Below are 54,614 nucleotides of genomic sequence, written 5' to 3' on the forward strand. Positions count from 1 at the left end.
CCCGCCTCGGCCAGCGCGTGCCGCAGCGCCGAGACGACGAGGCCCCGCGCCACCCCCGGCTCGCGGAACCGCACCTCGGCCTTGGCGGGGTGGACGTTCACGTCGACCAGCCTTGGCTCGCAGTCGATGAACAGCGCCGCCGCCGGGTGCCGGTCGCGTGCCAGCACATCCTGGTAGCCCGCCCGCAGCGCGCCGATGAGCATCCGGTCGCGCACGGGCCGTCCGTTGACAAAGAGGTACTGCGCCACCGCCGCGCCGCGCGAATAGGTGGGCAGCGCCGCGAATCCCGACAGCCGCAACCCCTCGCGCGTGGCGTCGATGCGGATGGCGTTATCGGCGAACTCGGCCCCGAGGATACGCCGCAGCCGCCCCTCCAGCGCGTCGAAGAGGTCGCCCGGCTCAGCGTCGGCGCGAAAGGTCACGCGCCCCTCGCCGCCGCCGGACACGTCGCGCAGCACAAATCCCACCTGCGGTGCGGACATGGCGAGCCGCTTGACGGTGTCGGAAATGGCCTGCGCCTCGGCGCGTTCGGAGCGCAGGAACTTGAGCCGCGCGGGCGTGGCATAGAACAGATCACGCAGCGTGACCGTGGTGCCGCGCCCGCGCGCCGCCGGTTTTACCGCACCCATCCGCCCGCCCGCCACGGCGATCTCGGCCGCATCAAACCCCTCGGCCCGCGCGGCGACACTCAGCCGTCCGACCGCGCCCAGCGAGGGCAGCGCCTCGCCGCGAAAGCCGAAGGAATGGATGTCGAGCAGGTCAGAGCCGTCGATCTTGGACGTGGCGTGGCGTGCCAGCGCGAGGGCCAGGTCATCGGGTGCGATGCCGCAGCCATCGTCGCTCACGCGGATCAGCGTCTTGCCGCCATCGGCCTGCGCGATCTCGATCCGGCGCGCGCCCGCGTCGAGCGCGTTCTCCACCAGTTCCTTGACCGCCGAGGCGGGCCGCTCGATCACTTCGCCCGCGGCGATGCGATTGATCGCGGCCTCGTCGAGCTGGCGAATCGTGGGACGTTGGGCGCTTATATTGGGGTTCGGCCTGTTCATGCCGCAATACTTAGCATGACATCGGGCGATTCTGCCAGCCTGCCGGACACGGAAGAAGGCCCCGGGCGCGAACGCCCGGGGCCGGCTTCTCTCAGGGCTGACAGGGAAGAGGAGGTCTCAGCCCCTGGAGAACTCGGGGTAGGCCTCCATGCCCAGCTCGGCCATGTCGAGACCGTTGATCTCTTCCTCTTCGCCGACACGGATACCGACGGCAGCCTTCAGGATGAACCACAGGATCAAGCTGGCCACGAAGGTAAACACACCGTAGGCGGCGATGCCCAGAAGCTGCGTGCCGAGGCTGGCATCACCGTTGTAAAAGACCACGGCGATGGTGCCCCAGATGCCCGCGAACAGGTGCACCGGAATGGCCCCGACCACGTCGTCGATCTTGAGCTTGTCGAGCATCGGCACGGCAAAGACCACGATCACGCCACCCACGGCCCCGATCCACAGTGCGCCAAACAGCGTCGGTGCCAGCGGCTCGGCGGTGATCGACACGAGGCCCGCCAGCGCACCGTTGAGCACCATTGTCAGGTCGGGCTTCTTATACATCACCTGCGTCAGGATCAGCGCGGTCACGGCACCGGCCGCGGCGGCCATGTTGGTGTTGGCAAAGATGCGGCTCACGTCCGAGACGTCACCCACGGTGCCCATCGCCAGCTGCGAGCCGCCGTTGAAGCCGAACCAGCCCAGCCACAGGATGAACGTGCCCAGCGTCGCCAGTGCCAGGTTCGAGCCCGGGATCGGGATGACCTTGCCATCCTTGCCGTATTTGCCGATGCGCGGTCCCAGAACGATGGCACCGGCCAGCGCGGCCCAGCCACCCACCGAGTGCACGATGGTCGAGCCGGCGAAGTCCGAGAAGCCCGCTTCGGACAGCCAGCCCCCGCCCCACTGCCACGAGCCCGAGATCGGGTAGAACACGCCGGTCAGCACGACCACGAAGGCCAGGAACGGCCACAACTTGATCCGCTCGGCCAGCGTACCGGACACGATCGAGGCGGTCGCGGCCACGAACACCAGTTGGAAAAAGAAGTCCGAGCCGATCGACGCATAATCAAGTGCGGCATCGGCGGCGGCCACCCCCACCGGGTCCAATACTGTCGGCACGAAGAAGCTGCCGACGTAGCCGTTGAAGTCACCCGGATACATCAGGTTGAAGCCCATGAACCAGTACATGATCGCAGCAACCGAATAGAGCGCGATGTTCTTGGTCATCTGCATGGTGACGTTCTTCGAGCGCACCAGTCCGCCCTCGAGCATGGCAAAGCCGCAGGCCATGAAGAACACGAGGAAACCCGCCATGCAGAACAGCAGGGTGGTCATGATATAGGGGCCGATCTCGTCAAACCCCGGTGCGGCCGCCTCTGCCGCCTCCTGTGCGAGCCCCATCGAGGGCAGCGCCAACAGCGTCGCGGCAAGGCCGAATTTCAGTGTCGGTTTCATGTTTATTGTCCTTTCCCTCGCGCGCTCTTAAAGCGCGTCCTCGTTGGTCTCGCCCGTGCGCACGCGCAGGGCCTGCTGAATGTCGAGCACGAAGATCTTGCCGTCGCCGATCTTGCCGGTGCGCGCGGCCTTGGTGATGGTCTCCACGACCTGGTCGGCCATCCCGGCCGACACGGCGACCTCGAGCTTGATCTTGGGCACGAAATTCACGGCATACTCGGCCCCGCGATAGATCTCGGTGTGGCCCGATTGTGCGCCGAAGCCCTTGATCTCGGTGACCATCATGCCGCGGACACCGATGCCGGTGAGCGCCTCGCGGACCTCCTCGAGCTTGAATGGTTTGATCGTTGCGATGATGAGTTTCACGTCTTCCCCTTTCGGTTGGCGCGCGTGATCCGTGCGCTTTGCAGGTGCAGAAAAATCGTTCTGCCCCTGTTTGGGAAAGGGAAATGAGGGATTTCCGGCGCGGGGATGCGCTTGAATTGTTCAAAATTTGGGCGTAATGAATGATATGCTTAATTTTTATGCATAATGAGAACGCACGCAACGCGGGCCGGGGTCTCTACATTCCCGTGCGCCCGCGCTAGAGTGCGTGCAGAGAAACGCGGCCGGGCAGGGCAGGCATGGGTAATTCAGGACGACGAAAACCGCCGCTCGCGGCCCCCAAACGCTCACGCGCAGGCGGGGGGCGTGCGCGCAAAAGCACGCGCCGCGCGCCGCGCAGGCGGTCGCGCAACCCGCTGGTGCGGCTGATGCGGACGGTGCTGCGGCTCTTGTGGCGGCTGGTTTGGGGCATCGGCTGGCGCGTGGGCGTGGTCGTGCTGCTCGTTACCGGGCTCGCGGTAGCCTATACCTACACCACGCTGCCCGCCTACCAGACCCTGATGGACGGGCGTGCGCGCGGCTCGGTGACGCTTCTCGATCGCGATGGCGAGGTGTTCGCATGGCGCGGGGACCAGTTCGGCGGCGTTGTCACCGTCGACACGGTCAGCCCGCATTTGCGCGATGCCGTCATCGCGACCGAGGACCGCCGCTTTCACTACCACCCCGGCGTCGATCCCATCGGCATCGCCAGCGCCATCCGCATCAACCTGAGCGAGGGGCGGGGGCCGCTCTCCGGCAACGGTGGCTCGACCATCACGCAGCAGACCGCCAAGCTGCTGTGCTTCGGCGAGACCTATGACGAGACCCGCTGGAAGAGCGAGGCCGAGTATGTCTCCTACTGCCGGCGCACCTCGATCTGGCGCAAGGTGCGCGAAGCCGTCTACGCGCTGGCGATGGAGGCGAAATACACCAAGGATCAGATCCTCACGATCTATCTCAACCGCGCATATCTGGGGGCAGGGGCCTACGGTGCCGAGGCCGCGGCGCAGCGCTATTTCGGCAAGTCCGCGGCCGAGCTGAACCCGTCGGAGGCAGCGATGATCGCGGGGCTTCTGACGGCGCCGTCGGCGCTGGCCCCTACCGCCAATCTGGAACGCTCGCAGGACCGCGCCTCGGTGGTCATCGGGCTGATGCGGGAGCAGGGCTATCTGAGCGCGGACCAGGCCGAGGCGGCGCTGGCCCGCCCCGCGCAACTCTCGGAGGCGGCAGAGCAGCAGGCCGGCGGCTATTTCGCGGACTGGGTGATGGGCTCCGGGCCCGAGTTCCTGACCCGCGACACCACCGAGGATGTCATCATCCGCACCACGCTCGACCAGCGCATACAGCGCGCCGCCGAAACGGCGATGAAGAGTACCTTCACCGACAAGGTGCGCGAGGAATCAAAGGCGCAGGCGGCCATCGTGGTGATGTCGGCGGACGGCGCGGTGCGCGCGATGGTCGGTGGGCGCGACACGACCGTGATCGGCGCGTTCAACCGTGCCACCATGGCGAAACGCCAGACCGGCTCCGCCTTCAAGCCCTTCGTCTATGCCACCGCGCTCGAGCTGGGGTTCGACCCCAACACCGTGGTGATGGACGAGCCCTACTGCCTCGATATCCCCGGCTCGGGCCGTTGGTGCCCGGAAAACTACAGCCGCGACTACAAGGGCCGGGTGACGCTCACGCAGGCGCTGGCCCAGTCGATCAACGTACCCGCGGTCAAGATCGCCAGGCGCGCGGGCCTCGACAAGGTGCGCCGCGTGGCGGGCGACTTCGGCATCGAAAGCGATCTCGCGGACGGCCCGGCGCTGGCGCTCGGTGTCTCCGAGAGCACGCTGCTTGAGATGACCGGCGCCTATGCGGGCATCCTCAACGGCGGCTCTTCGGTCACGCCCTATGGCCTGACCGAGCTGCGGCTCATGGGCGAGCAGACACCGCTGATGTCGCGCGAGACCGGGATCGGCGAACGGGTAATCCGCGAGAGCGCGGCGCGCGAACTCGTTTACATGATGAGCCGCGTGGTCGAGGCGGGCACCGGCCAGCGCGCGCGCCTTCCGCGCCGCGAGGTGGCGGGCAAGACCGGCACCACGCAGGCCGCCCGCGATGCGTGGTTCCTGGGCTTCACCGCCGATTACGTGGCGGGCGTATGGATGGGCTATGACGACAATACCCCGCTCACCGGGGTGACGGGTGGCGGACTGCCTGCCGAGATCTGGCGCGAGACGATGACGCGCGTCCACGAGGGCCTGCCGCCCAAGCCCCTGCCGATGCAGCGCCCGGCGCCCCGTTCCAGTTCGTCAGAGCCGCTTCCGCAACAGCGCGCGCCGGTGGACCGTCGCAACCCGATCGAGACCATCCTGCGCAGCCTGTTCGGGAATTAGCGGTCGGGGGGCAGCGAAGGCCGTGTCTGGGCCTGAAGCGGAGGGCCGCAGCCTGGTGCCAATGCGCGGCTCATTGCTGTGCCCCGCCAGTCCGCTCAAAGCCCCCGTGTCCACGCCACCTTGTTCAGCCCCGCGTGCTGGGCTATCACCGCCACCCGAGCCGACAGGATGGATGCGATGCGCGCCGAGACCCAGACCCTTGTGACCGAGATCGAGAAGTCGCTGGAGCTTTTGCGCCAGCGGCTGGGGTGGGAGACCGCGCGCCACCGGCTAGAGGAATTCAACGCCCGGGTCGAGGATCCCACGCTCTGGGACGATCCCGCGCAGGCGCAAAAGCTCATGCGCGACCGGCAGGCGCTGGTGGATGCGCTCACCACCCACGATTCCATCAAGCAGGAGCTCGAGGATCAGCTTGGCATGATCGAGCTGGGCGAGGCCGAGGGCGACGAGGAGGTGGTGGCCGAGGCCGAGGAGGCACTGCGCGCGCTCGCGAAAACCGCCGCCGCCAAGGAGCTCGAAGCGCTGCTCGACGGCGAGGCGGATGCCAACGACACGTTCCTGGAGATCAACGCCGGGGCCGGCGGCACCGAGAGTTGCGACTGGGCGGCGATGCTGGCGCGGATGTATGTGCGCTGGGCGGAAAAGCGCGGCTATACCGTCGAATTGCAGTCGGAATCGCCCGGCGAAGAGGCCGGGATCAAGTCCGCCGCCTACAAGATATCGGGGCACAATGCCTATGGCTGGCTGAAATCCGAATCGGGCGTGCACCGGCTGGTGCGCATTTCGCCCTTCGATTCGGCGGCCAAGCGGCACACCTCGTTCTGCTCCGTCTGGGTCTACCCGGTGGTGGACGACAATATCGAGATCGAGGTGAACCCCGCCGACATCCGCATCGACACCTACCGCTCTTCGGGCGCGGGCGGGCAGCACGTCAACACCACCGATTCGGCGGTGCGGATCACCCATATCCCCACCGGCATCGTGGTAACGTCCTCGCAGAAATCCCAGCACCAGAACCGCGACATCGCTATGAAGGCGCTGAAATCGCGGCTCTACCAGCAGGAACTCGATCGCCGCAACGCCGCCATCAACGAGGCCCATGACAGCAAGGGCGACGCGGGCTGGGGCAACCAGATCCGGTCCTACGTGTTGCAGCCCTACCAGATGGTCAAGGATCTGCGCACCGGGCACGAGACCTCGGATACCAAGGGCGTGCTCGACGGCGATCTCGACCCGTTCATGGCCGCGACCCTCGCGCTCAACGTTTCGGGCAAGAGCCGCGCCGAGGCACAGGGAGAGGACTGAGCGCCGCGGATTCGTGGAGGCGGACGCCGATTGGTGCTTTCATCCGCCGCAGTGAATGTCTAGATAAGGCCAATGATGTTGCCGGGGGTGCGTCCCCCGTGACTAGGGAGAAGAGAGATGCTCAACAATATCGGCCTTCCTGGCCTTCTGCTCATCGCTGTGGTGGTGCTTGTGCTCTTCGGGCGCGGCAAGATCTCGTCGCTGATGGGCGAGGTCGGCAAGGGGATCACCTCGTTCAAGAAAGGCGTGTCCGAGGGCACCAAGGAGCTCGAGGACGAGACCGAATCCACCGAGACCGCGCGCGACGTGACGCCTGCGGACAAGGGCAAAGAAAAAGACAAGGTCTGATACCCCCATGTTCGACCTGGGCTGGACCGAGCTTTTGCTCATCGGCATTGTCGCGCTGATCGTCGTCGGCCCCAAGGATTTGCCCGGCATGTTCCAGGCCTTGGGCAAGTTCGTGGGCAAGGCCAAGGGCATGGCGCGCGATTTCAGCCGTGCGATGAACGATGCCGCGGATCAATCTGGCGTGGGCGACATCCAGAAATCGTTCAGGGCCGCCTCGAACCCGATGAAGACGGCGATGAACGAGGTCAAGAAGACCACCGACGGCGTGGCCAGCGACATCGACAAGGCCGCCCGCCCGCCGCTCGATCCCGAGCGTCAGGCCGCCGCTGACAAGATTCGCGAGAAATCCACCGAAATGGCCAACGCCCGTCGCGCCGCCGAGGCCGAGGAAAAGGCAAAGGCAGAGGCGCAGGCTGCGCCTTCGGACACTGCGACGGAAACCGCCACCGCCGCGCCCGCTGATGACAGCGCCGGGGACAAGGCCGGGAACAAGGCCAAGAACAAGGCCAAGAACAAGGCATGAGCATGCGCGACGACGAGCTCGAGGACAGCAGCGCCCCGCTGATCGAACACCTGGCCGAGCTGCGCACGCGCCTCATCCACTCGGTGCTGGCCTTCATCGTCGGCATGGTGATCTGTTTCACCATCGCCACCCCGATCTTCAATTTCCTCACCGCCCCGCTGTGCCAGGTGCTGGCCGATCGGGGGCAGGATTGCGACCTGATCTTCATCTCGCCGCAAGAGGGCTTCTTCGTCGCGATCAAGGTCTCGCTTCTGGGCGGGTTCATCCTCGCCTTTCCCTATATCGCCAACCAGATGTGGCGCTTTGTGGCGCCGGGGCTCTACCGCTCGGAAAAGGGCGCGTTCCTGCCGTTCCTCATCGCGTCCCCGTTCATGTTCTTTCTTGGCGCGGCGTTCGCCTTCTACGTCGTGACGCCGCTGGCCTATGACTTCTTCCTCGGCTTCCAGCAATTCGGCGGCGAGGGCGAGGCCGTGGAGGGCGGGCAGAATGCCGCGCCGCTCTCGGTGGTGTTCCAGGGCTCGGCGCAGGAATATCTCAACCTCACGATCAAGTTCATCGTCGCCTTCGGCCTGTGCTTTCAGCTTCCGGTGCTGCTCACGTTGATGGGCAAGGCGGGGCTGGTGAGCGCGCCGGGCCTGCGCTCGGTGCGCAAATACGCGGTTGTGGGCATCCTGCTCCTCGCCGCGCTGGTGACGCCGCCGGATGTCATCACCCAGATCATCCTCTTCGTCGTGGTATACGGCCTTTACGAGGTGTCGATCCAGCTTGTCGCCCGCGTCGAGAAGAAGCGCGAGGCGGAATTGCGCGAACAGGGCCTTTGGTTCGACGATGACGACGACGAAGATGTCACCGACGATGAGGATGTCGACGACGATCCGCTCGCCGGGACCGACGAGGACAAGGACAAGACCTGAATGACGACCGACCCGCTCGACCGGATCGCTGCGGCGCTGGAACGGATGGCCCCCGCGCCGCTCACCGCACCGGATTTCGACGCGGCCGACGCCTTCGTCTGGCACGTCTCGCCCGACCGGCTGGAGCCCGTCGCGACGGTCAACCGGGTGGACATGTCGCTCCTCGTGGGGATCGACCGGGCGCGCGACACTTTGTTGGAGAACACACGCCAGTTCGCCCGCGGCCTGCCCGCCAACAACGCGCTTCTCTGGGGCGCGCGCGGCATGGGGAAATCGAGCCTCGTCAAGGCCGTGCACGCCGCCGTGCAGGCCGGGGGGCTGCCGCTCAAGATCGTGGAATTGCAGCGCGAGGACTTGCCCTCTGTGGGCCGGTTGCTCAATCTTCTGCGCGGCTCGGATGCACGCTTCCTGCTGTTTTGCGACGATCTCAGCTTCGGTCATGACGACGAGCATTACAAATCATTGAAGGCCGTGCTCGACGGCGGGATCGAGGGACGGCCCGAGAACGTGCTGTTCTACGCCACCTCCAACCGTCGCCACCTGATGCCCCGCGACATGATCGAGAACGAACGCTCCACCGCGATCAACCCCTCCGAGGCGGTCGAGGAAAAGGTATCGCTGTCGGACCGGTTCGGCCTATGGCTCGGCTTCCACCCCTGCGATCAGGATGCCTACCTGTCGATGATCCGGGGCTATTGCGATGCCTACGGGGTCGAGATCGACGACGACACCCTGCGCGCCGAGGCGATCGAATGGCAGGCCACCCGCGGCGCGCGCTCGGGCCGCGTGGCGTGGCAGTTCTTCACCGATCTCGCGGGGCGTCGCGGCGTCCGGGTGTGAACCGCGCCAGCACCCCGATCACCAGCACGGTCAGCACGATCCGGTAGATATGGTGCAGCGTGACAAATGCCGGATTGGCGTTGAGGCTCAGCGCCACCAGCGCCATTTCCGTCACGCCCCCGGGCGCGAGGCTGATGACCAGCACGTCCACCGCCTCGCCGGTAAGCGCGTGCAGCCCCGCCGCCAGCGCGCCCCCGATGGCCAGCATCGCCCCCACGGCCATGAGCGCAAGCCCCGTCCCGCGCGCCAGCAGCGCCCGGCTCATCCCCGTGAACCGCATTCCCAGCGCCGTGCCCAACACCATCTGTGCCACGTTCACCAGCCATTGCGGCACTTCGAGGCTCAGCCACCCGGTGAGCGACAGCACCGCCGCCAGCGCCATCGGCCCGGTCATCTGCCCGGCGGGCAGGCGCAGCACGCGGCCCAGCACCACGCCGCCGAGGACCGCCAGCGCGATCACCGGCAGGTCGGACCAAGGCACATCGCCGCGCGCCAGCGTCACGCCCCCAGCCGAGCCCACGGGCCCGCCCAGCCACAGCGACAGGCCCAGCGGCAGCACCGTCACCACCACGATGATGCGCAGGAATTGCTGCATCATCAGCCGCGTCACGTCCGCCCCCGCCGCCGCGCCCATCTCGATACTCTCGTAGAGCCCGCCGGGCGCACTCGCGTAAAACGCGGTGACGGCGTCATATCCGCCGAGGCGGCGGTAGATCGCATAGCCCGACCCGTGCGCCAGCCCCACGAACAGCGTCACAGCCCCGAAGCTCAGCGCATAGTTCCGCGCCTCGGCAAAGAGGGCAGGCGTCACTTGCGCCCCGATCATCAACCCGATGATCGCGATGAAGCCGATCCGCAGCGCTGTCGGGAACCGGTAACCCTCGGGCAGCCTGTGCGGCAGCACTGTGGCAATGAACGCCGCACCCACGAGCGGCCCCAGCATGAAAGGCAGCGGCGTGCCCACCGCCCGCGCCGCCAGCCCCCAGAGGACAGCAAGCGCCAGCAGAGCGAGGGTGGTCAGAATCTGTGGCATGATCCTTTGAACCACCGGCGCGGGGCAGGGGCAAGGGGGCGACGGCGGGCGCGGTGGTTCTGGCCTGGAGGGGACATTCGAGTTAGCCGTGCATTGACGGGCCGCGGCGCGGCGATCCAACGCTCTTGCTGCCGCGCTTAATGGCGGCCAAATCCGAAAAAGAGTCGAGCGGCGCGCAGGTTACAGCCACATCGCCGTGCCGTGGGTGCGGCCCGGCGATGCGCGGCGGCGTGCAAGCACGCCTCGATTCCGCGCATTGGCACCTAGCCCCGGTCGGTCCGCTCCAGCCCAAAACAACCCGCGCCCGCCGGCCTGCCCCCCGTCTCAGCCGACAAACGCCACCTCCCAGTCAAACGGCATCTCGCGCAGCCTCTGCCCCGTGGCGGCAAAGATCGCGTTCGCAAGCGCCGGCGCCGCGGGTGGCACCGGCGGCTCGCCGATCCCGCGGATCTTCCCGGCGGTCTCCAGCCCCCGCACCGCGATCTCCGGGCACTCACGGAGCCTCATGGACCGGAACGTGTCGAAATTCTGCTGCTCCACCGCACCATCCGCATAGGTGAGCGCCCCGTGCATCGCGTGGCCGAGGCCCCAGGCCACGCCCCCCTGCATCTGCGCCTCGAAATTCACCGGATCGACGATCCGTCCCACGTCGGCGGCCACCCAGACGCGGGCAATCCGCAGCCCGTCGCCGGTCTCGCGTACCTCCACCACCTGCGCGCAGGGCACCCCGAACGACAGGCAGAACCCGATGCCGCGCCCCTGACCGGCGTTCAGCGCGCCGCCCCAGCCCGACATCTCGCCCACCGCCTCCAGCACCGCGCGCGAGGGCGCGTGGCTGCACAGCCGCAGCCGCTCTTCCAGCGGGTCGGCCCCGGCGGCGTGGATCAACTCGTCGAGCAGGCAGTCGTGAAAGAACCCGTTGGTGGATGCCCCGACCGACCGCCAGCTTGAGACCGGCGCAAGCGCCGGCGCGCGGTATCCCGTCACCCGGTAATCGGGGATAGCGAAAGGCTGATCCCACGCCCCTGCGACGATCTGCAGATCGGGCCCCGGCGTGGGGATCGCCTGCCGTCCCATCTGCGAGGCGATGATCGAGGGCATGGCGATCCCCAGATCATAGGCCATGACGCGGCCCCCCAACACGCGCCCGCGCCCCCGCGCCATCGCGATCTGACGGGGAAACTCGTGGCCCATATCCTCCTCGCGCGAATAGGTGAGCTTCACCGGCCGCCCCGGCACCGCCATGGCCAGGTGCGTGGCGTGACGCACCACCGCGTCCTCCAGCCGGTGGCCGAAGCTGCCCCCGGCGACGCGCACATGCACATGCACGTCGTCCGCATCCTGTCCGGTGATCGCGGCGGCATTGCCCTGCACGAAGCGGGGCACCTGCGTGCCCGTCCAGATATCCGTGCGCTCCGGGGTATAGCGGACGGTGGCATTGAGCGGCTCCAGCGGCGCGTGGGCGAGGTAGGGCGCGCGATATTCCACGTCGATATCCGCAGCCCCGTCCAGCGCCGCCTCCACATCGCCGTCGTCGCGCAACCGGCTGTCCTGCCGCTCGGGGGTGAAACCCTCCGCGAGCGCCTGCCAATGGCCCTCCATCCCGGTGGGGTAGGGGGCCGGGGCCCAGTCGCATTTGATCGCCTGCGCTGCCTGCATCGCGCGCCAGGTGTTGTCGGCGATCACGCCGACGCCGCCAGGCACCTCGACGATCTTTTCCACGCCGCGCATCGCCTCGGCCTCACGCGCGTCAAGGCCACGCAAACCTGCCCCCTGCGCCGGGTTCAGCCGGATCGCGGCATGCAGCATCCCGGGCTGTTCCTCGTCGATGCCATAGGCTTGGCGGCCGGTGGATTTCGCCACGATATCAATGCGCTGCACGGGCCGTCCCACCAGTCGCCACGTCGACGGGTCGCGCAGCACCACATCCGTCACCGGCTCGGTTCGCGCGGCCTCGGCGGCCAGGCTTTCGTAGCGCAACCGCGTGCCATCGGGCAGGATCACCGCGCCGCCTTCTGTGCCGAGCCGGTCCACGGGTTGGTCATGCAGACGCGCCGCCGCCGCCTTCAGCGTTTCGCGCGCCACCGCCCCCGCGCGGCGCAGCTTTTCATACCCGTCGGGCACGGTGGTCGAGCCGCCGGTGATCTGCATGCCCAATAGCTTCATCGGCGCGTCCATCACGTCGCGCGCGCTCTCGGCCAGCCAGCCCTGGTCGGTGGACCGGAACGGCACCGCCTCGTCCGACAGCGCGGTGTTCCAGTAGGCGCGGTCGGGCGGTCCGAACTCCGTCGCCACCTGCGCCGGGTCAACGTCCAGCTCCTCGGCGATGAGCATCGCCTGCACCGACACCGCGCCCTGGCCCACATCGGCGCGCGGGGTGATGAGGGTGATCGCATCCCCGGTGATCCGCACATAGGGCGTCAGCGCCGCCGCCCCCTCGGGCAGATCGGCCATGAGCGGGTTGTCATAGGGCGTCCGCATGCGCCAGACGCCAAAGGCCACGCCGCCCGCGACGGCCACCGACCCGACCAGGAATGTCCGCCGCGCGATGGTCTTTGCCCGCCCCATCTCAGGTGCCCTCGCGCATGGTGCGGGCCGCCGCCTTAACCGCCGCGCGGATGCGCGGATAGGTGCCGCAACGGCACAGGTTGCCCGACATCGCGTCGTCGATCTCGGCATCACTCGGCTCCGGCACCTCGGCCAGCAGGCTTGCCGCCTGCATGATCTGTCCCGACTGGCAATATCCGCATTGCGCCACCTGTGCCTCGATCCACGCCGCCTGCACCGGGTGCGGCGCCCCGGGCGTGCCCAGCCCCTCGATGGTGGTCACATCGCCCCAGACATCGCCCACCGGCACCTGGCAGGAGCGCACGGCTTGCCCGTCGATATGTACCGTGCAGGCCCCGCATTGCGCGATCCCGCAGCCGTATTTCGGCCCGTGGACGCCCAGCACGTCGCGCAGCGCCCACAGAAGCGGCATCTCCGGCTCCAGCTCGTCGAGTGTGTGCTCGGTGCCGTTCACGGTCAGGCGCATGATGCAGGGGTCCTTTCCGGTGCTCTCACGCGAAAGGATAAACCGTTCGGTTCAGGTGTAAAGCGAGACGTGGCGACAGGCGCCCGCCCGCCGTCAGGTTCCCGCGAGGCCCCTCAACCAGTGCGGCGCATGACACACCCTTCCACTCCCGGCCGCACGGTGCGGCGCGTCGGGGTCGGGATTATGCAATGCCGGGTTTGCAGGCAGGACAGCGCGCGCGCAAGCGAGGTTTGGCCTTGGCCGGATGATCGGCGAGTTGCCCCGCGCCGAAGCATGGTCCTCGCGCGGCTTTTGGCTACCCCGCCTTCTTAAGGTCGGTGATCAGCGCACCGATATCGCCATTTCGGCGGTCGAGCATCGCCCCGATCTCGGTGCGCTCGCTCAGCCGCAGGCTGATGCCCTCGATTACCATGTCGAAGAACAAATCCTGCCCCGAGCGGTCCGACACCAGAAAGCTCACCTCGAAGGGCGATTCCCCGCGCAGGTAGACCATCGAGCGCACCTCGTGCCACGATTTCACCTCGCGCACGTCCTTGACCTCGATCCGCCCGCCCACGAACTCGTTGAAACGCTTGCCGTATTTGCGGGAGATGTAGCCGCGGAACGCATCGGTATAGGCGCGCATCTGTGCCCCGGAGAGGCGGTTGGCATCCGCCCCCAGCGTCGAGCGCGCGATGATTGACACATCTGCATAGCGCGCGAAGATGCGCTCGAAATCCACGATCATCCGCGACAGCGACTGCCCCGAGGCGATCACCCGGTTGATGTCACTCACAACCTGGTCGATGAGCGTGCGGGCGCGCGCTTTGGTCAGGGCGCGGGCGGTGTCGGGCAGCGCGACCAGCCCCATCGCGGCCAGCCCGGCGGACATAAAGAAACGTCGTGTCGGCTTACTCGTCATAAGGATCCTCCAACGGGGTCGAAGCGGCGGCACCGCCACCGGCCGTGCCGTCATAGGGATCGGTATAGGCCGCACCCGTGGTGCCGCCAACCTTGAACCGTCGATTCTGCAGGTAGATCGAGCGCGACAGCGCGTAGCTGTCCTCGCTCTCGTAGAGAATCTGGTCGATCGTTTCCGTGAACCGCTCGCGCCGCGACAGGCCCGAGGCCACGCCCGCCGCGGTGCCGGCGAGGTTCTCGGGGCTGTCCAGCACATAGGTGAGCGGGTTGGTGAACAGGTCCGCGAAAATGCCAAAGGTGTGCCGCGTCGTCGACGGTCCGAGGAACGGCAGCTCGATATAGGCGCCCTCGCGCACGCCCCAGACATGCAGTGTCTCGCCGAAATCGGTGTTGGTGGGCGCGGCCATGCCCATCTCGCTGGCCGGATCGAACACGCCGCCGAGGCCGACGGTGGTGTTGACCACCAGCCGCGCGGTGTCCTGCAACGCGCCGCGCATGTTCAACTGCAGGATGTTGTTCACGATGTCGGCGGGCAGCGACAGGTTCTCGGCGAGCCGGATCACGCCGGTCTCGATATCGTCGGGCACCACGCTGGTATAGCCCTTGGACACGGGCCGCACCAACACCCGGTCAACCCCGCGGTTGAACTCGTGCATGCGCCGGTTCTCGGTCTCGTAGGGGTCGAACACGTCCCGCGTGGCGGCCGGGTCCTGCGCGGCGCAGCCCGCGACGAGCGTCGCGGCCGCCAGGATCAGGGCGGGGATGGCACGGCGGAAGGTGCAAGAAATCGGCGGGGTCACGGCAAAAATCCACGTCCTGAGTCGAATGCTTTGTTACATAACCGATCGCCCGCGCAAACCCACCCCTGACCGACGATCGGTCACATTCCTGTGGCAGAATGGCGACATGCGCCCTGACGTCACGCTAATGCGCCGGTCCGGGCAGGCACGCCTTTCCCATTGAGACCCGCGCCACGCAGCAGACGTCCCGAGGGGGCTTTTCATTACCCCGTGCCGCCGCTAGCGTCAGGGCAAATCGCGCCACAGGAGAAAGCGACATGAGCCAGTTCGAAACCAGACTTGCCGAGATGGGCGTGACCCTGCCCGAGGCGCCGATGCCCGCCGCCAATTACGTGCCTTACGTGCAGGTGGGCGAGATGCTCTACGTCTCTGGCCAGATCGCCAAGGACGGTGACCGCCTGCTCACCGGCAAGCTCGGGGCCGACATGGACGTGGCGGCGGGCGCCGAGGCGGCGCGCGTCTGTGCCATCGCCCTCCTGGCACAGGTCAAGGCCGCCTGCGGCGGCGACCTCGACCGGCTGGTGCAGGTGGTGCGGCTCACCGGCTTCGTCAATTCCACCCCGGATTTCACCCAGCAGCCGCAGGTCATCAACGGTGCGTCCGATTTCCTCGGCGAGGCGCTCGGCGAGGCGGGCAAGCACGCCCGCGCCGCCGTCTCTGCCGCGGCACTGCCCTTCGGCGTCGCGGTCGAGATCGACGGGATATTCCGCGTCCGATGACCCCGCTGCCCGAGGCGTTCCTGGCGGTGCCGCTGGCGCATCGCGGCCTTCATGACCGCGATGCTGGCCGCCCCGAGAACTCGCGCGCCGCGGTCCGTGCGGCGATCGCGGCAGGCTATGGAATCGAGATCGACCTGCAAGCCAGCCGGGACGGCCACGCGATGGTGTTCCACGATTACGACCTCGGGCGTCTCACGTCCGAGACCGGCCCTGTGCGCCGGCGCGACGCCGCCCAACTTGCGCAAATCCGCCTCAAGGGTGGCGACGAGGGCATCCCTGACCTGCCCGAGATCCTCGCCCTCGTCGCCGGCCAGGTGCCGCTCCTCGTCGAGCTCAAGGACCAGCATGGCCAGATGGGCGAGACGGACGGTGCGCTCGAGTCCGCCACCGTGGCGGCGCTTACGGATTATGCGGGGCCGGTGGCGGTGATGTCCTTCAACCCGCACATGATGATCGCGATGGCCGCGCGCGCGCCGCAGGTCCCCCGCGGTCTCGTCACCGGCGCCTTCTCTGCCGAAAACTGGCCGCTCCTGCCCGAGGAAACCCGCGCGCGGCTCCGCGCCATCCGCGATTACGACGCGGCGGGCGCGGGTTTCGTCAGTCACGAGGCGAGCGATCTCGACAGCCCGCATCTCGCCCGCCTGCGCGCGCGCGGCGCGCCGATCCTGTGCTGGACCGTGCGCAGCGCCGAGGCCGAGGCGCGCGCGCGCCGCGTGGCCGATACCGTCACCTTCGAGGGATACCTCCCCGATCTGCCCGCTTGATGCGCGCGCCCGATGCGCCAGATACACATGCGTCCGCACGCAACCGGGGACTTGCGAGGATGAGCGAGACCGAGCTGACCGTCACCGCCCATGACAGCATCCACGCCATCGGCGCCGAGGCGTGGGATGCCTGCGCCTGCCCCGAGGCCGAGGGTGGCGGCCGCCCCGAGGATCCGTTCACCACCTACCGCTTCCTCGCAGCGCTCGAGGACAGCGGCTCGGTCGGTCCCGGCAGCGGCTGGCATCCGCATCACCTGACGGTGACGCGGGCGGACGAGGTGATCGCCTGTGCGCCGCTCTACCTCAAGGGCCACAGCCAGGGCGAATACATCTTCGACCACGCCTGGGCCCATGCCTACGAGCGCGCGGGCGGGCGCTACTACCCCAAGGCGCAGATCGCCGTGCCCTTCACCCCGGTGACCGGACGGCGGCTGCTGACCCGCCCGGGAAACGAGGACGACGGGCGCGCAGCACTCCTGCAAGGTGCCACGGCGCTGGCGGCGCAGAACCGGCTTTCGTCGCTGCACGTCACCTTCTGCACCGATGACGAGGAAGCGGCGGGCGAACGGGCAGGGCTCCTGGCCCGGCAGACACAGCAATACCACTGGCACAACCGTGGCTATCGCGATTTCGGCGATTTCCTCGGGCATCTCTCGTCGCGCAAGCGCAAGGCCATCCGCAAGGAACGCGCCCGCGCGCAAGCCTTCGGCGGCGAGATCGTCTCGCTCACCGGCGACGACATCCGCCCCGCGCACTGGCAGGCGATGTGGGAGTTCTACCAGGACACCGGCGCGCGCAAATGGGGCACGCCCTACCTCACCCGGGCCTTCTTCGATCTCGCACAGGACCGCCTGCGCGACGACGTGCTGTTGGTGCTCGCCCTGCGCGGCGGCCGCCCGGTGGCGGGGGCGATGAACCTGATCGGGCGCTCGGCACTCTTTGGCCGATACTGGGGCTGCGCCGAGGACCACCCCTGCCTTCATTTCGAACTGTGCTATTACCGGGCCATGGATTTCGCCATTGAACACGGGCTGCAAAGGGTAGAGGCTGGCGCGCAGGGCGAGCACAAGCTCGCCCGCGGCTACCTGCCCCGGGCCACTCATTCGCTGCACTGGCTGCGCGACCCGGGCTTCGCCGAGGCGGTGGCACAGTATCTCGATGCCGAGCGCGCCGCCGTCGAGGAAGAGATCGAGATCCTCACCGGCTTCGGCCCCTTCCGCAAGACCTCGATGGAGGACCACGAATGACCGAGAAACTCAGCAACACCGCCCGCAAGACCACCCTCGATCCGCTCCTGGAAAACGGCTGGTCGATGGTCGAGGGGCGCGACGCTATCGCCAAGACCTACAAGTTCGGCGATTTCGTCGAGGCGATGGGCTTCATGACCCGCGCCGCGCTCTGGGCCGAGAAATGGAATCACCACCCGGAATGGTTCAACGTCTACAACCGCGTCGAGGTCACATTATCGACCCACGATGTGGGCGGCCTGAGCGCGCTCGACGTCAAGCTCGCGCGCAAGTTCGACGGCCTTGTGGACTGAGACCGGGGGGGTCGAGTATCTGGGCCAGGAAGAAACCCGGCGCGGCTTCATCTTGCTGAAAATATCCCCGGCCTGACGGCACGAGAAGGGGGCGCGGTGCGAGGATCAGCGCCCCCGCACCAGCGCCGGCAGTCACATTGCCGCGAGCAGCGATTCGCCCGCGGTGGCCTCGCAGGTGCCGGGGCTTTCCTCGACATGCAGCACCGTCACGCGGCCGTCCTCGACCGCCATCGCATAGCGCTTCGAGCGCCCGATGAGCCCGGCGGGGGGCGCGTCGAAATCCATGCCGATCGCCTTGGTGAATGCGCCCTGCGGGTCGCCCAGCATGGTGATCCCGGCCTCCGCCGCGCCGGTGGTGTCGCCCCAGGCCTTGACCACGAACGGGTCGTTGACGCTCACGCAGATGATCTCGTCCACGCCCTTGGCGTCGAAACCGTCCTTGGTGCGCATGAAGCTCGGGACATGGGCCGAGGAACAGGTGGGGGTGTAGGCACCCGGTACGGCAAAGATCACCACCTTGCGCCCCTTCGTCAGGGCCGACAGGCTCACCGTTTCGGGGCCGCCCTCGCCCAGTTTCAGCAGGTCCGCGTCGGGCAGCTTGTCGCCGGTGGATATGGTCATGGTCGCTTCCTTTCTCCTGTCGCGTTGCCGTTTGATGTAACCATAGGCCGGTGCTAGGCAAGAGGCCACGGCAAAGATAGGCGGGAGACGGGGATGACGCACGTGGTGGTGATCGGGGCCGGGCAGGCCGGGGCGTCGCTGGTGACGCGGCTGCGGACCCAGGGCTTCGACGGCGCGATCACGCTCATCGGGGACGAGCCCGTGCCGCCCTACCAGCGGCCGCCGCTGTCCAAGAAATACCTGCTGGGCGAGATGGCGCTCGAACGCCTCTTCCTGCGCCCCGAGAGCGCCTATGCCGAGGCCGGGATCGACCTGCGCACCGGCACCCGCGTCACCGCCATCGACCGCGCCGCGCAAGAGGTGGTGATGGACGCGGGGCGGCTCGGCTATGACACGCTGGTGCTCGCCACCGGCTCGCGCCCGCGCCGCCTGCCCGCGGCCATTGGCGGCGATCTGGGCGGCGTGCACGTCGTGCGCACGCTGGCGGATGTCGATGCGATGGCGCCGGGGGTGGTGCCGGGGGCGCGGGTGCTGATCGTCGGCGGCGGCTATATCGGGCTCGAGGCGGCGGCGGTGGCGGCAAGCCGCGGCATGTCCGTCACCCTCGTCGAGATGGCCCCGCGCATCCTGCAACGGGTGGCCGCGCCCGAAACCTCGGACTATTTCCGTGCGCTGCACACCCGCCACGGCGTCGATATCCGCGAGGGCGTCGGGTTAGAGCGGCTCGTGGGCGAGGGGCAGGTGACGGGAGCCCGGCTCACCGACGGCAGTGCGCTGGAGGTGGACATGGTGATCGTCGGCGTCGGCATCGTGCCCGACACCGCGCTGGCCGAGGACGCGGGGCTCGCCATCGACAATGGCATCGCCGTGGACGCGCAGGGCCGCACCGACGACCCGGCGATCTGGGCCGCGGGCGATTGCGCCTCGTTTCCATACGGTGACGGACGGCTGCGGCTGGAAAGCGTGCCCAACGCCATCGACATGGCCGAATGCGTGGCCGACAACATCACCGGCGCGGGCCAGGACTACGTGCCCAAACCGTGGTTCTGGTCGGATCAATACGACGTGAAGCTCCAGATCGCCGGGCTTGGCACCGGCTATGACAGGATCGTGACGCGGGCGGTCGGTGACGCGGTGTCCTTCTGGTACTACGCGGGCGACCGGCTGCTCGCGGTGGACGCCATGAACGATCCGCGCGCCTACATGGTGGGCAAGCGGCTGATCGAGGCAGGGCGCAGCGCCGATCCGGACCGCGTCGCCGATCCCACCACCGATCTCAAGGCGCTTCTGAAGTGAGGATCATCGGCGGCGCGCATCGCGGCCGGGCGCTGGCCAGCGTCGGCAAGGGCGATGCGGCGGCGCATCTGCGCCCCACCTCCGACCGGGTGCGCGAGGCGCTCTTCAACGTGCTGGCGGGCGGCTATGGCGATCCCGTCACCGGCGCGCGCGTGCTCGATCTTTTCGCCGGCACCGGCGCGCTCGGGCTCGAGGCGCTGTCGCGCGGCGCGGCACAAGCCAGCTTCGTCGAGAGCGGGCGCAAGGCGCTGTCGCTCCTGCGCGACAATATCGGGCGCTGCGGGGCAGGGGAGGCCGCGCGGGTGTTCCCTCTCGATGCGCGAAGGCCCGGCCCCAACCCGGACGCCCCCCATGACCTCGTCTTCCTCGACCCCCCCTATGGCAAGGGTCTGGGCGAGGCGGCGCTCGCGGCGGCACTGGCGGGCGGCTGGATCGCCGCCGACGCGCTGATCGTGTGGGAAGAAAGCGCCCCCATCATCCCCCCCGAGGGCCTGCGCCTGATCGAAGAGCGGCGCTACGGCGACACGGTGATCCGGTTTCTTGGTCGGGACTGACGGTCAGCAAGGCGGGACTGTGTTGCCGGTGGCAGATTGCGTCGTGAGGCGGGTGATTGGCCTTGAGCGGTCGTTGCAGTGAGCCGTGTCATCGTATGTCCGCGGGCAGGCGATCCAACGGTTTTTCAGGGCACTTTATTTCTGCGTTCCCGAAAAACATGCAATCGGCGCATTGGCTTAGCCAAATCGCCTGTCCGGGGGGCGGACATGCGATGGCGCGGCGGGCTTCGCCCTTGATTCCGCGCCGGGACCAGACGGCAACGTCCCCTCCAGGCCAATCCTGTCGGCTGTTCCGACCCGTCATAACCCACACCCCGCCCTCCACCTCACTATCTGACCGTATCGCGCAAGACTGTCAGGCCACCGCTTGCCTCCCACCAAACAAAAAAACCGGCCCGCACGAGGGCGGGCCGGGACGAGGTGTCGTCATTGCTGACGAGGAGGACACCGGTGCCTTGTCCTCACCAGTCCGTCGGACCTTTCTGGGCGAACTGGTGGACAAGGAAGTCAATGAAGGCGCGCACCTTGGGCTGGGTAAATCGGCCCGGCGGGTAGACGGCATAGATACCCTGCGTCTCCATCGGCAGGTCGGGCATCGCGTCCTCCACCTGCCCCTCGGCCAGCGCCCGGGCATAGAGGAACGACGGAAGATAGGCGATCCCGAGGCCCGAGATCGCGGCGTTGAGCAGCGATTGCCCGTCATTGACGCTGAGGCCCCCCGCGGTGCGCACCTGCCGCTTCTCGCCCGAGGGCGCGGTCAGCTTCCACACCGCGTTGCCGCCCTGGCTGGAATAGTGCAACAGCTTGTGCTCGTTGAGATCGTCGATCTTCTGGGGCCGTCCGTATTTCTTGAAATAGGCGGGGCTCGCGATCATGCGGCGGGTGGTCTCCGACAGCTTGCGCGCGCGTAGCGTGCTGTCCTCCAGGTCGCCGATCCGCACCGCCATGTCGAAGCCCTCGGAGATCAGCTCCACATAGCGGTTGTTGAGCACCATGTTGACGGTGATATCCGGGAAATCCTCGAGAAACTGGCCCAGAACCGGGCTCAGGTGATTGACGCCGAAATCGGTGGCCACCGAGATGCGCAACAGCCCCGAGGGGTCCGACTGCATCGAGCTTACCAGCGCATCCGCCTCGCCCGCGTCGTTGAGCACCCTGAGCGCCCGGTCGTAATAGGCCAGCCCGATCTCGGTGGGGCTGACCCGCCGCGTGGTCCGGTTGAGAAGCCGTGCACCGAGGCGTGCCTCGAGCGAAGAGACATGCTTGGACACGGCGGATTTCGAAATACCCATCTTGCGGGCCGCGTCGGTAAACCCGCCCTGGTCCACCACCGTGGCAAAGGCCTCCATTTCCGTCAGGCGATCCATACTGCTACCTCATTCTCCGATCACCTGATGGTGTGGCGGAAAAATCAGGCGCAACTGCGGCGCGCGACTGACAATATCGGGGTGTTGTTGGAATCGTCGCCGCACGGGAAACACCGAAACATGGCAAATTGAGGCGATGATCTGTCCTGCGGGGGTATGCTTTGCCCGAGTTGTGGTCGCATTCAGGGCGGATATGCCATGAAACCGCATATCGTAGTGACATTCGCCGCCGCGCTGTCGGCCAGCGCCTCCACTTTCGCCTCCACTTTCGCGGGCGATACACCCGCGGAGGGGGCCGGTCAGAGCGCCGCGGCCAGCCGTGTGCCCTGGTCTATGGCACGTTTCGCGTCCAACTCGGCGGCGACATCCGCGCCGCCGATCACGTGGACCGTGACGCCCTCGGCCTCCAACGCATCGGCCAGGCTGCGCTCGCTCAACTGCCCGGCGCAGAGCACGATCGTGTCGGCCTCGATCAGCGTCGGGTTCTCCCGTGCCTCGCCGAAACTGATGTGCAGCCCGTCGCCGTCGATCCGCTCGTAATTGACGCCGCTCACCATCTCGACCCCCTTCATCCGGAGCGCCGCGCGGTGAATCCACCCCGTGGTCTTGCCCAGCCGCTTGCCGGGCCGCTCGGCCTTGCGCTGCAACATCGTCACGGCACGCGCGGGCGGCTCGGGCTGCGGCCCTTGCGGGGCCAGCCCGCCACGCACCTCTGCCGGGTCGCCCACCCCCCATTCCTCGCGCCAGAGCGCGATATTCTCGGTCGGGCTCTCGCCCGCGTGGACCAGGAATTCCGCCACGTCGAAGCCGATCCCGCCCGCGCCCACCACGGCGACGCGCTTGCCCACCTTTGCCTTTCCGCGCAGCACGTCGATGTAATTCACCACGTTGGGGCCATCCTGTCCGGGGATGCCCGGGTCGCGCGGGATCACCCCGGTGGCGATGATCACCTCGTCGAAGCCTGACAGGGCATCGGTTCCCACATCCTGCCCCAGCTTCACCTCGACACCTGCCTCGGCGACCATCACGCCGAACCAGTCCACCAGCCCGTGAAACTCCTCCTTGCCGGGGATCACGCGGGCCATGTTGAGCTGCCCGCCGATCTCGCCCGCGCGGTCAAATAGCGTCACGCCATGCCCGCGCCCCGCCGCCGTGATCGCCGCCGACAGCCCCGCCGGCCCTGCGCCGACCACCGCGATGCGCTTGGGGGCATCCGTCGGCGCGATCACCAGCTCTGTCTCGTGGCAGGCGCGCGGGTTGACGAGGCAAGAGGTGAGCTTGCCGCTGAACGTGTGATCGAGGCACGCCTGGTTGCAGGCGATACAGGGAGCGATGGTCTTGCTGCGCCCCTCGGCGGCCTTCTTGACGAACTCCGCATCGGCGAGGAAGGGCCGCGCCATGCTCACCATGTCGGCCACGCCCTCCGACAGCAGGCCCTCGGCCACCTCGGGCGTGTTGATCCGGTTCGAGGTGATGACCGGGATACCCACCTTGCCCATCAGCTTTTGCGTGACCCAGGCCCATCCCGCCCGCGGGACGCTCGTGGCAATCGTCGGCACCCGCGCCTCGTGCCAGCCGATCCCGGTATTGAGGATCGAGGCACCCGCATCCTCCACCGCCTGCGCCAGTTGCACCACCTCTGCGTGGGTGCTGCCCTTGGGGATGAGGTCGATCATGCTCAGGCGATAGATCAGGATGAAATCGCGGCCCACCGCCGCGCGCACCCGGGCCACCACCTCCAGCGGCAGGCGCATCCGGTTCTCGTAAGAGCCGCCCCAGCGGTCCGTGCGCTTGTTGGTGTGGGTGACGAGGAACTGATTGAGGAAATACCCCTCGCTCCCCATGATCTCGACCCCGTCATAGCCTGCCTCGCGGGCGCGCTCCGCCGCTGTCACGATATCGGCGATCTGCTTCTCGATCCCCGCCTCGTCCAGCTCATGCGGTGTGAAGGGCGAAATCGGCGACTTGATGGCCGAGGGCGCCACGCATTCCTTGCCATAGGCATAGCGGCCCGCATGCAGGATCTGCATCGCGATCAGCCCGCCCGCGTCATGCACCCGGTCGGTGACGATGCGGTGATTGGCGATATCCTCGGGGGTGAACAGCCCCGCCGCCCCCGGAAACACCCCGCCCTCGCGATTGGGCGCCATGCCGCCGGTGACCATCAGCCCGACGCCGCCGCGCGCACGGGCGGCATAGAACTTCGCCACCCGGTTCCAGTCGCGCGTCTCCTCCAGCCCGGTATGCATAGAGCCCATGAGCACGCGGTTCTTCAGCGTGACATGGCCCAGGTCGAGGGGCGCGAGAAGATGCGGATAATCGGTCATGGCTTTCTCCCTTGGCTTATCCCCGTGATGCCTCGCCTGCGCGCGCTTGTCACCCGTGAACGCTGCGTTACCGGCGGCGGGTCTGCGCCCCGCCGTGTGGGTATTTGTGCCAAGAAGAAGCCGGGATGGGTGTGACGTGGCCTACACGCGACGCGTCGCGCCAGCTACACCCACCGCCCCGCATCCATCCGCTGATGCAGCACCCGTATCACCTCGACCGTGTCGGCGCTGTCTCTGAAAACGATCAGGTGCCGGGCGGCCATCGCGGTCCGGTAGCCACGCCGCACGAAATCCGCGTCGCGCGAAGCCGTGCCGCCTGTTCGCAGACCGTCGATCACGCCGCGGATTTCTGCAACGTAGCTGTCGGCCCGTTCCACGCCCCATTCGGACAGGCTGTAACGCCAGATATCCTCCAGGTCACGCTGCGCCTTGGGCGTGAACTCTAGGCCCTTCATGACAGGTGCTTGGCGTGCATCTCGGACAGGAAGTCATCGAAATCGAAAGGTTCCGCCGGCCCGCTTTCCTCGCCCTTGATGATCTCGGCGCGCAGGCGGTCGAGGCGGTGTTCCTCTTCCTCCAGCATCCGCAGCCCCGCGCGCACCACGTCGCTGGCCGAGTTGTAGCGGCCGCTTTCCACGGCGCGGGCGATGAACTCGTTGAAGTGGTCGCTGAGCACGACAGAGGTGTTGCGGGGCATGGGGCATCTCCTTTGACCGCAATATACCAATTCCTGGTATCCGGTTCAATTGGCCCGGCCCTCACTCCTCGCCGTCCACGCGCCCGCGCAGCGCCTTGACCTCGCTGCGCTGCTTCTTCGCCGCCACGCGCTTGCGCTTCTGGTTGGCCGAGACCCGCGTCGGGACACGTCGCTTGGGCTTGACCGTGGCCTGCCGGATCAATTCGGCCAGCCGGTCGCGCACGATCTCGCGGTTGCGGGTCTGGCTGCGGGTCTCGTCGCATTGCAGCACCACCGCCCCCTCCTTGGTCCAGCGCCGCCCCGCCAACCGCCGGAGCCGCGCCTTCACCGGGCCGGGCAGGTTGGGCGAGCGGTCCGCCTCGAAGCGCAGCTCGACCGCGCTCGCCACCTTGTTGACGTTCTGCCCGCCGGGACCCGAGGCGCGGATGAACTGCTCGGTCAGCTCCCAATCCTCGATGGCGATGTCGTCGGTAATCCTCAGCATGGGCAGATCCGGTTAACGCGGCGGTCGCAGGTCGGCGTGAACCGTGCGGTTCGAGCCGCGAACCTACAGGTTGAAAAGGGCCGCCCCGGTTCGGGACGGCCCTCCAGAAGTCACGGAGGCGGGCCGGTCAGGCACGCGCCAATCCGGGTGGCTTTCGCCTTGGGGCTGCCCTAGACGGCGGCCTCCCGGACTGTCCCGACACCTCGCTCCAATACCTCTATAGACACTGGACCACCTCCTTTCGCTTTGTTGAACCTGAGACAAGCGTGCCACAAATTCTGCCCATGTCAAAACAAAATCATGTGGCGGGGGAAAAATCCGACGCAGGATGCTGATTCATTGGTCTTGCAGCACCGCCACGCATTGCCCCGGCAGGTCGGCCATCGTCAATTCGCGCCGGGGCTTGGGCTTGGGCGCGTCCGGGTCGGGCGGCGGCGGGTTCAGGATGTTGCGCACCCATTGTTGCGCCTCGGCACAGCCATCGCCCGGTGGCGGCGCGGCCTGTTCCACGCAACCCCTTGCATTTTCAGGACAATTCAGCCGCACATGGAAATGGTAATGGTGCCCCCACCACGGCCGCACCTTGCGCAGCCAGGCGCGATCCCCGGTTTCATCCTTGCACATCTGCACCTTGGCCCCGGGAAAGATGAAGATGCGCGCAGTGCGCCGATCCTTGGCCGCGGCCTTGACGATCTCGTGATGCGCGCGTGTCCAGTTGCCGTTGGTATAGGCACCATTCGCCCTTCTCATTGAAATCGAAGAGATATTCTCCCGCGCCGCGCGGTTCAGTGCCAGATCGTCGGCGGGTCGTAGCCAGATATCCGCGTCCAGCCCCATCTGGTGACTGCGATGCCCCGACAGCATCGGCCCTCCGCGGGGCTGGCTGATATCGCCGACGTAGAGCCCGTTCCAGCCCGGCTGCTCTGCGGCGTGGCGGGATAATTTTCGAATGAGATCAATGGTTTCAGGGTGACCCCAGTTGCGGTTGCGGCTCAGGCGCATGGCTTGCCAGGTGGGGCCGCTTTCAGGCAGGGCCACTGCCCCGGCGAGACAGCCCTTGGCATAGCTGCCATAGGCGGCCGGCGCATGCTCGCTTCCGCGCGGCTGTGCGCCAAAAAGTTGTTTGGCATGAACCCCTTGCATCGAGGCGGGGATGCTCTGGCTCGACAAGATGCCGGGGGTGGGCGCGCGTTCCTGCGCATCCATGCACCCGCCAAGCGCCAGCGATGCGATGAGTGCGGCGATGCATCTCATGATATGCGATCTCCCTCGGACCTGACCCATCTTAGCAGCAACAACCCGATCACGAAAAGCCCGATGACCGGCGCGATGCCGATCCGCGCGCTGCCTGACATGGTGGTGACGAGGCCGATCAGCGCCGGGGCGAGAAAGGCGGTAGCCCGACCCGACAGCCCGTAAAGCCCGAAATTCTCGGTCGGGGCGGCGGGATCGGTGTGGCGCACCATGAGGGTCCGGCTCGCCGCCTGAAGCGTGCCGCCCAAGCCCCCGATCAGCACGCCGCAACCAAAGAATACAGCATCTGGAAGGGCCGATCCCTCGGCCAGCGGAACGCCGAATATCTGGCTCCGGTCCATCCCCACGATCGTCACGCAGACCGCGATCAGCCCCCAGATCGCCGCGACAATAACCGGCTTGGGCCCGAAGCGGGCATCCAGCTTGCCGCCCAGCCAGCTGAACAGCGCCGCCGAGATCGCGCCGAGGATTCCGAAGATACCCACCGAGGTGATCGACCAGTTGAGCACGAGAATGGCGTAGGTGCCGCCGAAGCCGTAAAGACCGTTGAGCGCATCGCGGTAGAACATCGACGAGCCGAGATAGGCGCTCAGGCTCAGGCGATGGCGCAAGCCCTTGATCGTGTTGACAAGAAGCTCGAGTGCGTCGCGCATGCCTCGCCCCTGCCGCGGCGGGCCGGTATCGCGCACCCACAGGAAATAGGGCACCATGAAGAGCGCGAACCACAACGCCGTGAACGGCCCGACAAAGCGCGTCCCCTCGCGCGCCGCTGCATCCAGGCCGAAAGCCGGGTCGAGGCCGATCAGGGTCTTGCCGCTCGGCTGTTCGACGAAGAGCAGCAGCATGATCAGGAGCGACACCACCCCACCCGCGTAGCCAAAGGCAAAGCCCGAGCCCGAAAGCGCGCCGACCTCTTCCTCGTTACCGAGCGACGGAAGCTGCGAGTTGATGAATATGAGCGCGTATTCCGCCCCGATGAAGCCGAGGCCGAAGGCCAGCAGGCCGAACCACAGGTTCGACCCGTCGGGCATCATCCCCCAGATCGACGCGGCCCCGACCACGTACATGAGCGAAAACACCATGATCCACGGCAGCCGCCGTCCCGTGGTGTCGGCGAAGGCGCCCATGATTGGCGCACCAAGCCCGATGATGAGCCCGCTGACCGTCAACCCGGTGGACCACAGCGCCTGCGCGCGCGCGTCCGCCGCGTGCTCGGGCAGGCCGGTATTCATGTAATACTCGGCGGCGACAGAGGCGAAATAGGGGCCGAAAATGAAGGTGATGAGGAGCGTGTGATAAGGCTGGCTCGCCCAGTCGAAGAAAAACCAGCCCCAGATGCGCTTGCGCGTCGATATCTCCGCCATGCCGTCCCCCGCCCGTTTTCCGCGATAAGACAGGCCCGGGCGTGGGCTGGCAAGCTATTCCTGCCCGGGGTCCTGCATCGGCGGCCAGGGGCGCGCGGCATCGGCCTCGATCCACGCTCGGACCCAGCCGGGCAGGGGCGGCGCGGCGAGCCCGGGGTGCCCAAGCGCGTCCAGCACGTCGGCAGGCGGCACGATCCCGTCGCGCCCGGTCATAGCCGCACGGTAGAGGATGTGGTTGGCGCACTCTCCGTCACGCCGCCACATGGATTGCTCAAGATACATGAACCGCGCATCCCACGACAACAGCCGCGATTGCATCTCGATCCGGTCGAACATGCGGACGCGGCGGCGATATCGCACGCTCGCCCCCGCCATCGTCAGCCCCCAGCGCTCGCGCCGCAGCACCGCGATCAGCCCGACGCGCCCGGCAAGCGGGATGCGACCCAGATCGTAGAGCGTGAGCGTGCGCCCATTATTGAGCTCGCGCCACAGGTCGATATCCCAGGGCAGGCAGGTGTGGTGCGAAACATGGGTTCCGGTGACCGGCAGCGGCGGGTCGTTGCGGTGGCGCCAAAGTTGCCAAAACAGGCGTATGACGGGATACATGGGGCGTCTCCGGTGGTTCCGGCGCGGCCTTGGCAGGCGGTTGGCCCGGCGTCAACCGCGACCGCGCGTCAGGCTTGCGCTCGCGTCCGAGCCCGCATAGGTCTTGGGGCGTTCAGACAAGAGGGCCAGGCCACCATGCAATCGCTTTTCCAGATCCTGATGCTGCTGCTCGATGTGCTTTGGTTCTTCGTCATCGCGCACGTCGTCATGTCTTGGCTCATCAATTTCCAGGTGCTGAACCTCCGGCAGCAACTGGTGGCGCAGATCTGGTACGCGCTTAACCGGCTGCTGGAGCCGCTCTATGCTCCGGTGCGTCGCATCCTGCCGAACATGGGGGGCATCGACCTCGCGCCGCTGGTGGTGCTGATCGGGGTCTACGCGCTGCGGATCATCCTGATGAACAATGCGGCGGCGTTTTACTGAGGCAAGGTCTTGTTCACCGAATCTTAGTGTGAAACACTTCCCGTAAGAGCAGATAATAAAATCTTACAGGACTGCCATGCCGAGCGCTGCCACGCTTTTGCGCGATGTCTTCGGGTTCGACGCGTTCCGTCCGGGGCAGGAAGAGATCGTCCACACCGTCGCCACCGGCTGCAACACGCTCGCCATCATGCCCACCGGGGGCGGCAAATCCCTGTGTTTCCAGCTACCTGCGATGATGCGCGAGGGGGTGACGGTGGTCATCTCGCCGCTCATCGCGCTGATGCGCGACCAGGTGCGGGCCTTGCGCGCGGCAGGGGTCGAGGCGGGCGCGCTCACCTCCGGCAATACCGAGGAGGAGACCGCCGAGGTCTGGGCCGCGCTAGAGGGGCGGCGGCTCAAGCTGCTCTACATCGCGCCCGAACGGCTCGCCGCCGGTGCGGCGCTCGGGATGCTGCGGCGCATTGGCGTCAGCCTCATCGCCGTGGACGAGGCGCATTGCGTCAGCCAGTGGGGCCATGATTTCCGCCCCGATTACCTGCGCATCGGGGAGCTGCGCCGCGCGCTCAATGTGCCGCTTGCCGCCTTCACCGCGACCGCCGATGCCGAAACCCGTGACGAGATCGTGGCCAAGCTCTTCGACGGACAGCCGCCGCAGGTCTTCCTGCACGGCTTCGACCGACCCAACATCCATCTCGCCTTTGCTGCCAAGGACAAGCCGCGCCAGCAGATCCTGAGCTTTGCCGCCGCACGCAAGGGACAATCCGGCATCGTCTATTGCGGCACCCGTGCCAAGACCGAGAGCCTCGCGCAGGCGCTCTCCGAGACCGGGCACAACGCCTGCGCCTATCACGGCGGGATGGAGGCCGATCGGCGCCGCCATGTCGAGCACCGCTTCAACACCGAGGACGGGCTGATCGTGGTGGCCACGGTCGCCTTCGGCATGGGCGTGGACAAGCCCGATATCCGCTGGGTCGCCCATGCCGACCTGCCTAAATCCATCGAGGCCTACTACCAGGAAATCGGGCGCGCCGGGCGCGACGGCGCACCGGCCGAGACGCTCACCCTCTATGGCCCCGACGACATCCGGCTGCGCCGCGCGCAAATCGATGAGGGACTCGCCCCGCCTGAACGGCGCGGGGCGGATCACGGGCGGCTCAATGCGCTTCTGGGTCTTGCCGAGACGCTGGAATGCCGCCGGGTAGCGCTGTTGCGCTACTTCGGCGAGCAGGCAGCGCCCTGCGGTCATTGCGACCTGTGCGAGACGCCGCCCGAGACATTCGATGGCACCGAGGCGGTGCAAAAGGCGCTCTCGGCGATCCTGCGCACCGAGGAACGCTTTGGTGCCGGGCATCTGATCGACATCCTGACGGGCAATCCGACGGACAAGGTGCGCGCGCGCGGGCATGACGATCTGCCCACCTTTGGTGTGGGCCGCGACATGGACCGGCGCGGCTGGCAGGGGGTGTTCCGGCAGATGATGGGGCACGATCTGGTACGCCCCGATCCCGAACGGCACGGTGCCCTGGTGATGACCGAGGCCGCCCGCCCCGTCCTGCGGGCCGAGACCCCGATCCGCCTGCGCCGCGAGGTGGCGGGCTGCACGCCGCGACCGGCGGTCAAGGCGCTGGTCTCGGAGGAGGACGCGCCGCTCCTGTCGGCGCTCAAGGCGAAACGCCGCGCGCTTGCCGAGGCGGCGGGCGTGCCGGCCTATATCGTCTTCAATGACCGCACGCTGATCGAGATGGCCGAGACCCGGCCCGCCGATCTCGACGCGATGGCCCGGATCGGGGGCGTGGGCGCGACCAAGCTGGAGCGGTACGGCGCGGCCTTTCTCGAGGTCATCAACGGCGCGGTGGACGAGGTGCATCCGACCCGGCGCAAGCTGGCGGGGCGCGCGGCGGGCGAGGTCTATGACCGCCTGATCGAGGTGCAGCGAGACCTGGCGCGCGGCGATTGTGGCACGCTGCGCCCCCTGTCCTGCACCCATTCCACCCTTCGCCAGATCGCCGAGCGGCGGCCCTCGACGCTTGAGGCGTTGGAACGCCTGCCCGGCATGGGGCCGCAAAAGGCCGAACGTTTCGGCCCGGCCTTTCTGGACGTTCTGCGGATGGCGGGCTAACTCACACCCGTTGCCGTCACGAGAGGGATTTCGCGCATGCTGGTTGTCGTCTCACCCGCCAAGAAGATGGACATGAGTCCCGCTCACGGTATCACGCCCACGCGCCCCGCCTTTCGCGCCGAGGCCGAAGAACTGGCGCAGGTGGCGCGGGGGCTCGACGCGGGCGAGTTGCAAAAGCTGATGAAGATCAGCGACAGCCTCGCCCGGCTTAACGTTGACCGGTTCTCCGCTTTCGGCACGATGGAGGTGAAGCCCGCCGCGCTCGCCTTTGCCGGTGACACCTACCAAGGGCTGGAGGCCGGCTCGCTCGACCCGGACGAGATGGCCTGGGCACAGGATCATTTCCGTATCCTGTCGGGGCTTTATGGTCTCTTGCGTCCGCTCGATGCCATCGAGCCCTATCGTCTGGAAATGGGCAGCCGTCTCGCGACTGATCGTGGCAAGACGCTTTACGACTACTGGGGTGACAAGATTGCCCGGACGCTCAAGGCGCAGGCCGAGGAGATCGGCACCGATACACTTGTGAACTGCGCGAGCCAGGAATACTTCGGCGCGGTCGATCTGGCTGCGCTCGGGCTGCGGGTGGTGACGCCGGTTTTCATGGAAGAGCGGGGCGGCGAGCCAAAGATCGTGAGCTTCTATGCCAAGCGCGCGCGCGGCGCGATGGCACGTTTCATCATCCAGAATCGGTTGTGTGACCCGGAGAGCCTCTCTGATTTCGACACCGGTGGCTACCGGCACGCGCCCGCCTTGTCAGCGCCCGACCGGCCCGTGTTCCTGCGCGATCAACCCGCTGCCTGAGCCGCCGTGCCTTCGGGCGGGCGCAACGCCGGGTCTGCCGCCGCGGTGATGTGCTCGACGATAGCCGTGCGCTTGAGCGGCTTGGGCAGGTAGTGATCGAGCCCGGCGGCGAAGATATCGGCATCGTCCCCTGACATTGCATGGGCGGTCATCGCCACGATCGGTACGTGCCCGCCCGTTTTGGCCTCGATCATGCGGATGGCGCGGGTGGCATCCTTGCCGTCCATCTCGGGCATGGATATATCCATGAACACGATATCGGGCACCACGCTCTGAAACAGCGCGACCGCCTCGCGCCCGTTCTCGGCGAAGGTCAGGTCGATATCGAGCGTCTGAACCATCTTGGAAAAGACGAGGCGGTTGGTCTTGTTGTCCTCGGCGGCGAGCACCCGCATCGCGCGCGGTGTGACGGGGGCGCGATCCATGCCGAATCCGTCACCGGCTGAGGCGATGACAGGATCCGGCGCGGAGAGCGCGGCAAGCGCGGTGATGAGATCACGCCGCGCCACCGGTTTCTGAAGCACCGCCTGAACGTCGCCATACGCTGGATCCTGGGCGGCGCTGCCGGAATTGGTGCTCAGCACGATGATGTGCATGGCATACCCCCCCGCGCGCAGCGCGGTGGCAAGCTCGAACCCGTCCATACCCGGTATGTGGTGGTCGCAGATAACCAGATCGGGCGCATCGACGGCGACAAGATCGAGCGCGGCGCGGGCATCCGCGCAAGTGGTCACCCGCATGCCGAGCGCGCCAAGCTGGCGTTCTAGAAGCGCACGGCACGTATCGTGCGGCTCGACCACCAGCGCGCGTGTGAGCGCCGGGTCGGGGTGGATATCCTCAGGCATGCCGGCCTCGACCGAGGGCAAGGACAGCGAGAGGCCGAAGGTCGAGCCGCGCCCCTGTTCGGACTCGACCCACAAATCGCCGCCCATGAGCCGCACCAGCTTGCGCGAGATGGCGAGGCCGAGCCCGCTGCCCTCGAACTTGCGGCTTTGCGCGTCGTCGGCCTGGTTGAATTCGCCGAATATGTGATCGAGCTTGTCGGGTGGAATGCCGGTGCCGGTATCCTCGATGGTGACGCGAATATCGGCTTCAGCCCCCTCACTAGCCTGCATGCCGGTGACGCGGATCATCACGTGCCCGGCCTCGGTGAACTTGACCGCGTTGCCCACGAGGTTGGTCAGTATCTGGCGGATGCGTCCCGGATCGCCGATGAACCGCGTCGGCAGGAACAGGTCGTAATCCACCAGCAGGTCGATCCCACGATCGCGAGCATGGGCCTGCATCAGCGTGACAAGCTCGTGAATGCAACGCTCCAGATCGAAGGGCTCTGGATGCAGGACGAGCCTGTCGGCCTCGATCCTGGAATAGTCCAGTACGTCGTTGATGATGACGAGAAGCGCCTCTGCCGAATGCTTGATGGTGTTGACATAGAGCTGCTGCTCGTCGTCGAGCGTGCCCTCCATCAGCAGGTCGGCCATGCCCACAACTCCGTTCATCGGTGTGCGGATTTCGTGGCTCATGTTGGCGAGAAAGGCGGATTTGGCGCGGTTCGCGGCCTCGGCACGGCGGCGGGCCTCTTTCAATTCCTTCTCGTAGCGGATCGTGGCGGTGATGTTCTGCACCAGGCTAACCATGTCGCCCCCTGCGCCGCGCCGGTCGGTGAGGCGGATATAGTGCCCGTTCCACAACCGGATTACTTCGGGCTCGGGGGCGGAACCCTGCCAGCGGTCGAGCATGCGCTCGCGCCAGGCATGCGGACTCATGTCGCCGATATTGACGATGCCCTCCTCGGTGATGACCTGCAAAATCTCAATATAGCTAGCGCCTGGCCGAACCGCCTCGACCCCGTCGAACACGGCAAGCCAGGCGTCGTTGGCGGCGATCATCCGGCTATCGGCATCGAAGAAGGCAAAGCCATCCTCGATGGTCTGGATCGAGTGCCAGAGCCGGCGTTCTGCGATCTCGATTTTCTCGTGGGCGACGCTGAGATCGGATTTGACGCGTTGATTCTCGTTGCGCACGGTCTGGACTTCGGCGCGTGTCTCGGTGATCTCGTGACTGAGCGCGCGGGCATGCAGCCCGAGCTTGCGGTTGGCGGCGTGCAGTTCCGCCTGTTTCTGTTCCAGCAGACGTTCGGCGGCGAGGCGCGCGCGCCGTTCCTCTGCCAGCTTGTTTGCCAGGCTCATGCCCGCCCTCCGCCGCGCCGGATCGTGGTCATCTCACAATCCGGCATCGTCGTGAACAAGCGGTTAAAGCTTGAAAATAAAGGCTCAGAGCGCCTCGATCGCCAGCGCGATGCCCTGACCGCCGCCGATGCACATGGTGATGAGCGCGCGTTTGCCCCCGGTCCGCTCGAGCTCGTAAAGCGCCTTGACGGTGAGGATTGCCCCGGTGGCGCCGACGGGGTGGCCGAGTGCGATGGCGCCGCCATTCGGGTTAACGCGGGCGGGGTCGAGACCGAGGCCCTTGTTGACCGCAAGTGCCTGGGCTGCAAAGGCTTCGTTGGATTCCACCACGTCGAAATCCGAGGCCGACAGCCCGGTGCGCGCCAGCAGTTTTTCCACCGCCGGGACTGGGCCGATGCCCATTACCTCGGGGCGCACCCCGGCATGGGCATAGCCCAGAACCCGGGCGCGCGGCTTGAGGCCCGCGCCCTCCGCAGCCTCGGCACGGGCAAACACGAGCGCGGCGGCACCGTCGTTGATTCCGCTTGCATTTCCGGCGGTTACGCTGCCGTCCTTCTGGAACACCGGGCGCAGACCGGCGAGGGCCTCGGGTGTCGTGGGCTTGGGGTGTTCGTCTGTGTCGAAGGGGACCATGTCGCGCTTCACGCGCACCTCGATCGGCACGATCTGCGATTTGAACCGTCCCTCTTCGATGGCGAGCGCCGCGCGGCGCTGGCTCTCGAGCGCGAAGGCGTCCTGATCGGTTCTGCTAACCCCATGTTCCGACGCGACATTTTCCGCCGTCACGCCCATGTGACCGGTGCCGAAGGGGCAGTTGAGCGCGCCGAGCATCATGTCGCGCGTTGTTACGTCGCCCATCTTGGCTCCCCAGCGCTGATCGGGGATGATGAAGGGCGAGCGGCTCATGTTCTCGACACCGCCGGCGAGGCCGAAATCGGCATCGCCCAACATCAGGGATTGCACAACGGAAACAATGGCTTGTGCGCCGGAGCCGCAGAGGCGGTTGACGTTCATCGCGGGCGCCGTGTCGGGAATGCCGGCGTCGATGGCGCTGACACGGCTGACATACATGTCGCGCGGCTCGGTGTTGATGACATGGCCGTAGACCACGTGACCGATCTGCCCACCCTCGACGCCGGATCGCGCAAGTGCTTCTTTTGCAACGATAGTTCCGAGCGTCGTGGGCGGCGTGCCCGCGAGGCTGCCGCCGAACGTGCCGATGGCGGTGCGGCAGCCGTCGAGAATCACGATATCGGTCATGGGGGTCCTCCCTGTCTGGTTGCACGGAGAGTAGCCACAGGGCGGTCGCGAAGGCAACGGTGACATGGGGGCACATCGGGCGAACCTGCAGGTTCAGCGCACGAACCGGGAGGTTCGCGGGGGGAAGCGCGCGGCTTGTCAGGGAATGGGTAAGGTGCGCCTGTCGGAATGCTCGTCAGCGCAGGTGATGCTTCAGGGCGGGTCGGATTGTTCGAAATCTTGAAAAGATTTCTGCCCGATTTCTTTTCAAGAAATCGGATTCGCGGCGGGAGTGAGGGGCACGCGACCGGTGTCGTTCAGAAGCCAGCAGTCGCGGCCCTCGAACACCGCGGGCCAGAGCGGGCGGCCAAACCCGGCGCCGCCGTCGAGGTCGATGCGGTTTCCGAAATGGGCGGGGTGGTCGAGCGCGGTGTGGCCGTGGACCACCAGCCACGGGTGCGGGTCGGGGTGGTCGAGAAACCCCGCGCGGATCCACATCAGATCGTCGGGGTCCTGGGCGTCGAGCGCGATACCGGGGCGGATCCCGGCGTGGACGAAGAGCAGCGGCCCGGCCTTGTGCCAGAGCGGCAGGGAGGCAAGCCAGTCGCGATGCGTCTGCGGCACCTCGGTCCGGGCCTCGGCATGGGCCACCACCGGGTCGGGTGCGGCGACGCCGTAGGAGGCGAGCGTCGCGGTCCCGCCGAGGTGGAAGTGGAGCCACGCAAGTCCCGAGGACACGCGCGGCGAATGCAGTGTCGCGCTGTCGAGGAAGTCCAGGAACATCTGGTCGTGATTGCCGCGTAGCACCGTCCACGGGCGACCCTCGGCCTGGCCCAGCATCAGCCGCTCGATCACCGCGCGGCTGTCGGGGCCTCGATCCACGAGATCGCCGAGAAACACCACCCGCGCGCCCGGCCCGCCATCGCGGGCGATGCGGTCGAGCGCCTCTTCGAGAAGGGCGTCCTGCCCGTGGATGTCGGGGATTGCATAGATCGGATCGGTCATGGCGGCATGTAGAGCGCGGGTGGGGCGCGATGTCCAGTGGGGGGAGTGACGTTGTGAACGGCCTCGAGCGGTCGTTTGGTGCAACGCTTGGGGAGCCGCGCAACGCACGACCGCGGGCGGGCGCTCAAACGTCTGCGGTCTTCGCTTTATGGTGCAACACACCTCAACGATTGTACGGGTTTAGGCGTTACAAATGCGCCCGCCCGGGGGGCGGTCGGGCGCTGCGCGGCGGCGCGTGCCGCGCCTCGATTCCGCGCATTGGCACCAAGACCTGAACTTCCGCTCCAGACCATGCGCCGCCTCGGCGCCGTCACGCCGCGCGTCTCCGGCGATAGCCCCTAGTCCAGGAACCGCGCCGCCGCCTCACCGGAGAGGTAGCTCACCCGCCCGCCGCTGATCGTGGCCGTGACCCGGCGGGTGGCCGGGTCGATCACCGTGAGGTCGGCGCGCAGGCCGGGGCGCAATTCGCCGCGGTCGTCGAGTCCGAGCATCCGCGCGGGCCCGCGTGAGACGAGGGACCATGCCGCCGCGAGGTCGCAGATGCCGGCATCGACGAGGGCGAAGGCCGCGCGGGCGAGCGAGGGCGGGTGGTAGTCCGAGGCGAGCGCGGTGACGAGACCGGCGGCCACCATCTCGCGCGCTCCGGCGTTGCCCTTGTGCGATCCGTCGCGCACCAGGTTGGGTGCCCCCATCACCACCGCGTCGCCCAACTCGCGGGCGGTCTCTGCCGCGGCCACCGTCTCGGGGAACTCTGCGATACGCGCGCCGCGGGCATGGGCGGCGTGGCGATCCCCGGCGGTGGTGTCATCGTGGCTGCCAAGGCGCACGCCTTGGGCGGTGAGCCGCGCGGCGAGGGCGTCGAGGGCGGCGGGCACCTCGGCGGCGTTGCCGTGCAGGCGCTGGAGCAGGGCGAGATGCGCCTCGGGGCTGCGCCCGGCCTTGAGCGCCTGCCCGGTGAGGCGCGGCGGGCGTTTGTCGGCAGCCAGTGCCGCGTGGGGGACATGGTCGTTGAACACCACGTAGCCGACGCGGTGGCGCGCGACCATTTCCTCGAGCGCGGGGTAGGCATCGAGAAACGCGGTTTCCAGCCGAAGCTGGACGCGCAGGTCGGTGGCGAGCCCGTCGCGCGCATGATCCAGCGCTGAAAGCATCCGGGCGGCGAACTCTGGCCCGCGCATCCCGCCCTCCCAGCTGACGAACTGCGCGAGCATCGCCGTGCTGATGCCGCTTGCCGCCAGCTCGGCCTCGGCGGCGGGCAGGCCGAGGGCGGGCTCGGCGAGGGCGCCGCGGCGCGGGGCGAGGTGATGCTCGAACCCGTCGCCATGCGCGTCCACCATCCCCGGCAGCACGAGAAAGCCTGACAGGTCAACGCGGCGCGGGGCGGGATCGTCGATTATCAGCCCGTCGCGCAGGCTGAGCGGGCCGGGGCCGGGGCCGTCGGGCCAGAGGAACTCGGCCCCCGTCAGCGTGAGCGCGGGCAGGTTCATTTCTCGTCGCGCCCGAAGATCACGTCGGCGAGCGTCAGGTCGGGATCGAAGCGGCCGTGCGCGAGGAACTCTGTCACCTGCGCGATGACCAGCGGGTTGTTCATCATGAAGGTATGCGTGACCGGCAGGGTGATGTGATCGGCCATGCCCTCTACCCGGGTGGAGGCGACCGAGACCTTGCCATCGTCCGGCCCCGCGATCAGCGAGGAGAAATACGGGTTGAGCGAGCGGTTGCCCGCGATCACGCCGAGCTCGAAATCCACCGGCGGCAGGGTCTCGGGCAGGCCCTCGGGCCCGGTTTCAAGCTGCATCCCCGCCGGGCCGTTGAGCCAGCGAAAGAGTTCCAGCCCGCCCAGCTCGTCTACCAGTTGGCTGCCGTGGTTGGGGGGGGCGAGCATCACCACGCGGCCCAGGTTGGCGGGGCGCTGCTCGGCCAGCCAGGCGCGGAGCAGGATGCCGCCCATCGAATGGGTGACGACATGGGTGGTGGTGTCGCCGCAGACGCGGAAGGCGAAGGGCAGGATGTCCTCGGCCAGCCGTGCGATGCGGTCCTCGGTGGAGGGGTAGCCGGGGCTGTAGACGTCGAGGCCGCGTGCCTGGAGCGTCTCCTGCATCACGAGGAAGGATGCGTCGCTGCGCGCCAGCCCGTGCAGAAGCACGACGCAATCGGCCCGCGCCGGGGCGGCGGCGAGGGTGAGGGACAGGGAGAGGAGGAGGGCGCGCCCGATCATGGGTTCGAGATAGGGGGAAAGGGGGCAGGAGGGAAGAGCGCACCGAGCCGGTGCGGAGATTTCGGCGGGTGATGGGGCCGGGCACGTGGTGGACAATGAGGCGGTGCGGGGGGACGGAGAAGGGCCTGAAGCGGTCGTTCAGGCCTTGGTGCCAATGCGCGGAATCAAGGTGCTGAAAGCACCGCCGCGCAGCGCCCGACCGCCCCCTCGGGCGGGCGCTCCTCGACGTCGCAAGTAGCGGTGATTGCAGAAGTATTTTGCACCATAAATCGCGCCGCATAACCGGTATTGCGCCCACCCGGCGGTCGGGCGCTGCGCGGTTCCTCAACCGTTGTACGGCAACGTCCGCTTCAGGCCATTCACACCGCTCCCCACGCCCGCACATGGTCGTGCGGGCCGGTAGTCCGTCTCGGGCGGCTGGCGCTACGGCTGCCCTCTCACGCCTTCATCAGCGCGGGCAGGTCGCCGGTGAGGCCCGCCGCCTCGCGGATGAAGCCGCGGCGCAGGGCGGGCATGTGGCCGATGGCGCCCATGCCGAGATCGCGGGCCGCGCGCAGGAGCGGGTTGTCGTTGGAGAAGAGCCGGTTGGCGAGGTCGGTGGCCATCGCCAGCGTGGCCGTGTCGAAGCGCCGCCATTGCTGGTAGCGCCGCAGAACGTCCGCCGCGGCGATATCCTCGCCGCGGCGCGCGGCCTCGGTCAGGACCTGCGCCAGCGCCGCCACGTCGCGCAGCCCGGCGTTGAGCCCCTGCCCCGCGATCGGGTGCATCCCGTGCGCCGCGTCGCCCACGAGCGCGAGGCGGGGGGCGATGAAGCTCTGGGCGACGGTGAGCGAGAGCGGGTAGGTGTAGCGCTTGCCGCGCAGTTTGATGTCCCCCAGGAAATCGCCGAAGCGCGGGCGCAGCACCTCCATGAATTCGGCATCGGAGAGGGCGGCGAAGCGCGCGGCGGTGGCGTCGGTCTCTGACCAGACGATGGAGCTGACATTGCCGGGCAGCGGCAGGATGGCGAGCGGGCCGGGGGGCATGAAGAACTGGTGCGCGATGCCGTGATGGGGCAGCGCGTGCTCGATGGCGGCGACGAGGGCGGTCTGGCCATAGCCCCACCCGGTGCGTTTTATCCCCGCCCGCGCGGCCGTGCCCGAGCCGCGCCCGTCGGCCCCGATGAGAAGCCGCCCGCGCAGCGCCTTGCCCGAGGCGAGGGTGACGGACACGCCGGTGGCGTCTACCTCTTGCCCCGTCACCGTGTCATTCGAGACCTGCGCGATGCGGGGCTCCTCGGCCATCGCCTCCATCAGCGCGCGGCGCAGGAAGCGATCCTCGAGCATGTGGCCCATCGGGCCTTCCTCGATCTCGGCATGGTCGAAATGCATGAAGAAGGGCGACGCCCCCTGGCCCGCGCGCCCGTCGGAGACCTTGATTTCCAGCATCGGCTGGGCGTTTTCCGCCACCCGCTCCCAGACCCCGAGATTGCGCAGGAGCCGCACCGAGGCCAGCGCCAGCGCATAGGCGCGCCCGTCGAAGGCGGCGTTCTTGCGCGCGGGTTCGGGCAGGGCGTCGATCACCGTGCTGGAAAGCCCCGCCCGTGCCGCCGCGAGCGCGAGGGCCGGGCCGTTGAGCCCGCCGCCGACGATGAGGAGATCGCTGTCATGGTCCATGCCCCTAAATATGTCGGTGCGCGCGGGATTGTCCATGCGCCGCTCTGCCGCTAGCAAGGAGCGGAGCACGAAAAACGGGAGCGGGCGATGCAGGACTGGCTGATGATGAGCGCGGGCGATCTGGGGCGTGGGATCGGTCGGGGAGAGATCGACGCGGAGGCGCTGTGCGATACCTACCTGGCCGCGATCGCCGCGCATCCCGCGCGCGACCGCATCTACAGCGCGGTGACCGAGGACCGTGCCCGCGCCGAGGCGGCGGCGGCGGGCGCGCGCGCGAAGGCCGGGCAGCGGCGCGGGCCGCTCGACGGGGTGCCGGTGAGCTGGAAGGACCTCTTTGACAGCGCGGGCGTGGCCACCGAGGCAGGATCAGCGCTTCTGAAGGGCCGGGTGCCGGGGCGCGACGCGGAAGTGCTGCGCAACGCCACGGCGGCGGGGCTGGTGTGCCTGGGCAAGACGCATATGAGCGAACTGGCGTTTTCCGGGCTGGGGCTCAACCCGGTCACCGCGACGCCGCCCTGCGTCAACGACGCGGAGGCCGTGCCGGGCGGGTCGTCCTCGGGGGCGGCGGCGAGCGTGGCCTTTGGCCTCGCTGCCTGCGGGATCGGCTCGGACACGGGCGGGTCGGTGCGCATCCCCTCGGCATGGAACGACCTGGTGGGGCTAAAGACCACCGCGGGGCGGGTGTCCTGCGAGGGCGTGGTGCCGCTATGCGCGCGCTTCGACACGGTGGGGCCGCTGGCGCGCAATGTCGAGGATGCGGCGCTTGCCCTGGCGGCTATCGAGGGCGGACGGGCGGCGGATTTGCGGGGCGCGTCGCTGAAGGGCGCGCGGTTTGCCGCGCTGCAAACGGTGGTGATGGATGATCTGCGCGAGGGCCCCGAGGCCGCCCACGCCGCCGCCATCGCGAGGCTGCGCGAGGCCGGGGCGGTGATCGACGAGATCGCCGCGCCAGAAGTGGCCGAGGCGATGCCCTTGTCGCCGGTGCTTTATACAGGCGAGGCCTATGGGCTGTGGCGCGACGAGATCGAGGCCGCACCGGAGAAGATGTTCGCGCCGATTCTCGAACGGTTCCGCGGCGGCAAGGCGTTCTCCGCCGCCGATTACGTGGCCGCGTGGCGCAAGCTCGACAGCTTGCGCGCGGCGTGGCACGCGCGGGTGGCGGGGTATGACGCGGTGCTCATGCCCGCGGCGCCCAACCTGCCGCCCGATCAGGCGCGGCTGATGCGCGACGACGAGTACTATGTTACCGAGAACCTGCTGACGCTGCGCAACACGCGGGTGGGTAACCTGATGGGGCTATGCGCGGTGACGCTGCCAACGGGGGTGCCAAGCTGTGGCATCATGCTGTGCGGCAAGCCCAATCAGGAGGAGCGGCTGCTGCGCGTCGCTGCGGCGGCGGAGGCGGCGCTTGGCGGCGGCATGGCCGCGGAAAATTGAAAATTTTCCGGTCCGGACTCTTTTCAAGAATCCGGGGCGCGCGGGCCCTCAGCCGGCCTTGAAATCTGCGGCGATGCGCAATTCGCGCAGCGGGCGCACGCGGGCGATGCAGGCGGCATAGACTGGATGCGCCTTGTAGGCGGCGAGCGCCTCTTCGTCGTCGAACTCGGCATAGACGACGAGATCGACCCGGTCGGCGGATATGGCGTCGCTCTGGAGGTTGCGGCCCACCTCGAAATGGCTGGAATGCGGGATATCCGCGAGCATCATCAGCCCCTCGCGGATGTGCTCGACATCCTCCGGGTTGGTGGCGGAAAAGAAGACGATATGGCGGATCATGGGTTCAGTCTCTCGGGCGGGACGCTTTTTCATTCAGGCCGGATGTGCCCTGGCGGCGCGCCAACTCTGTCATCACGTCATCCAGCGCCACCCCGCGCGATTGCAGCATGACGAGCAGGTGAAAGAGCACGTCCGCCGCCTCTGCCGTCAGGCCCTCGCAGTCGCCCTTGACCGCCTCGATGATCGCCTCGACGGCCTCCTCGCCGAATTTCTCGGCGCATTTCTCGGGGCCTTTCGCGAGCAGTTTCGCGGTCCAGCTATCGGACGGGTCGGCGCCAGCGCGGTCGGCGATGATGCGGGCGAGATCGTCGAGGGTCATCGCGAAAGCCTCATCGGGATGCCCGCGGCGGCCATGTGGGCCTTGGCCTCGGCGATGGAATAGGTGCCGAAGTGAAAGATCGACGCGGCGAGGACGGCGGAGGCATGCCCTTCGGTCACGCCCTCGACGAGGTGGTCTAGCGTGCCGACGCCGCCGCTTGCGATCACCGGGATGTCCACCGCGTCGGCGATGGCGCGGGTCAGGGGAATGTTGAAGCCTTGCTGCGTGCCGTCGCGGTCCATCGAGGTGAGCAGGATTTCGCCCGCGCCCTTCCTTGCGACAAGCCGGGCAAAATCGACCGCGTCGATGCCGGTGGGTTTGCGGCCACCGTGGGTGAAGATTTCCCACTTGCCGGGCGCGACGGTCTTGGCGTCGATGGCCACCACGATGCACTGGCTGCCAAAACGGTCGGCGGCGCGGGCCACCACGTCCGGGTCGGCCACGGCGGCCGAGTTGAAGCTGATCTTGTCGGCACCCGCGAGCAGGAGCGCGCGCACGTCCTCGGGGGTGCGCACGCCGCCCCCCACGGTGAGCGGGATGAAGCATTGCTCGGCGGTGCGGCGGACCACGTCGAACATGGTGCCGCGATTCTCGTGCGTGGCGTGGATGTCGAGGAAACACAGCTCGTCCGCGCCGGCGGCGTCATAGGCGCGCGCGGCATCGACCGGGTCGCCCGCGTCGCGCAGATCGACAAAGTTCACGCCCTTGACCACGCGGCCATCGGCGACGTCGAGGCAAGGGATGATCCGGGTTTTGAGCATATTGTTGCCGTTACAGGAATTTCACGGCGTTGTTTATGGGCATTCCGGTCCGGATGCCAGAGGATGCGCGCATTATCTGTTCCGGAATCGAGGGAGTTTATCATGAAGCGTTTTCTTGCGGCGGCGGCGATGATCATGGCGGGGCTTCCCGCGCTGGCCAGCAGTGACGATATCGTCAAGGTCAAGTCCTTCTCGGACGTGGGCACCACGATGGACCGGCTGGAAGCGGCGGTGACGGGCGCGGGGGCCAATGTGTTCGCGCGCGTCGATCATGCCGCCGGCGCGGCGTCGGTCGATATGGAGCTTGCGCCCACGCAGGTGCTGATTTTCGGCAACCCCAAGATCGGCACGCAGGCGATGCAGGACGACCCGGTGGCGGGGCTGTTCCTGCCGATGAAAGTGCTGGTCTATCGCGACGGGGCGGGGCAGGTGTGGCTCGCCTACGAGGACCCCAAGGAGATGTTCGACGACCTCGCGATCGACGATGACGCCGAGTATATCAAGATGATGACCGGCGCGCTGGGCAAGCTGACGGCGAAAGCGGCGGGGCAGTAACGTCCTTGCGCCGCGCTCAGCCCTTGAGCGCGGCGAGTGCGGCGCGCAGGTCGAGCGCGCCGTCGTAGAGCGCGCGGCCCGAGATGGCGCCGTTGAGCGATGCGCCGCAATCCCTGAGCGCGATCAGGTCGTCGAGCGAGGACACGCCGCCCGAGGCGATGACGGGGATCGACACGGCGCGGGCAAGCGCTGCCGTCGCCTCGATATTCGGGCCCTGCATGGCGCCGTCGCGCTCGATGTCGGTGTAGATGATCGCGGCGACGCCCGCGTCCTCGAAGGAGCGCGCGAGGTCGGTGGCGTCAACCTCTGTCACCTCGGCCCATCCCTTGGTGGCGACGCGGCCCGCGCGCGCGTCGATGCCCACGGCGACCTGTCCGGGAAAGGCGCGGGCGGCCTCGCGCACGAGGCTGGGGTTCTCGACCGCGATCGTGCCCAGGATGACCCGCGCCAGCCCCTTGGAAAGCCACGCCTCGATGGTGGCCATGTCGCGGATGCCGCCGCCAAGCTGCGCGGGAACGCGGGCCTCGGCCAGGATCGCTTCGACCGGGGCGGCATTGACTGGCGCGCCGGCGAAGGCGCCGTTGAGATCAACGAGGTGCAGCCATTCGCAGCCCGCCTCGACGAAGGCGCGCGCCTGCGCCGCCGGGTCGTCGTTGAATACCGTGGCGCGGTCCATGTCGCCGCGCAGGAGGCGCACGGCCTGCCCGTCCTTGAGGTCGATGGCGGGGTAGAGGATCATCGGCGGAGCCCTTCGCTGACAGTGTCCGGCGCGCTTATGCAGGCGCGGCGCGGGATTTGCAACGCGACCCCACGTCAGACTTGATTTGGCCCCGGCCTTGGGCTCAGCTTTGCGCGATATCTCAGGGAGGAGACGAGATGCGTAAACTGGTGATGATGGCGGCCGTTCTGGGCCTTGGTGCGGGAATGGCCTCTGCCGAGCCGCTTCTGGGCATGTGGCAGACGGCCAGGGATGACAACGGGCATTTCGGCCTCATCCAGGTGGCCCCCTGCGGCAACAAGCTGTGCGGCAAGCTGGTGAAGTCCTACGACGAAAACGGCAACGAGACGCAAAGCGACAATATCGGGCGCAATATCATCTCCGAGACAGTCCCCGTGGGCGGCGGCGAATACAAGGGCAAGGTCTACAGCCCCGACCGCGACAAGACCTACAATTCCAAGCTGGAACTGAAGGGCGAGCGCCTCGAGGTCAGCGGCTGCGTGATGTTCATCTGCCGCGACGGGGGCACCTGGCGCAAGATGCAGTGAGCGCCGCGCGGTTTCGCGCGCCGCCCCGCCGCGCTATGATCGGGTCATGAGTGACACCGACCTGCCCGCCGCGCCCGCGCCCGCCATTCTCGAAGCCGCGCTCTATGCCGCCGACCTGGACGCGGCGGAGCGGTTCTATGGCGGGGTGCTGGGGCTGGAACGGGTCGTGCGGGTGGGCGCGCGGCACGTTTTCTATCGCGTGGGCGACGGCGTGCTGCTGATCTTCAACCCCGGGGAGACGTGCAAGCCGCCCTCGAACCCCGACATGCCGGTGCCGCCGCATGGCGCGCAGGGGCCGGGGCATTTCTGTTTCGCGGTGGACGGCGCGGCGCTCGACGCGTGGCGCGCGCGGCTGGAGGCGGCGGGGGTGGAGATCGAGGCGGATTTTCACTGGCCGAATGGCGCGCGCTCGATCTATTTCCGCGATCCGGCGGGGAATTCTCTGGAGATGGCCGAGCCGAAACTGTGGGCGCGGTAGCATGCGGGGGCTGGGTCTGGCCTGTTCCTGCCGCTGCAGTGAGCCGCGCCATTGCATGTCCGCGGGCAGGCGATCCAACGGTTTTTCAGGGCACTTTATTTCTGCTTTTCCGAAAAACATGCAATTGGCGCGATAGCTTAGCCAAATCGCCTGTCCGGGGGGCGGACATGCGATGGCGCGGCGGCCTTCGGCCTTGAATTCGCGCCGGGACCAGACGGCAACATCCCCTCCAGGCCATTCGCGACGCGCGCCCCGCCGCATGTCCGCAGCGTGTCACGCCAGACCACCACTTGGCACCAGTGTGCCGGGTGTCGGGCACCTGCGGATCAAGGTCCACTCACGGCGTTGCGTGCGGCCTTTCAGACCTCGCCATCCGGGCCGAAGACCGACCAGCCGGTGCGCGCGGCCAGCCGTTCCATCGCCTGTGTGCCAAGGTGGGAATTGCCGTAGTGGTTGAGCCCCGGCGACCACACCGCGACCGACGCCACCCCCGGCACGATGGTCAGAATCCCGCCGCCCACGCCGCTCTTGCCCGGCAGGCCCACGCGAAAGGCGTAATCGCCCGATCCGTCGTAATGCCCGCAGGTCATCATCAGCGCGTTGATGCGGCGGATGCGGGCCTGTGACACGAGGCGGGGGGCGCCCGCGCCGCCCACCAGAAAGAGCCCGGCATTGGCGAGTTGCGTGCAGGTCATCTCGACCGCGCATTGGTGGAAATAGGTGCCCAATGTCATCTCGGGCGGGTTGCTGAGGTTGCCATGCGAGCGCAGGTAGTGGGCGAGCGCGAAATTGCGGTGGCCGGTGGCGGTCTCGGAGGCGGCGACACGGTCATTGATATGGATTGCCTCGTCCCCCGCCGCCGCGCGAATGAAGCGCAGGAGCGCGCCCAGCGCCTCGCGCGGGGTGGCGCCTTCGAGCACGGCATCGGTGGTCACGATGGCGCCCGCGTTGATGAACGGGTTGCGCGGGCGGCCCTTCTCCAGCTCCAGCAGCAGCATGGAATCGAAGGAATGGCCCGAGGGCTCGCGCCCGACGCGATTCCACAAACGGTCGCCCAGCCGACCCAGGGCGAGTGCCAGCATGAACAGCTTGGAGACCGACTGGATCGAGAACGGGACAGCCGCGTCGCCCGCCGTCAGCGTGGGCCGCCCGGGCCGCGCGATGGCGATGGCGAATTGATCGGGGTCGATGGCGGCGAGTTCCGGGATGTAGTCGGCCACCTTGCCGCGGTCGCGGCTGGCGCGGGCCTCTGCCGCGATCTCTTGGAGGATCGTGGGGAGTGGATCTGGTGCCGTGTCCACGGCCATTCAGGGCCGCCAGCGCAGGAAATTGGCGATGAGGCGCAAGCCGGTGGCCTGGCTTTTCTCGGGGTGGAACTGCGTGCCGAGGATGGTGTCGCGCCCAACGATGGCGGTGACGCGCGCGCCATAATCCACATGCGCCACGAGATGGGCGGGGTCGTCCACACGGAAATGGAAGGAATGCACGAAATAGGCGTGATCGCCTGTCGCGATCCCGTCGAGCACCGGGTGGGCGTGGTCGATGACCAGATCGTTCCAGCCCATGTGCGGCACCTTGAGCGCGGGGTCGGCGGGGGTGATCGCCTCGACCGTGCCGCCGATCCAGTCGAAACCGGGGGTTTCGCCGTATTCCATCCCGCGCGTGGCCAGCATCTGCATGCCGATGCAGATACCGAGGAAGGGGCGGCCCGCCCGCGTGACCGCGTCCTCTATGGCCTCAAAGACGCCGCGATGATCGTAGAGTTCGCGGCGGCAGGCGGGGAAAGCCCCGTCACCGGGCAGCACGATCCGGTCCGCGTGGCGGATGGTGTCGGGGTCGGCGGTGACGATGACCTCGCCCGTCCCCGTCTCGCGCGCCATGCGCTGAAACGCCTTTTGGGCCGAGTGCAGGTTGCCGCTCTCGTAATCGACGATGACGGTGGTCATTATTTACAAGCTGCCCTTGGTGGAGGGGATCGCGTCGGATTTGCGCGGGTCGCTCTCCATCGCGTCGCGCAGGGCGCGGGCGACGGCCTTGAAGGCGGCCTCGGCCATGTGGTGGCTGTTGATCCCCGCGAGCGCTTCGACATGGAGGGTGATGCCGCCATGCGTGCTGAACGCCTGGAAGAATTCGCGCACGAGTTCGCAATCGAACGTGCCGATTTTCGCGGTAGGCAGGTCCATGTTCCACACCAGATAGGGCCGTCCCGACAGGTCGAGCGCGGCGCGCACGAGCGCGTCGTCCATCGGCAGCAGGCAAGCCCCGTAGCGGCGGATGCCGCGCTTGTCGCCGATGGCGTGGGAGAGCGCCTGCCCGAGGGCGATGCCGACGTCCTCGACGGTGTGGTGATCGTCGATATGCAGATCGCCCTTGCAAGCCACGGTCATGTCGATCAGCGCGTGGCGCGCCAACTGGTCAAGCATGTGATCGAAGAAGCCGACGCCGGTGCGGTTGTCGTAGCTACCGGTGCCGTCGAGCGCGACTTCGACGGTGATATCGGTCTCGGCGGTCTTTCGGGTGATCCGGGCGTTGCGCATGGGGCCTCCGCTATTGCGTGGATGCTCTATACTGCGGGCCGCGCCCGCGCGAAAGGGGCAAGCGCCGACCGGGCAGGGCGGTACGCCCCGTCAATCCCGTGATGTGGTCTTGGGAAAAATGGAGCGGGCGAAGAGATTCGAACTCTCGACCCTTACCTTGGCAAGGTAATGCTCTACCCCTGAGCTACGCCCGCGTCCTTGGGTGAGGTGGGAGATACAAAGCCTCGGCTGGGGCTGCAAGAGGAAAATTGCAGGCGCAGCGCAGAAAATTCGAAACGCGCCAGCCGCCCGCGCCGCTTGTCAATCCATCGGCCCCGGCGCATTCTGGCACGGGGCAGGGAACCGAGATGGTGAACGATATCGTAACCGGGCTTGGCGGGGTCGGGCTGTTCCTGCTGGGCATGGAAATCATGACCGACGCGCTGCGCCAGGTGGCGGGGCGCGAGTTGCGGCAGGCGCTGGTGCGGCTGACCGCCTCGCCCTTGCGCGGCGTGGCGACGGGGGCGGCGGCCACGGCGGTGATCCAGTCCTCCACCGCCGTCTCGCTCATCACCATCGGCGCGGTCGGCGCGGGTATCCTGAGCTTTGGCGCGTCCCTGGGCGTGCTCTACGGGGCCAATATCGGCACCACGATGACCGGCTGGATCGTCATGGTCCTCGGGCTGAAGCTCAAGCTGGGGACGCTGGCGCTGCCGCTGCTCTTTGTCGCCGCCATGCTGATCCTGCTTGGGCGGGAGCGTGTGGCGCGGGCCGGGCGCGGGCTGGCCGGGTTCTGCCTGCTGTTCATCGGGCTGGACATGATGCAGGCAGCGACGGGCGGGCTCGGCGCGTGGCTGTCGCCGGAGGTGCTGCCGGGGGATGGCTGGGGCGGGCGGCTCCTGCTGGTGCTGATCGGGGCGGGGATCGTGGTGCTGATCCAGTCCTCCTCGACGGCGCTGGCGCTGGTGCTGGTGTTGCTGGGCGCGGGTGCGCTGGGCTTTGCGCAGTCGGCGGCGTTGGTGATCGGCTTCAACATGGGCACGACGGCGACGGGGCTGCTGGCCTCGCTGGGCGGCGGGCGCGCGATGCGGATGACGGCGCTGGCGAACCTGCTGTTCAATGTCGCCACGGCGGCCTTGGCGTTTCCGCTGCTCGACCTGGTCACGCCGCTGCTGCATGGCGCGTGGCTGGGCGCGGATGACCAGACGGCGCTGGTGCTGTTTCACACCGGGTTCAACCTGATCGGTGCGGCGGTGTTCCTGCCGCTGACGCAGCACTTTGCCGCGCTGGTGGAGCGGCTGGTGCCGGAGCGCCCGGTGCCGCTGGCCGAGGGGCTGGATCGGCGGCTGCTGGCCGACGAGGGCGCGGCGCTCGATGCCGCGCAGGCGGTGGCCGACCGGCTGCGGCGCAAGCTGTTTGCGGCGCTGGCGGGGGCACTGGGGCCGGAGGGAGACCTGCGGGCGCTGTCGTCGATCACGGTGCAAGGGCGCGAGGCGGTGGCTGCGCTTGGCACGTTCCTGTCGCAGGTGCGCATTGCGCCGGACCGCGCCGACGACGCGGCGCGCCACGCCGCACTCCTGCATCAGATCGACCATTTCCAGCGGCTGTTGGGGCGGTGCGGGCAGCGCGATCGTCTCGCCACCCTGCGGCAGGAGACGCGGCTCGCCCGAGAGGTGGCCGTGGTCGCCGCCGCGCTTCGTCAGGACCGGATGCGCGAACGGCTGGTGGACCTTATCGAGCGCCGCGGGCGTCGTTATCGCCGCGGTGTGTTGTTGCAGGAACATGTGGGCCTTGTGGCCGTGGCCGAGGTGTTCGAGCGCACCGATGCGCTGCGCTGGCTGGTGCGCGTGACGCACCACGCGGCCCGGCTGTCACGGCATGCCCGCGAGGGGCGCTGACGGCTCCCCCGGCGCTCTTGGGGAGAAGAGGAAGGCGCCGGGGGAGGGCGGCGTTCAGAGATTGCCGCGCGACAGCTCACCGGCGATGTGGTCGGCCTGCCGGATGGCGAGGGCGACGATGGTGAGCGTCGGGTTCTCGGCCGCGCCGGTCGTGAATTGCGACCCGTCCGAGACGAAGAGGTTGGGCACGTCGTGGGTCTGTCCCCACTTGTTCACCACCCCGTCGCGCGGGTTCTCGGACATGCGGTTGGTCCCGAGGTTGTGGGTCGAGGGGTAGGGCGGCGTCGGGAAGGTGCGCGTGGCGCCGACCGCGTCATAGATTGCCGCGCCGCGCTCGTAGGCGTGGGCGCGCATCGCGACATCGTTGGGGTGATCGTCGAAATGCACATTCGCCACCGGCAGGCCGTGCTGGTCGGTGACGTCGTGGTTGAGGGTGACGCGGTTGGTTTCCTGCGGCATGTCTTCGCCCACGATCCACATGCCGGCCATGTTCTCATACGCGTCGAGCGCGGTGGTGAACTCGCGGCCCCAAGCGCCGGGATCAAGGAACGCCGCCATGAAGGGCAGGCCCAGCGACAATGTTTCCAGCTCGTACCCGCCGACGAATCCGCGCGAGGGATCGTGGCGCGCCTCGTCCTGGATGATGCCCGCCATCGTGGTGCCGCGCCACATCTTTACCGGCTGTTCGAACACGCCGTAGACCGAGCCGGTCATGTGGCGCATGTAGTTGCGCCCGACCTGGCCCGAGGAATTGGCGAGCCCGTCGGGGAACATCGACGAGGCGGAGTTGAGCAGCAGGCGGGGCGATTCGAAGGAATTTCCCGCGACGCAGACCGCGCGGGCGCGCTGCATCTGGAGATTGCTGTCGGCGTCGAAGTATTCCACGCCCGTGACCTTGCCGCTGTCATCGTGCAGGATGCGTGCGACATGCGCCTTTTCGCGCACTTCGAGATTGCCGGTGGCCTCGCCGCGCGGAATATCGGTGTAGGCCGCCGACCATTTCGCGCCCCATTTGCAGCCCTGGAAGCAGAACCCTGTCTGCTGGCAGGCCATGCGCCCGTCATATTCCTCGGAGTTGATGGCCATGCGGCCGGTATGGACCTCCTTGTAGCCGAGCGCCTTGGCGCCCGCCTCGAACACCTTGTAATTGTTGCAGCCGGGCAGGCCGGGCAGCCCGTTGGTGCGGGTCACGCCCAGTTTCTTCTCGGCCTTGTCGTACCAGGGGGCCATCTCGTCGCCGTCGATCGGCCAGTCCGCGAGGTTGGCGCCCTGCACGTCGCCGTAGGTCGTCGCCGCCTTCCATTCATGGTCCTGAAACCGCAGGGACGCGCCCGCCCAGTGGGTGGTGGTGCCGCCCACGGCCTTGACGATCCAGGCCGGAAGCCCCGAGAAATCGCGCGCCACGCGCCAGTCGCCCGAGGTGGTGCGGGGGTCGAGCCAGGCGAGTTGTCCGAAGCTTTCCCATTCGTCGTTGACGTAATCCTCGGGCAGGTAGCGTCCGCCCGCCTCGAGCGCCACGACGGACACGCCGCGTTGCGCCAGCTCATTCGATAGCACGCCGCCGCCGGCGCCGGTGCCGATGACGACGATCACATTGTCGTCGTTCATGTCAAAAGGTGCAGCCATAGTCTTTCCTCCCTTGATGGCTATGGCTCAGAGCCAGGTGATGTCGTCGAAGCCGCGGTTGATGTAGCCGCCCTTGGAATAGGACTCGCCCTCGTAGCCGAAGAGGGGCCAGACCGCTTTCTGGTTATAAAGCCCGGTCACGAGTCCGCCGCGCACCTGCTGGAAGAAGGCGCTGTCCTCCATCCCGCGCAGGATGTCGACGCGGTCGCGCTCCCATCCGACGCTGAGATAATCGGCGTGGCCCTTGCCTTGTGCCGCGGCGTCGAGCGCGGCGATGCCCGCCTCAACGGTGTCGGCGACCTCTGCGTCGTCGTAGCCCTTGACCGCGATGGCGTAGTATTCGTCGCCCACGTGGTCGTGCGGGTAGATGTCGCGCGCCATCTGGATGAGCGTGGCCATGCTGTGCGGCTGGAGCGCATTGGTTTCGAGCGCCCATGCGGCATCGGGGCTGGCCACGAAGCCCGCGCCCACCACGAAGCTTGCCCCGGCGGCCATGCTGCGCGAGAGCAGCTCGCGCCGCGTCAGGCCCCTTTGCTGGCTGATATCTTTCATCGTCTTCCTCCCTTGAATGAAACGGGGCGGCCCTCCCCGGCCGCGCCCGCGCCTATTTGAACCGCCCGCCCCGTTGCAGAACCTCGATCTCGTAGCCGTCCGGATCGGCCACGAAGAAGAACTTGCCGACGAGTTTGCCGTCGGGGGCGAATTCCACGATCTTGCGCGGCGCGAGGCCCTCGTCGGTAAAGCGCGCGTGCTCGGATTCCAGATCCTCGACCAGAACGGCGAGGTGGCCATAGCCGTCGCCGAGATCATAGGGTTCGGTGCGGCCCTTGTTGACGGTCAGCTCCACCTCGAAGGGACTCTCGTCGTTGGACATGTAGACGAGGGTGAAATTTTCGAAATCGAGCCGGTCGGCCACCTCGAGCCCGAATGCGCGCTTGTAGAAATCAACCGACCGCGCCTCGTCGAGAACGCGGATCATGCTGTGAATGGCTTTGGCCATCATGCCCTCCGGAACGTTGCAGTTGGTTTGGAAAGTTTACCAACGCGGGCGCGGGGCGGGTAGTAAGGGGTTACTACAGGGGGGATGGGGATGGCCTGAAGCCGTCGTTGGGACGTATAGCGGTAAGCCGCGCATTGGCGGGCCGTGGCGTCACGCCAGAGGCGTGCAAGCACGCCTTGTTCCGTGCGAGGTGAAACCCTGACCGTTCGCCTAAAGCCAATATCGTCAAGGTCGCGATCCGCAGAACCCCAGGGTCCGGGCCCCGACCCGTCGACGAGCGCCGTGCGAACGCCCCTTACTCCGCCGCGATCTGCTGCGTCCGGGCCTCGGGCGGGGTCTCGCGGTGGACGAGGCAGGTGCAGCGCAAAAGCGAGGTGAAATTGGCGGGCTCGCCGTGCAGCTCGAGCACCTCCGAGTGCAGTCTCGACACGAAGGCGGGGGTGCTCAGACCCTCGCCCGCGGCGATCTCGTCGAGGATTTCCCAGAAGGATTTCTCCAGCCGGATGCTCGTGCTCTGGCCGTTGAGGCGCATGCGGCGGGTTTCCAGCGTGTAGCGGTCCGGGTCCTGCCCGGCAAAGAGTTGGCACATGTCTCGGTCCTCCCTCGTCCGGCGGGCGGTCCCCCTGCGCGCCGGACCTCAGTACCAGATAGCATCATGGCCGATTTTTTCCACGCGGGGAAGCCCGCCGCGCGCTCAACCCCGTTGCCGCCGCTTCTGGCGGACCAGGTTGAGCGCCTCGACCGCGCCGCCAAAGAGCATCGCGGCGTAGATGAAGCCGCGCTCGACGTGGAAGTGGAAGCCGTCGGCCACCAGCGCCATGCCCACCATCAGCAGGAAGGCGAGCGCCAGCATCTTGGTCGAGGGGTGCGCCTCGATGAAGCGCCCGATCGGGTTGGCGAAGGCCATCATCACCGCGATCGACACCACAATGGCGACGATCATCACCTCGATGTGATCGGCGATGCCCACGGCGGTGATGACCGAATCGACGGAGAACACGAGGTCAAGCATCATGATCTGCACGATCACGCCGGTAAAGGCGGCCTTGGCCACGCCTTCCTCGAGTGTGTCGTGATGCTCCTTGCCTTCGACCTCGTCGAAAATCTCGGATGCGCCCTTGTAGAGCAGGAACAGCCCGCCCGCGACCAGGATCACGTCGCGCCACGAGAGGCCGAAGCCCCGGATCGTGGCGAAGGGTTCCGACAGGCCCATGATCCAGGTGATCGAGAAGAGCAGCCCGATGCGCAGCACCAGTGCGCCGGTGAGCCCGAGCATCCGCGCGCGGGCGCGTTGCTCCTTGGGCAGTTTCGCGGCGGCGATGGAGATGAAGATCACGTTGTCGATGCCGAGCACGATCTCGAGCACGGCAAGGGTGAGAAACGAGGCCCAGACGGCCGGGTCGGCGAGCAAGTCGAGCATGATCGTTCCCTTCTGGTTCAGGTCAGCGCGTGGCCGAGGCTGGCCAGCGCGGAGATGGCGATCATGGCGAAGGTGAGGATCATGCCCGCGCGGCGCAGCAGAATGATCTGCGGTGTGCGCCCCAGCCCGATGGCGTGTATAACCCGCCCCGCGAGCAGCATGACCCCCAGCAGGTGCACCACCCAGAGCGGCGCGCCCTGCAATTCCGCAAGCGTCAGCAGGATCAGCCCCATCGGCGCGTATTCGGCGAAGTTGCCGTGGACGCGGATGCGCTTGGCGAGCATCTTGTCGCCGCCATCGCCGAGCGTCACCCGAGCGGTGAAGCGTGTGGTGATAACCCGGAGGCTGAGGATCACGAACAACAGGCCAAGAAGGCCCGCATAGAGCGGTGTGACGGTGAGCGACATGTGCGGCCTTTTTCTCAGGTGTAGGTTTGCGCCTCGGTTGGGGGCAGGGTGAAATCCTCGCTGTGCACGATCACGCCCTCGTCGGTCAGCAAGAGCAGGCCATAGGCCCCGGGCTCGGCGATCGAGAGACTGGAATCCTGGTAGCCCAGCGCCATCGGCATCTGGTGGCAGGGGCTCTTGAAGATCGCTACCGGGATGCCGCCCGCCGATCCCTGGATCGTGCGGTGGATATGGCCCGAGACGATTTGTGCCACGTTGCCCGCCGTGTTGAGCCGCGCGACGAGGTCGGCGCGGTTCTTGAGCCCGATCCAGTCCATGCCCTTGAAGCCGGTGTCGATGGGCGGATGATGGGCAAAGACGATTACGCGCCGGTCGCCCGCCCCGGCGAGCGCCGCGTCGAGCCAGTCGAGCCGTGCC

The 54,614-nt window shown here is 67.5% G+C and carries 57 protein-coding genes and 1 tRNA gene (2 of these 58 running past the window's edge); 20 read left to right on the top strand and 38 right to left on the bottom strand.

Annotation, left to right across the window (positions count from 1 at the left end):
- From mutL to AC13D8_RS19465, 3 genes are all read right to left on the bottom strand, one after another.
- A protein-coding gene (gene mutL / locus AC13D8_RS19455) for a DNA mismatch repair endonuclease MutL (RefSeq protein ID WP_482970198.1) crosses the window boundary here: on the bottom strand, positions 1-1,046 show its 5' portion. Its footprint begins 793 nt before the window's first position; 1,046 of the gene's 1,839 nt are visible here — the first part of the coding sequence; the start codon lies at positions 1,044-1,046; its stop codon lies beyond the left edge, outside the window.
- 117 nt (positions 1,047-1,163) lie between these two features.
- The gene (locus tag AC13D8_RS19460; RefSeq protein WP_482970199.1) at positions 1,164-2,492 is read right to left on the bottom strand and encodes an ammonium transporter; all 1,329 of its coding nucleotides are present in this window, start codon (positions 2,490-2,492) and stop codon (positions 1,164-1,166) included.
- A 27-nt stretch (positions 2,493-2,519) separates the two neighbouring features.
- Positions 2,520-2,858, bottom strand: coding sequence for a P-II family nitrogen regulator (locus AC13D8_RS19465; RefSeq protein WP_104017478.1), 339 nt, complete (start codon positions 2,856-2,858; stop codon positions 2,520-2,522).
- 257 nt (positions 2,859-3,115) lie between these two features.
- Between AC13D8_RS19465 and AC13D8_RS19470 the strand changes: the two genes are divergently transcribed.
- From AC13D8_RS19470 to AC13D8_RS19495, 6 genes are all read left to right on the top strand, one after another.
- Positions 3,116-5,236 (top strand): transglycosylase domain-containing protein, encoded by a 2,121-nt coding sequence (locus tag AC13D8_RS19470; protein WP_482970200.1) that lies wholly within the window; start codon positions 3,116-3,118, stop codon positions 5,234-5,236.
- 177 nt (positions 5,237-5,413) lie between these two features.
- Positions 5,414-6,541, top strand: coding sequence for a peptide chain release factor 2 (gene prfB, locus AC13D8_RS19475; RefSeq protein WP_482970201.1), 1,128 nt, complete (start codon positions 5,414-5,416; stop codon positions 6,539-6,541).
- Positions 6,542-6,658: 117 nt separating this feature from the next.
- Positions 6,659-6,889: a twin-arginine translocase TatA/TatE family subunit gene (locus AC13D8_RS19480; RefSeq protein ID WP_129431585.1), complete on the top strand. Its 231-nt coding sequence runs from the start codon at positions 6,659-6,661 to the stop codon at positions 6,887-6,889.
- Positions 6,890-6,896: 7 nt separating this feature from the next.
- The gene (gene tatB / locus AC13D8_RS19485) at positions 6,897-7,412 is read left to right on the top strand and encodes a Sec-independent protein translocase protein TatB (protein ID WP_482970202.1); all 516 of its coding nucleotides are present in this window, start codon (positions 6,897-6,899) and stop codon (positions 7,410-7,412) included.
- A complete protein-coding gene (tatC, locus tag AC13D8_RS19490; RefSeq protein ID WP_482970203.1) occupies positions 7,409-8,326 on the top strand; it encodes a twin-arginine translocase subunit TatC in 918 nt (305 codons plus the stop codon). The genes tatB and tatC overlap by 4 nt, the downstream gene beginning before the upstream one ends.
- Positions 8,327-9,166 carry an ATP-binding protein gene (locus AC13D8_RS19495; protein WP_129431582.1) on the top strand — a complete coding sequence of 280 codons (840 nt, stop codon included), beginning with the start codon at positions 8,327-8,329 and terminating at the stop codon, positions 9,164-9,166.
- Here AC13D8_RS19495 and AC13D8_RS19500 read toward each other — a convergent pair.
- The 5 genes from AC13D8_RS19500 to AC13D8_RS19520 form a co-directional block, all read right to left on the bottom strand.
- Positions 9,129-10,199, bottom strand: a complete 1,071-nt coding sequence (locus AC13D8_RS19500) for an AbrB family transcriptional regulator (protein WP_482970204.1) — start codon at positions 10,197-10,199, stop codon at positions 9,129-9,131. The two genes, AC13D8_RS19495 and AC13D8_RS19500, sit on opposite strands and share 38 nt — an antisense overlap.
- 324 nt (positions 10,200-10,523) lie before the next feature.
- A complete protein-coding gene (locus AC13D8_RS19505) occupies positions 10,524-12,767 on the bottom strand; it encodes a xanthine dehydrogenase family protein molybdopterin-binding subunit (RefSeq protein WP_482970205.1) in 2,244 nt (747 codons plus the stop codon).
- Position 12,768: 1 nt separating this feature from the next.
- On the bottom strand, positions 12,769-13,233 hold the full coding sequence (locus tag AC13D8_RS19510) for a (2Fe-2S)-binding protein (protein ID WP_482970206.1): 465 nt from the start codon (positions 13,231-13,233) through the stop codon (positions 12,769-12,771).
- Between the two features lie 295 nt (positions 13,234-13,528).
- Positions 13,529-14,104, bottom strand: coding sequence for an MlaC/ttg2D family ABC transporter substrate-binding protein (locus AC13D8_RS19515; RefSeq protein WP_482970207.1), 576 nt, complete (start codon positions 14,102-14,104; stop codon positions 13,529-13,531).
- 19 nt (positions 14,105-14,123) lie between these two features.
- Entirely contained in the window at positions 14,124-14,933 is an 810-nt protein-coding gene (locus tag AC13D8_RS19520) for an MlaA family lipoprotein (protein WP_482970208.1), read from the bottom strand.
- A 257-nt stretch (positions 14,934-15,190) separates the two neighbouring features.
- Between AC13D8_RS19520 and AC13D8_RS19525 the strand changes: the two genes are divergently transcribed.
- Genes AC13D8_RS19525 through AC13D8_RS19540 form a run of 4 tightly spaced genes read left to right on the top strand, consistent with a single transcriptional unit; the run spans position 15,191 to position 17,956 of the window.
- On the top strand, positions 15,191-15,652 hold the full coding sequence (locus AC13D8_RS19525; protein ID WP_129431577.1) for a RidA family protein: 462 nt from the start codon (positions 15,191-15,193) through the stop codon (positions 15,650-15,652).
- Entirely contained in the window at positions 15,649-16,416 is a 768-nt protein-coding gene (locus tag AC13D8_RS19530) for a glycerophosphodiester phosphodiesterase family protein (protein WP_482970209.1), read from the top strand. The genes AC13D8_RS19525 and AC13D8_RS19530 overlap by 4 nt, the downstream gene beginning before the upstream one ends.
- Positions 16,417-16,475: 59 nt before the next feature.
- Complete coding sequence (locus AC13D8_RS19535) at positions 16,476-17,663, top strand: GNAT family N-acetyltransferase (RefSeq protein ID WP_482970210.1); 1,188 nt, start codon at positions 16,476-16,478, stop codon at positions 17,661-17,663.
- Entirely contained in the window at positions 17,660-17,956 is a 297-nt protein-coding gene (locus tag AC13D8_RS19540) for a 4a-hydroxytetrahydrobiopterin dehydratase (protein ID WP_129431574.1), read from the top strand. Before AC13D8_RS19535 ends, AC13D8_RS19540 begins: the two co-directional genes overlap by 4 nt.
- Positions 17,957-18,088: 132 nt before the next feature.
- Here the strand turns inward: AC13D8_RS19540 and AC13D8_RS19545 are convergent, their stop codons facing one another.
- Entirely contained in the window at positions 18,089-18,577 is a 489-nt protein-coding gene (locus AC13D8_RS19545; RefSeq protein WP_482970211.1) for a redoxin family protein, read from the bottom strand.
- A 93-nt stretch (positions 18,578-18,670) separates the two neighbouring features.
- Between AC13D8_RS19545 and AC13D8_RS19550 the strand changes: the two genes are divergently transcribed.
- Complete coding sequence (locus AC13D8_RS19550) at positions 18,671-19,873, top strand: NAD(P)/FAD-dependent oxidoreductase (RefSeq protein ID WP_482970212.1); 1,203 nt, start codon at positions 18,671-18,673, stop codon at positions 19,871-19,873.
- Positions 19,870-20,427 carry a 16S rRNA (guanine(966)-N(2))-methyltransferase RsmD gene (rsmD, locus tag AC13D8_RS19555; RefSeq protein ID WP_482970213.1) on the top strand — a complete coding sequence of 186 codons (558 nt, stop codon included), beginning with the start codon at positions 19,870-19,872 and terminating at the stop codon, positions 20,425-20,427. The genes AC13D8_RS19550 and rsmD overlap by 4 nt, the downstream gene beginning before the upstream one ends.
- 461 nt (positions 20,428-20,888) lie before the next feature.
- On the opposite strand, the gene AC13D8_RS19560 is transcribed toward rsmD, so the two are convergent.
- From AC13D8_RS19560 to AC13D8_RS19595, 8 genes are all read right to left on the bottom strand, one after another.
- A complete protein-coding gene (locus AC13D8_RS19560) occupies positions 20,889-21,794 on the bottom strand; it encodes a LysR family transcriptional regulator (RefSeq protein ID WP_482970214.1) in 906 nt (301 codons plus the stop codon).
- A 299-nt stretch (positions 21,795-22,093) separates the two neighbouring features.
- The gene (locus tag AC13D8_RS19565; protein WP_482970215.1) at positions 22,094-24,121 is read right to left on the bottom strand and encodes a 2,4-dienoyl-CoA reductase FMN-binding domain-containing protein; all 2,028 of its coding nucleotides are present in this window, start codon (positions 24,119-24,121) and stop codon (positions 22,094-22,096) included.
- Positions 24,122-24,285: 164 nt separating this feature from the next.
- Positions 24,286-24,576 (bottom strand): type II toxin-antitoxin system RelE/ParE family toxin, encoded by a 291-nt coding sequence (locus AC13D8_RS19570; RefSeq protein WP_482970216.1) that lies wholly within the window; start codon positions 24,574-24,576, stop codon positions 24,286-24,288.
- On the bottom strand, positions 24,573-24,818 hold the full coding sequence (locus tag AC13D8_RS19575; protein ID WP_482970217.1) for a type II toxin-antitoxin system ParD family antitoxin: 246 nt from the start codon (positions 24,816-24,818) through the stop codon (positions 24,573-24,575). The genes AC13D8_RS19570 and AC13D8_RS19575 overlap by 4 nt, the downstream gene beginning before the upstream one ends.
- A gap of 61 nt (positions 24,819-24,879) precedes the next feature.
- A complete protein-coding gene (gene arfB / locus AC13D8_RS19580) occupies positions 24,880-25,302 on the bottom strand; it encodes an alternative ribosome rescue aminoacyl-tRNA hydrolase ArfB (RefSeq protein WP_482970218.1) in 423 nt (140 codons plus the stop codon).
- 336 nt (positions 25,303-25,638) lie between these two features.
- Complete coding sequence (gene mepA, locus AC13D8_RS19585) at positions 25,639-26,445, bottom strand: penicillin-insensitive murein endopeptidase (protein ID WP_482970355.1); 807 nt, start codon at positions 26,443-26,445, stop codon at positions 25,639-25,641.
- A gap of 107 nt (positions 26,446-26,552) precedes the next feature.
- Positions 26,553-27,920: an MFS transporter gene (locus tag AC13D8_RS19590; RefSeq protein ID WP_482970219.1), complete on the bottom strand. Its 1,368-nt coding sequence runs from the start codon at positions 27,918-27,920 to the stop codon at positions 26,553-26,555.
- A gap of 54 nt (positions 27,921-27,974) precedes the next feature.
- Positions 27,975-28,526, bottom strand: coding sequence for an acyl-CoA thioesterase (locus tag AC13D8_RS19595; RefSeq protein WP_482970220.1), 552 nt, complete (start codon positions 28,524-28,526; stop codon positions 27,975-27,977).
- Positions 28,527-28,661: 135 nt separating this feature from the next.
- On the opposite strand from AC13D8_RS19595, the gene AC13D8_RS19600 reads away from it, so the two are divergent.
- From AC13D8_RS19600 to yaaA, 3 genes are all read left to right on the top strand, one after another.
- Positions 28,662-28,949 (top strand): YggT family protein, encoded by a 288-nt coding sequence (locus AC13D8_RS19600; RefSeq protein ID WP_129431564.1) that lies wholly within the window; start codon positions 28,662-28,664, stop codon positions 28,947-28,949.
- A gap of 76 nt (positions 28,950-29,025) precedes the next feature.
- A complete protein-coding gene (gene recQ / locus AC13D8_RS19605) occupies positions 29,026-31,068 on the top strand; it encodes a DNA helicase RecQ (RefSeq protein WP_482970221.1) in 2,043 nt (680 codons plus the stop codon).
- A 36-nt stretch (positions 31,069-31,104) separates the two neighbouring features.
- The gene (gene yaaA / locus AC13D8_RS19610; RefSeq protein WP_482970222.1) at positions 31,105-31,869 is read left to right on the top strand and encodes a peroxide stress protein YaaA; all 765 of its coding nucleotides are present in this window, start codon (positions 31,105-31,107) and stop codon (positions 31,867-31,869) included.
- Here yaaA and AC13D8_RS19615 read toward each other — a convergent pair.
- From AC13D8_RS19615 to AC13D8_RS19640, 6 genes are all read right to left on the bottom strand, one after another.
- A complete protein-coding gene (locus AC13D8_RS19615) occupies positions 31,854-34,058 on the bottom strand; it encodes a response regulator (protein ID WP_482970223.1) in 2,205 nt (734 codons plus the stop codon). The genes yaaA and AC13D8_RS19615 overlap by 16 nt on opposite strands.
- Before the next feature lie 84 nt (positions 34,059-34,142).
- Positions 34,143-35,318 carry an acetyl-CoA C-acyltransferase family protein gene (locus tag AC13D8_RS19620; protein WP_482970224.1) on the bottom strand — a complete coding sequence of 392 codons (1,176 nt, stop codon included), beginning with the start codon at positions 35,316-35,318 and terminating at the stop codon, positions 34,143-34,145.
- 246 nt (positions 35,319-35,564) lie between these two features.
- Positions 35,565-36,302, bottom strand: coding sequence for a metallophosphoesterase family protein (locus tag AC13D8_RS19625; RefSeq protein WP_482970225.1), 738 nt, complete (start codon positions 36,300-36,302; stop codon positions 35,565-35,567).
- A gap of 338 nt (positions 36,303-36,640) precedes the next feature.
- Entirely contained in the window at positions 36,641-37,789 is a 1,149-nt protein-coding gene (locus AC13D8_RS19630; RefSeq protein ID WP_482970226.1) for an alpha-D-ribose 1-methylphosphonate 5-triphosphate diphosphatase, read from the bottom strand.
- A complete protein-coding gene (locus AC13D8_RS19635) occupies positions 37,786-38,520 on the bottom strand; it encodes an alpha/beta hydrolase (RefSeq protein ID WP_482970227.1) in 735 nt (244 codons plus the stop codon). The genes AC13D8_RS19630 and AC13D8_RS19635 overlap by 4 nt, the downstream gene beginning before the upstream one ends.
- Positions 38,521-38,957: 437 nt before the next feature.
- A complete protein-coding gene (locus AC13D8_RS19640) occupies positions 38,958-40,211 on the bottom strand; it encodes an FAD-dependent monooxygenase (RefSeq protein WP_482970228.1) in 1,254 nt (417 codons plus the stop codon).
- A gap of 51 nt (positions 40,212-40,262) precedes the next feature.
- On the opposite strand from AC13D8_RS19640, the gene AC13D8_RS19645 reads away from it, so the two are divergent.
- Positions 40,263-41,612: an amidase gene (locus AC13D8_RS19645; protein WP_482970229.1), complete on the top strand. Its 1,350-nt coding sequence runs from the start codon at positions 40,263-40,265 to the stop codon at positions 41,610-41,612.
- A gap of 48 nt (positions 41,613-41,660) precedes the next feature.
- On the opposite strand, the gene AC13D8_RS19650 is transcribed toward AC13D8_RS19645, so the two are convergent.
- The 3 genes from AC13D8_RS19650 to hisF are packed head-to-tail and all read right to left on the bottom strand — an operon-like array spanning position 41,661 to position 43,031.
- Positions 41,661-41,951, bottom strand: coding sequence for a Dabb family protein (locus AC13D8_RS19650; RefSeq protein ID WP_482970230.1), 291 nt, complete (start codon positions 41,949-41,951; stop codon positions 41,661-41,663).
- 4 nt (positions 41,952-41,955) lie between these two features.
- Positions 41,956-42,270, bottom strand: a complete 315-nt coding sequence (locus AC13D8_RS19655; protein ID WP_482970231.1) for a phosphoribosyl-ATP diphosphatase — start codon at positions 42,268-42,270, stop codon at positions 41,956-41,958.
- Entirely contained in the window at positions 42,267-43,031 is a 765-nt protein-coding gene (gene hisF / locus AC13D8_RS19660; protein ID WP_482970232.1) for an imidazole glycerol phosphate synthase subunit HisF, read from the bottom strand. Before hisF ends, AC13D8_RS19655 begins: the two co-directional genes overlap by 4 nt.
- 102 nt (positions 43,032-43,133) lie before the next feature.
- Between hisF and AC13D8_RS19665 the strand changes: the two genes are divergently transcribed.
- Complete coding sequence (locus tag AC13D8_RS19665) at positions 43,134-43,586, top strand: DUF302 domain-containing protein (protein WP_482970233.1); 453 nt, start codon at positions 43,134-43,136, stop codon at positions 43,584-43,586.
- A 16-nt stretch (positions 43,587-43,602) separates the two neighbouring features.
- On the opposite strand, the gene hisA is transcribed toward AC13D8_RS19665, so the two are convergent.
- Entirely contained in the window at positions 43,603-44,325 is a 723-nt protein-coding gene (hisA, locus tag AC13D8_RS19670) for a 1-(5-phosphoribosyl)-5-[(5-phosphoribosylamino)methylideneamino]imidazole-4-carboxamide isomerase (protein WP_482970234.1), read from the bottom strand.
- 137 nt (positions 44,326-44,462) lie between these two features.
- Here hisA and AC13D8_RS19675 point away from each other — a divergent pair, with 137 nt between their 5' ends.
- Together AC13D8_RS19675 and AC13D8_RS19680 are read left to right on the top strand one after the other, a co-directional pair.
- The gene (locus tag AC13D8_RS19675) at positions 44,463-44,852 is read left to right on the top strand and encodes a DUF2147 domain-containing protein (protein WP_482970235.1); all 390 of its coding nucleotides are present in this window, start codon (positions 44,463-44,465) and stop codon (positions 44,850-44,852) included.
- A gap of 46 nt (positions 44,853-44,898) precedes the next feature.
- Positions 44,899-45,330, top strand: a complete 432-nt coding sequence (locus tag AC13D8_RS19680; RefSeq protein WP_482970236.1) for a VOC family protein — start codon at positions 44,899-44,901, stop codon at positions 45,328-45,330.
- A 359-nt stretch (positions 45,331-45,689) separates the two neighbouring features.
- Here AC13D8_RS19680 and AC13D8_RS19685 read toward each other — a convergent pair whose 3' ends face one another.
- The 4 genes from AC13D8_RS19685 to AC13D8_RS19700 all read right to left on the bottom strand — a co-directional run bounded on the left by AC13D8_RS19685 (position 45,690) and on the right by AC13D8_RS19700 (position 48,061).
- Positions 45,690-46,637 carry a glutaminase gene (locus AC13D8_RS19685; RefSeq protein ID WP_482970237.1) on the bottom strand — a complete coding sequence of 316 codons (948 nt, stop codon included), beginning with the start codon at positions 46,635-46,637 and terminating at the stop codon, positions 45,690-45,692.
- Positions 46,638-47,276 carry an imidazole glycerol phosphate synthase subunit HisH gene (hisH, locus tag AC13D8_RS19690; protein WP_482970238.1) on the bottom strand — a complete coding sequence of 213 codons (639 nt, stop codon included), beginning with the start codon at positions 47,274-47,276 and terminating at the stop codon, positions 46,638-46,640.
- A 3-nt stretch (positions 47,277-47,279) separates the two neighbouring features.
- Positions 47,280-47,867, bottom strand: a complete 588-nt coding sequence (hisB, locus tag AC13D8_RS19695; RefSeq protein WP_482970239.1) for an imidazoleglycerol-phosphate dehydratase HisB — start codon at positions 47,865-47,867, stop codon at positions 47,280-47,282.
- A 119-nt stretch (positions 47,868-47,986) separates the two neighbouring features.
- Positions 47,987-48,061 (bottom strand) — tRNA-Gly (locus tag AC13D8_RS19700).
- A 156-nt stretch (positions 48,062-48,217) separates the two neighbouring features.
- Here AC13D8_RS19700 and AC13D8_RS19705 point away from each other — a divergent pair.
- Positions 48,218-49,744 (top strand): Na/Pi cotransporter family protein, encoded by a 1,527-nt coding sequence (locus AC13D8_RS19705; protein WP_482970240.1) that lies wholly within the window; start codon positions 48,218-48,220, stop codon positions 49,742-49,744.
- A gap of 54 nt (positions 49,745-49,798) precedes the next feature.
- Here the strand turns inward: AC13D8_RS19705 and AC13D8_RS19710 are convergent, their stop codons facing one another.
- The 7 genes from AC13D8_RS19710 to AC13D8_RS19740 form a co-directional block, all read right to left on the bottom strand.
- Positions 49,799-51,370 carry a GMC family oxidoreductase gene (locus tag AC13D8_RS19710; RefSeq protein ID WP_482970241.1) on the bottom strand — a complete coding sequence of 524 codons (1,572 nt, stop codon included), beginning with the start codon at positions 51,368-51,370 and terminating at the stop codon, positions 49,799-49,801.
- Positions 51,371-51,397: 27 nt separating this feature from the next.
- The gene (locus AC13D8_RS19715; protein ID WP_482970242.1) at positions 51,398-51,922 is read right to left on the bottom strand and encodes a Twin-arginine translocation pathway signal; all 525 of its coding nucleotides are present in this window, start codon (positions 51,920-51,922) and stop codon (positions 51,398-51,400) included.
- A gap of 52 nt (positions 51,923-51,974) precedes the next feature.
- Positions 51,975-52,370 (bottom strand): VOC family protein, encoded by a 396-nt coding sequence (locus tag AC13D8_RS19720; protein ID WP_104017528.1) that lies wholly within the window; start codon positions 52,368-52,370, stop codon positions 51,975-51,977.
- A gap of 295 nt (positions 52,371-52,665) precedes the next feature.
- Positions 52,666-52,959 carry a ribbon-helix-helix domain-containing protein gene (locus AC13D8_RS19725; RefSeq protein WP_129431542.1) on the bottom strand — a complete coding sequence of 98 codons (294 nt, stop codon included), beginning with the start codon at positions 52,957-52,959 and terminating at the stop codon, positions 52,666-52,668.
- Positions 52,960-53,064: 105 nt separating this feature from the next.
- Positions 53,065-53,790 (bottom strand): TerC family protein, encoded by a 726-nt coding sequence (locus tag AC13D8_RS19730; protein ID WP_482970243.1) that lies wholly within the window; start codon positions 53,788-53,790, stop codon positions 53,065-53,067.
- Positions 53,791-53,807: 17 nt separating this feature from the next.
- Positions 53,808-54,197: an MAPEG family protein gene (locus AC13D8_RS19735; protein ID WP_482970244.1), complete on the bottom strand. Its 390-nt coding sequence runs from the start codon at positions 54,195-54,197 to the stop codon at positions 53,808-53,810.
- Between the two features lie 14 nt (positions 54,198-54,211).
- Positions 54,212-54,614: the 3' portion of a phosphodiesterase gene (locus tag AC13D8_RS19740; RefSeq protein ID WP_482970245.1), read on the bottom strand. The gene runs 398 nt beyond the window's last position; the window shows 403 of its 801 coding nt (coding positions 399-801); the start codon falls outside the window, past its right edge; the stop codon is at positions 54,212-54,214.

The sequence above is a fragment of the Roseovarius sp. B-10 genome (genome assembly GCF_056859295.1).

Bases quoted from the DNA above. Each gene is read 5' to 3' on its own strand.
- AC13D8_RS19600 (WP_129431564.1), top strand. From the start codon at position 28,662: ATGCAATCGCTTTTCCAGATCCTGATGCTGCTGCTCGATGTGCTTTGG.
- AC13D8_RS19620 (WP_482970224.1), bottom strand. From the start codon at position 35,318: ATGACCGATATCGTGATTCTCGACGGCTGCCGCACCGCCATCGGCACG.
- AC13D8_RS19675 (WP_482970235.1), top strand. From the start codon at position 44,463: ATGCGTAAACTGGTGATGATGGCGGCCGTTCTGGGCCTTGGTGCGGGA.
- AC13D8_RS19505 (WP_482970205.1), bottom strand. From the start codon at position 12,767: ATGGGGCGGGCAAAGACCATCGCGCGGCGGACATTCCTGGTCGGGTCG.
- AC13D8_RS19470 (WP_482970200.1), top strand. From the start codon at position 3,116: ATGGGTAATTCAGGACGACGAAAACCGCCGCTCGCGGCCCCCAAACGC.
- AC13D8_RS19650 (WP_482970230.1), bottom strand. From the start codon at position 41,951: ATGATCCGCCATATCGTCTTCTTTTCCGCCACCAACCCGGAGGATGTC.
- AC13D8_RS19720 (WP_104017528.1), bottom strand. From the start codon at position 52,370: ATGGCCAAAGCCATTCACAGCATGATCCGCGTTCTCGACGAGGCGCGG.
- AC13D8_RS19525 (WP_129431577.1), top strand. From the start codon at position 15,191: ATGAGCCAGTTCGAAACCAGACTTGCCGAGATGGGCGTGACCCTGCCC.
- AC13D8_RS19515 (WP_482970207.1), bottom strand. From the start codon at position 14,104: ATGTCCGCCGGGCTGGCCGCGATGGGGCTGGTCGCGCTGCCCGACACC.
- AC13D8_RS19725 (WP_129431542.1), bottom strand. From the start codon at position 52,959: ATGTGCCAACTCTTTGCCGGGCAGGACCCGGACCGCTACACGCTGGAA.
- hisA (WP_482970234.1), bottom strand. From the start codon at position 44,325: ATGATCCTCTACCCCGCCATCGACCTCAAGGACGGGCAGGCCGTGCGC.
- AC13D8_RS19575 (WP_482970217.1), bottom strand. From the start codon at position 24,818: ATGCCCCGCAACACCTCTGTCGTGCTCAGCGACCACTTCAACGAGTTC.
- mepA (WP_482970355.1), bottom strand. From the start codon at position 26,445: ATGCAAGGGGTTCATGCCAAACAACTTTTTGGCGCACAGCCGCGCGGA.
- AC13D8_RS19615 (WP_482970223.1), bottom strand. From the start codon at position 34,058: ATGAGCCTGGCAAACAAGCTGGCAGAGGAACGGCGCGCGCGCCTCGCC.
- hisH (WP_482970238.1), bottom strand. From the start codon at position 47,276: ATGACCACCGTCATCGTCGATTACGAGAGCGGCAACCTGCACTCGGCC.
- AC13D8_RS19545 (WP_482970211.1), bottom strand. From the start codon at position 18,577: ATGACCATATCCACCGGCGACAAGCTGCCCGACGCGGACCTGCTGAAA.
- AC13D8_RS19645 (WP_482970229.1), top strand. From the start codon at position 40,263: ATGCAGGACTGGCTGATGATGAGCGCGGGCGATCTGGGGCGTGGGATC.
- tatB (WP_482970202.1), top strand. From the start codon at position 6,897: ATGTTCGACCTGGGCTGGACCGAGCTTTTGCTCATCGGCATTGTCGCG.
- AC13D8_RS19590 (WP_482970219.1), bottom strand. From the start codon at position 27,920: ATGGCGGAGATATCGACGCGCAAGCGCATCTGGGGCTGGTTTTTCTTC.
- AC13D8_RS19685 (WP_482970237.1), bottom strand. From the start codon at position 46,637: ATGGCCGTGGACACGGCACCAGATCCACTCCCCACGATCCTCCAAGAG.
- AC13D8_RS19630 (WP_482970226.1), bottom strand. From the start codon at position 37,789: ATGAACCTGCCCGCGCTCACGCTGACGGGGGCCGAGTTCCTCTGGCCC.
- AC13D8_RS19715 (WP_482970242.1), bottom strand. From the start codon at position 51,922: ATGAAAGATATCAGCCAGCAAAGGGGCCTGACGCGGCGCGAGCTGCTC.
- AC13D8_RS19560 (WP_482970214.1), bottom strand. From the start codon at position 21,794: ATGGATCGCCTGACGGAAATGGAGGCCTTTGCCACGGTGGTGGACCAG.
- AC13D8_RS19655 (WP_482970231.1), bottom strand. From the start codon at position 42,270: ATGACCCTCGACGATCTCGCCCGCATCATCGCCGACCGCGCTGGCGCC.
- hisB (WP_482970239.1), bottom strand. From the start codon at position 47,867: ATGCGCAACGCCCGGATCACCCGAAAGACCGCCGAGACCGATATCACC.
- AC13D8_RS19500 (WP_482970204.1), bottom strand. From the start codon at position 10,199: ATGCCACAGATTCTGACCACCCTCGCTCTGCTGGCGCTTGCTGTCCTC.
- AC13D8_RS19495 (WP_129431582.1), top strand. From the start codon at position 8,327: ATGACGACCGACCCGCTCGACCGGATCGCTGCGGCGCTGGAACGGATG.
- prfB (WP_482970201.1), top strand. From the start codon at position 5,414: ATGCGCGCCGAGACCCAGACCCTTGTGACCGAGATCGAGAAGTCGCTG.
- AC13D8_RS19635 (WP_482970227.1), bottom strand. From the start codon at position 38,520: ATGATCGGGCGCGCCCTCCTCCTCTCCCTGTCCCTCACCCTCGCCGCC.
- AC13D8_RS19480 (WP_129431585.1), top strand. From the start codon at position 6,659: ATGCTCAACAATATCGGCCTTCCTGGCCTTCTGCTCATCGCTGTGGTG.
- arfB (WP_482970218.1), bottom strand. From the start codon at position 25,302: ATGCTGAGGATTACCGACGACATCGCCATCGAGGATTGGGAGCTGACC.
- hisF (WP_482970232.1), bottom strand. From the start codon at position 43,031: ATGCTCAAAACCCGGATCATCCCTTGCCTCGACGTCGCCGATGGCCGC.
- AC13D8_RS19540 (WP_129431574.1), top strand. From the start codon at position 17,660: ATGACCGAGAAACTCAGCAACACCGCCCGCAAGACCACCCTCGATCCG.
- AC13D8_RS19665 (WP_482970233.1), top strand. From the start codon at position 43,134: ATGAAGCGTTTTCTTGCGGCGGCGGCGATGATCATGGCGGGGCTTCCC.
- AC13D8_RS19565 (WP_482970215.1), bottom strand. From the start codon at position 24,121: ATGACCGATTATCCGCATCTTCTCGCGCCCCTCGACCTGGGCCATGTC.
- yaaA (WP_482970222.1), top strand. From the start codon at position 31,105: ATGCTGGTTGTCGTCTCACCCGCCAAGAAGATGGACATGAGTCCCGCT.
- recQ (WP_482970221.1), top strand. From the start codon at position 29,026: ATGCCGAGCGCTGCCACGCTTTTGCGCGATGTCTTCGGGTTCGACGCG.
- AC13D8_RS19640 (WP_482970228.1), bottom strand. From the start codon at position 40,211: ATGGACAATCCCGCGCGCACCGACATATTTAGGGGCATGGACCATGAC.
- AC13D8_RS19730 (WP_482970243.1), bottom strand. From the start codon at position 53,790: ATGCTCGACTTGCTCGCCGACCCGGCCGTCTGGGCCTCGTTTCTCACC.
- AC13D8_RS19570 (WP_482970216.1), bottom strand. From the start codon at position 24,576: ATGAAGGGCCTAGAGTTCACGCCCAAGGCGCAGCGTGACCTGGAGGAT.
- AC13D8_RS19510 (WP_482970206.1), bottom strand. From the start codon at position 13,233: ATGCGCCTGACCGTGAACGGCACCGAGCACACACTCGACGAGCTGGAG.
- AC13D8_RS19710 (WP_482970241.1), bottom strand. From the start codon at position 51,370: ATGGCTGCACCTTTTGACATGAACGACGACAATGTGATCGTCGTCATC.
- AC13D8_RS19595 (WP_482970220.1), bottom strand. From the start codon at position 28,526: ATGTATCCCGTCATACGCCTGTTTTGGCAACTTTGGCGCCACCGCAAC.
- AC13D8_RS19735 (WP_482970244.1), bottom strand. From the start codon at position 54,197: ATGTCGCTCACCGTCACACCGCTCTATGCGGGCCTTCTTGGCCTGTTG.
- AC13D8_RS19680 (WP_482970236.1), top strand. From the start codon at position 44,899: ATGAGTGACACCGACCTGCCCGCCGCGCCCGCGCCCGCCATTCTCGAA.
- tatC (WP_482970203.1), top strand. From the start codon at position 7,409: ATGAGCATGCGCGACGACGAGCTCGAGGACAGCAGCGCCCCGCTGATC.
- AC13D8_RS19460 (WP_482970199.1), bottom strand. From the start codon at position 2,492: ATGAAACCGACACTGAAATTCGGCCTTGCCGCGACGCTGTTGGCGCTG.
- AC13D8_RS19625 (WP_482970225.1), bottom strand. From the start codon at position 36,302: ATGACCGATCCGATCTATGCAATCCCCGACATCCACGGGCAGGACGCC.
- AC13D8_RS19530 (WP_482970209.1), top strand. From the start codon at position 15,649: ATGACCCCGCTGCCCGAGGCGTTCCTGGCGGTGCCGCTGGCGCATCGC.
- AC13D8_RS19550 (WP_482970212.1), top strand. From the start codon at position 18,671: ATGACGCACGTGGTGGTGATCGGGGCCGGGCAGGCCGGGGCGTCGCTG.
- AC13D8_RS19535 (WP_482970210.1), top strand. From the start codon at position 16,476: ATGAGCGAGACCGAGCTGACCGTCACCGCCCATGACAGCATCCACGCC.